The sequence below is a fragment of the Streptomyces sp. NPDC055506 genome (assembly GCF_053643595.1).
Map to the genome: position 1 here is coordinate 27,213 of NZ_JBSHKH010000018.1, position 56,049 is coordinate 83,261.

Below are 56,049 nucleotides of genomic sequence, written 5' to 3' on the forward strand. Positions count from 1 at the left end.
ACCCAGGCCGACGCCCACCCCGGGCACTAGCCCAGGACGCCCGCCGAGGCCGATAAGGCCGAGCCAGCGCCCACGAAGACCACGGCACCCGAGCCGCTACACCCCGAGACGACAGCCCAACCGCAAACCACCCAGGCCGACGCCCACCCCGGGCACTAGCCCAGGACGCCCGCCGAGGCCGATAAGGCCGAGCCAGCGCCCACGAAGACCACGGCACCCGAGCCGCTACACCCCGAAGCGAAGGCCCAGCGGCAGACCTCCCCGGCCGGCGCCCGCCCCGGGCACTGGTCAGGGTCCTGGCCTGGGGCGCTATCCCCGGACACTGGTCCAGGACGCCCGCCCGGGGCCGGTGACGCCCGGCTGAGGCGGGGCGGCCGGTACCCACACAGGGAAGCGGCGCCCCGGGCCGCTGCATCCCCAGGCGGGGCCCGGCGGCAGGCCAGCCGAACCGGCGCCCGCCCCGAGACGGGTCCAGGACGCTGCCCCGGGGCTCTGGCCCTGGGGCAGCAGCCCGGGGCGCGGGGCCCCGAGCTGCCGGTCCGGGGCGTGATCGGCCCGCAGCCGCGGGTCTCACAAAGGCGTCGCCGCGTGCAGGATGAGGACCATCGTGACGGCCGAGTTCGCGGAGGACATCGCCGATACGGCCGTTCCCGCGGCCGCGCCCCAGGCCGCGAGTCCGACCGAGGTGAACACCGAGGGCCAGGTGCGGACGGCGGGGGCGGGGCCGAGCAGGGCCGCCACCCGGCGGGGGACCGGGCCGGGGGCGGCCAGACCGGCGAGTGTGGGGGCCGGGGTGCCCCGGGAGACGAGCGCGGCCGTGCCGATCGCGCGTGCCACCGTGCGGCGGCTGCCGATCGCCCGGGCCGCCTCCTCGTCGGCCCACCGCTCGGCCGTATAGGCCACGGCCGTTCGCAGCGGCCGCAGGAAGGGGTTGGCCCGGGCGGCGAGCTGCACGGCGAGCAGGAACCGGTCGTGCCGGGCGGCGAGGTGGGCCCGCTCATGGGCGAACAGGGCCCGACGCTCGGCCGACCGCAGTTGGTCCAGCAACCCGGTGGTCACCACGACTCGCCCCGCGCGCGGGCCACGGGCAGGAGCACCACCGCTCCGGCCTCCGGGCAGCGCGTACGCATACGGCGCGGCGTCCGGCAGTACGGCCACCTCCGTGTTCGGCAGCCCGGCAAGGGCGCGGTGGGCACGGCGGCGTACCCGGGCATGCCGCCACAGGGTCCGGCCGCAGGCGACGACCACCGCGCACAGCGCGGGAATCGCGGCCTTGCCGACGACCTCGTCGTACGGCACCGCCGCCCGCACCTCGGGGTCCGACCAGCCGTCGGGCAGCGGGTTGCCGGGGAGCTGGGCGGTGCCGACCACCATCACCAGGCCCAGGCACACGGTGCTGCACAGCGCCAGCACCGCCGCCATCGCGGTCAGCAGCCGGGTCGCGGTGCGCGGATGCAGATGCTGTTCGGCCAGGCGCGCGACCGGCCATGCCGTGAGCGGCAGCACCAGTGGCATAAAGACGAAGACCCCCATGAGGCTTCAGTCTTCCCCCTCGCCATGGGCCTGATCCAGCAGGTCGCGCAGCAGCCGTTCGTCGTCCGGACCGAGGCCGGTGAGGAAACTGGCCAGCACGGCCTCGCGGTCGCTCTCGGCATCCAGCACCTTGCGCATCTTCCGCGCGGCCAGGCCCGCCTGGTCCGAGGCGGGCGTCCAGACGAAGGACCGGCCGACCCGCTCCCGGGTGACCGCGCTCTTGCCCAGCAGCCGGGTCAGGATCGTGATCACCGTCGTGTACGCGAGGTCACCGCCGAGGCGTTCCTGCACCCAGCCGGCCGTCGCCGCACCGTCCGCTTCCCGCAGCGCCTCCAGCACCAGCGCCTCCAGCTCGCCCTGCCCCCGCCGGGGACGCTGCCGGGGATCCGTCACCGCCCTGCCTCCCTTCCACCGCCCTGCGTTGCCCGTGGGCACATCGTATAGATGCGCGGGAGCACACCCCTCCTCTTCTACAGTGTTGTAGATTTTAGTCAGGTTCGCTTCCCGGACCCGGAACGCACACGTCAAGAAGGAGTACCCCGTGGGAGTTTCCCTGTCCAAGGGCGGCAACGTCTCGCTCAGCAAGGAGGCCCCTGGTCTCACGGCCGTCCTGGTCGGCCTGGGCTGGGACGTCCGCACGACCACCGGCACGGACTACGATCTGGACGCCTCCGCCCTGCTCCTCGATGCCTCCGGCAAGGTCCCCTCCGACCAGCACTTCGTCTTCTACAACAACCTGAAGAGCCCGGACGGCTCGGTCGAGCACACCGGCGACAACCTCACCGGCGAGGGCGAGGGCGACGACGAGACCGTCAAGGTGAACCTCGCCGCCGTGCCCGCCGAGATCGACAAGATCGTGTTCCCGGTCTCCATCCACGACGCCGAGAACCGCGGCCAGAGCTTCGGACAGGTCCGCAACGCGTTCATCCGGGTCGTCAACCAGGCCGGCGGCCAGGAGATCGCCCGCTACGACCTGTCCGAGGACGCCTCCACCGAGACGGCGATGGTGTTCGGCGAGCTCTACCGGCACGGCGAGGAATGGAAGTTCCGTGCCGTCGGCCAGGGGTACGCCTCCGGACTGGCCGGTATCGCCTCCGACTTCGGCGTCAGCGTCTGACACGGACCGACCGCACCGCCGGGCCCGCCGACGCACGGCAGGCCCGGCGGCCTCCTCAGCAACCGACCGGGAGACCACGTGGCCGAATCGTCCCGCCTCCGCCCCGAGGACCGCGCGGACTTCGAAGCGGTACTGCACCTGGCGCTGACCACCGCGGACATCCGCGGTGCCCTCGGTGCCGACCCGACCGGCCGGGCGGCCGCGCGCCTGCGCGCCCACGCACTGGCCCACGCCGACGACCTCGCGGCGGCGGCCGGCGAGCCGTACCGCGCCTATCTCGCCGCACGGAGGGCGGCCCGGCACGAGGCGTCCTCCGAAGGGCGGGGCGCCGGCAGTCTGCTGCCCGCCCTCGCGGTGCTCACGCCCCTCGTGGCGGCCACGTCCGCCGGGGTCCTGCTCCTGCTCGGCGGACTGCTCCAAGTGGCCGACGCCCCGGGTCCGTTGCCCAGATCGCTCCTGGCGGCCGGCTGGACCCTGGCGTTCGTGGCGGCCGTGACCGGCCTCCTCGCCCTGGCCGCGCTGCTGCGCACGGCCCTGGGACGACGCGGAGCAGCTACGGCCGGCCGTGTGGAGCACGCCCGGCTGGCCTGGCGGCAGGCGCTGCTCGACCTCGGCCTGCTGCCCCACCTGCGCGGGCAGCTGGCCCCGCGACCCGAGGCGGCGATGACGCCGGCCTCCCCGCCCGATACGCTCGCGCCGTGCCCGGCCCGGGCGGGAAAGGACAGGACACCATGTTCGGACTGAGCGAGATCGCGATCATCCTCCTCGTCGTCATAGCCGTGATCGGAGCGAAGAAGCTCCCCGAACTCGCCCGCTCGGCCGGCAAGTCGGCCCGCATCCTCAAGGCCGAGGCACGCGCCGCGAAGGACCAGGAGGCCGGGCCGGGCACCGCGCCGCGGGTGGTCCAGGGCGAGGTCGTCCCGCCGGGCGGCACCGGCGCGACTCCGCCCGGGGCGCGAGCGGCGGGCGCCCCGGACCATCCCTGATCCGTCCCCTGATCCGTCCCGGGGCTACAGCGTGCGCTCCAGGCGGTCCGCCACCAGCTTGACGAAACGGGCGGGGTCCTTGGGCTGGCCGCCCTCGGCGAGCACCGCCAGCGTGTGCAGCAGCTCGGCGGACTCGACGAGGCCCGAGCGGTCCTCGCGCTCCTTGTACGCCTGGTTCAGGCCCTTCACCAGCGGATGACCGGGGTTGAGCTCGAGGATCCGCTGGGCGCGCGGCACCTCCTGGCCCATCGCCCGGTACATGTTCTCCAGGGCCGGGGTCAGATCGTGCGCGTCCGAGACGACACAGGCGGGAGAGACGGTGAGCCGCGCCGACAGGCGCACCTCCTTGATGTCCTCGCCCAGCTGCTCCCGCATCCAGCCGAGCAGCCCGGCGTGGTCCTCGGCCTGCTTCTCCCGCTCCTCGTCGGCCTTCTCGTCCCCCTGGGCGTCCAGGTCGATCTCGCCCTTGGCGACGGACCGCAGCCGCTTGCCCTCGTACTCGCCCACGGCGTCCACCCACACCTCGTCGACGGCGTCGGTGAGCAGCAGGACCTCGATGCCCTTGTCGCGGAACGCCTCCATGTGCGGGGAGTTCTCGATGCTCTGCCGGGACTCGCCGGTGAGGTAGTAGATGTCCTCCTGGCCGTCCTTCATCCGCTCCGCGTACTGCGCCAGCGTGGTCGGCTCGTCGTCGGCGTGCGTGGTCGCGAACGAGGAGACGGCGAGGATGGCGTCCCGGTTCTCGGAGTCGGTGACCAGGCCCTCCTTGAGGACGGTGCCGAACTCACGCCAGAAGGTGGCGTAGCGGTCGGCGTCCTTGGTCATGAACTCCTTGACCGTGGACAGGACCTTCTTGGTCAGCCGGCGCTGCATCATCCGGATGTGCCGGTCCTGCTGGAGAATCTCGCGGGAGACGTTGAGCGAGAGGTCCGCCGCGTCGACGACGCCCTTGACGAAGCGCAGGTACGGCGGCAGCAGCTCCTCGCAGTCGTCCATGATGAAGACGCGCTTCACATAGAGCTGGATGCCGCGCTTGAAGTCCCGCGTGAACAGGTCGTGCGGGGCGTGCGCGGGGACGAAGAGCAGGGCCTGGTACTCGAAGGTGCCCTCCGCCTGCAGCCGGATCGTCTCCAGCGGCTCGCGCCAGTCGTGGCTGATGTGCTTGTACAGCTCGTGGTACTCGTCGTCGGAGACCTCGTCGCGCGAGCGCGCCCACAGGGCCTTCATGGAGTTCAGCGTCTCGGGCTCGGGCGCGCTGTCGCCGTCGTCGTCGGAGGAAGCGGCCTCCGGGGCCATCCGGATCGGCCAGGTGATGAAGTCCGAGTACCGCTTGACGATGTCCTTGATCTGCCACGGCGAGGTGTAGTCGTGGAGCTGGTTCTCGGGGTCGGCGGGCTTGAGGTGGAGCGTGACGGAGGTGCCCTGCGGCGCGTCGTCGACCTTCTCCAGCGTGTACGTGGCCTCACCGCGCGACGTCCAGCGGGTCCCCTGGCTCTCGCCGGCGCGCCGGGTCACCAGTGTCACCTCGTCCGCCGCCATGAAGCCGGAGTAGAAGCCGACCCCGAACTGGCCGATGAGCCCCTCGGCCCCGGCCGCGTCCTTGGCCTCCTTCAGATCCCGCAGGAACGTGGCGGTGCCCGAGTTGGCGATGGTGCCGATGAGCTGCCCGACCTCGTCGTACGACATCCCGATGCCGTTGTCCCGCACCGTGAGGGTACGGGCCTCCTTGTCGACGTCGATCCGGATGTGCAGATCCGACACGTCGGCGTCGAGCGAGTCGTCCCGCAGCTTCTCCAGACGCAGCTTGTCGAGCGCGTCCGAAGCGTTGGAGACGAGCTCCCGAAGGAAGACATCCTTGTTCGAGTAGACCGAGTGGATCATCAGCTGGAGCAGCTGACGGGCCTCTACCTGGAACTCAAACGTTTCGGTCGTCATGGTTCGCGTATACCTCACAGGTCCCACAGTCGCCTGAAATCGTGGCAGCAACTGTAAAACACCAAGTCAGGCCGCAGACCCGGAAGTCAGACGAGATGGGCGAACACCACCAGGTTCTCGGTGTAGTCCCGGGCCTTTCGGTCGTAGGTACCCGCGCAGGTGATGAGCCGGACCTGGGCGTCGGCCGTGTCGCCGTAGACGCGCTCGCTGGGGAAGCCGTCCTTCTCGAAGGACTCCGTTCCGTCGACCGCGAAGGTCGCCCGGCGGCCGTCGGCTCGCACCACATGGAACCGGTCGCCCTTCCGCAGCTCCCCCAGCCGGGCGAACACGGCCAGGGACGTCGCGGTGTCCACGTGCCCGGCGATGATCGAGGTGCCGGTCTCTCCGGGCGAGTGGCCCTTGGCGTACCAGCCGACGAGGTTGGTCTCGTCGGGCGGCGGGGGTGCGAGCCGGCCCGAACGGTCGAGGGCGAGGCCGGTGAAGGGAGCGTCGACCGCGATCTTGGGGATGAGGAGGCGGACCGGCCGGGACCGGGGCAGATGCGGGCGGGCCTTGGACGATCCGGACCGGTAGGGTCCCGCGGACGTGGACGGCGCGGCCGCCGACTCGGCCGGCGGGGCGTGCGGGCCCGCGGTGTCGGACGACTCGTCGCCGCCACCGACCAGGCACAGGGTCAGGACCAGGGCGGCCACCGCCCAGAAGGCCGTCACGGCGGTGCGGAATCGCCGCTTCGACTTCTGCGGCTCGGGGCCTGGGCCGACAGGGATAGGGGGGCTGGCTGCCATCGGGGACCACCTCATTCGGGCACGGCAGCGCATCGGGCAGGGCAGCGGGCACGACACGCGTGGACGACGAGCCGGGCCGCCGCGACGCGAGGGGCACGTGCGGCGGCCACGGCGGCTATGTGGTCAGGCATCGGTCATGCCGTGCCCCGCGAGCCCCTCTGGCGTCGCAGCGCGTACACGCCGGTGCCGGCCACCGCGAGCACGGCGAGACCGCCGGCGGTGACAGCCGGCCCGGCCAGTGCGCCACCACCGGTGTGGACACCGCCGCGCGGCTTGTCGTGCTTGCCGTGCTCGTCGTGCCGGCCGTTCTCGTCGTGCTTGTCGTGGTCGTCGTGCCTGCCGTTCTCGTCGTGCTTGTCGTCCCAGTCCTTGTCGCGCTTGTCCCCGTAGGGGTCGTCGTGCTTGTCGCCCCAGGGGTCCTCGCCGCGCTCGCCGTCCTTGAAGGTGTCCGGGTCGTGCTTGGGGTTGTCCCAGTCGTCGTCGGCGTTCACGGCGGCCAGCGCTCCGCCACCCGTGTGTACCCCGCCGCGCGGCTTGTGGTCCTTGCCGTCTCTGTGGTGCTCCTTGCTGCTAGAAGTGGTGTCGTGGTCCCGGTCACCCATGGCCTCGGCACAGGCGGTGGGTGCGGCGATCGCGAGGGCCGCCGTGGCGGTCGCCGTCGCGAGCAGAATGCGGGCAGAGCGCATCGGTAGTCCTTCCGTCGCGGGCCGGGCAGCTGACGCCACGCCAGCTCAGGAGACCCGGCCTCGACGTGAACCACCGTCAGTCATGCCGGGCCGTCCCACCATCCAGGACGTTCACACGGGTTACGACCGCACTCTGACGGCGGCATTCTCATGGCCGTGGTCCGTCTCTTCCGGATGGGCCCGGCCGCCGTCGCACGCCCGGCACGGCGGCCACACCGCTCACCGTGGCGCTATCGCCTCCAGGAGCTCTGACGCCCGAGGCGACTCGGGTCCGGGTCGACCAGCTGGGCCGACATGCCGACCATGACCAGGCCTGCCGCGATGAGCAGCCCCTGGGCCAGGGCGATGCCGGAGCCCAGGGCGGCCACGCCGAGCGCCAGTCCCCACCAGGCTCCGGTACGCCGGTACTCCCGGGGCCGGGCCGGGCGGCCGGATCGCAGGGCCCGGGCGAATCTGGGGTCCTCCCGCTCGAGTCGCGCTTCGAGGTCGACGAGACGTTCGTCTCCGGACTGGGGCACGGCTTCTCCTTCCCGGAACCCGACAGCGCTTCGAGGCAGGGCACAGCACGGCCGAGGCCATGGCAGGTCCTGGGGTGTCGGGGCACGTGGCGGTACGGAGGGAGACAGCCCGCCGACTGCGCGGCGCGGCCGGTCTCACCAGGGCTTCAGCTTCTCCCCCCTCCAGCGGCTTCCGCCATCAGGCCCCACCCTCATCCTTCCCGGTGCCCGCACTGTACGAACGCCGTGCCGGGAGGCCGGTGTTCGCCCCGAGGATGGGTGGTGGCACGGATGGCGGCGGGGCGGGGCAGCGCACACGCTGGAGGGATGACGGAGGCGGACAGGTCGGTGGAGGCGGTACGCGGTGCCCTTGTTCTGGCGGATCTTCCTGCTGAACGCCCTGGTGCTGATCACGGCGACCGCGTTGCTGCTGGGGCCCGTGACCGTCTCCACGCCGGTGCTGCTGACCGAGGCCGCGGTGCTGACGGTGGGGCTGGCCGCGATGCTCGTCGCCAACGCGCTGCTGCTGCGGGTCGGGCTCGCCCCGCTCCAGCGTCTGACGCGCGCCATGACGACGACCGACCTGCTGCGTCCGGGGCGGCGTCCCGCGGTCGGCGGGCAGGCGGAGGTCGCCGAGCTGATCACGACCTTCAACACGATGCTCGACCGGCTGGAGGACGAGCGGGCCACGAGCAGCGCCCGGGTCCTGTCCGCCCAGGAGGCCGAGCGGCGCCGTATCGCCCAGGAACTGCACGACGAGGTGGGGCAGACCCTCACGGCCGTTCTGCTCGAACTCGAGCGGGTGGCCGGTCATGCCCCGCCCGGCCTGCTGGAGGAGCTGCGTCAGGTGCAGGAGACCACCCGGGCCGGTCTGGACGAGATCCGTCGTATCGCCCGCCGGCTGCGCCCCGGTGTGCTGGACGAACTCGGTCTGGCGAGTGCGCTGAAGTCCCTCGCCACCGACTTCGGCGGGCCGTGTCTGTCCGTACGGCACCGTCTGGACGCGGATCTGCCGCCGCTGGGCCCGGAGGCCGAGCTCGTCCTCTACCGGGTGGCGCAGGAGGGGCTCACCAATGTCGTCCGGCACGCGCACGCCCGGCACGCAGAGCTCGCCCTGCGGCGGACCGCCACGGGCGTGCGGCTGTGCGTCCGTGACGACGGACGGGGCACCGGCGACGCGCCGGAGGGGGCGGGCATTCGCGGCATGCGGGAACGTGCCCTGCTCGTCGGCGCCGACCTCAGCCTGGGCCCCGGCCCGGAGAAGGGCACCGAAGTACGCCTGACCGTCCCCGTGCCCGTACGCGCCCCCGACCGGAACGGCTGACCATGACCGACTCCCCCACACGCATCCTGCTCGCCGACGACCACGCCCTGGTGCGGCGGGGTGTCCGGCTGATCCTGGACGCCGAGCCCGATCTCACCGTGGTCGCCGAGGCGGACGACGGTGCCGAGGCCGTCGCCCGGGCCCGCGAGCACCGGCCCGATCTGGCCGTCCTCGACATCGCCATGCCCCGGCTGACGGGGCTCCAGGCCGCCCGGGAGCTGTCCCGGACCTGTCCCGAGACGCGGATCCTCATCCTGACCATGTACGACAACGAGCAGTTCTTCTTCGAGGCGCTCGGTGCCGGTGCCTCGGGCTATGTGCTGAAGTCCGTCGCGGACCGCGATCTGGTCGAGGCGTGCCGGGCCACCATGCGGGGCGAGCCCTTCCTGTATCCCGGTGCCGTCGACGCGCTCGTCCGCGACTACCTCGACCGCGCCCGGGAGGGCGGCACACCGCCCTCCCGGGCCATCACCGACCGTGAGGAGGAGATCCTCAAGCTCGTCGCCGAGGGCCACACCTCGCAGCAGATCGCCGAGCTCCTGGTCATCAGCCCCAAGACGGTGGAGCGTCACCGCGCCAACCTGCTCCAGAAGCTCGGCCTGAAGGACCGTCTGGAGCTGACGCGCTATGCCATCCGTGTCGGGCTGATCGAGCCCTGAGGCCCGGCCCCGAGGCCGAGACGGGCTAGCGCTCGGCCTCGGCTGGCTGGGGAGCGGACGGTACGGGGTCCGCTTGGGGCTCGATGTCGTACGTCGGTGCCGTGCGGCCCGGCAGGAGGTCCTGGGCGGACCGGAGCGCGCGGGCGAGCAGGGCGGAGCGGCCGGCGGCGATGGGGCCGAGGACCGCGAGGACGAGGACGTATCCGGCGATGAACGGGGCGAGGCGTTCGTCGAGTCCGGCGCTGGCGGCCATGGCGGCCAGGATCAGCGCGAACTCCCCGCGGGCGACGAGCGTGGTGGCGATCTCGGCGGCGGGCTCGGCGCCGTAGCCGTACACGCGGGCGACGAGGAGTCCGGCGATGATGTTCATGACGACGGTCAGCGCGGCGGCCGCGGCGACCGGGCCGACGACGGACAGGATGTCGCCGGGGTCGATGGAGAGACCGAAGGCGAAGAAGAAGATCGCCGCGAAGGCGTCGCGCAGCGGATGCACCAGTTCCCGGATGCGCGGGCCGGAGGAGGTGCCGGCCAGGATCAGTCCGACCATGAACGCGCCGATGGCGTCGGCGACTCCGAGGACCTCGGCGACCCCCGCCACGAGGACGGCCGCGCCGAGGAAGGTGATGACGAGCAGTTCGCTGTCACGGGTCGCGATCAGGCGCCCGGCGAGCTTCGTGCCGTAGCGGGCCGCGGCGGCCAGGACCAGCAGGAAGCCGAAGGCCTTGCCACCCTGGAGGACCATGTCCCCGACGCCCTGGGCGCCGCTGATGACCGGCTGGAGCGCGGCGAGGTACAGCGCGAGGAAGATGTCCTCGACCACGATGACGCCCAGGATGAGACGGGTCTCCGGGCGGCCGATGCGGCCCAGGTCGATGAGGATCTTGGTGACGATGGCGGACGAGGAGATCCCGAGGACACCGGCGAGCACCAGCGCCTCCCGGACACCCCAGCCCAGGGCGAAGCCGAAGGCCAGACCCGCGCCGACGTTGAGCAGCAGATAGATCCCGCCCGCGGTCAGCAGGCGCCGGCCGCCGCTCTTGAGGTCGTCGAGGTGGAACTCAAGGCCCAGGTAGAACAGCAGCAGCACCAGTCCGAGCGCGGAGAGCATCTCGAAGTCGTGTGCGTCCTCGACGATGACCAGGCCCGGGGTGTGCGGGCCGAGCAGGATGCCCGCGAGCATGAACAGCGGAATCGTCGGGAGCCCGATCCTGCCGCCGAGGCGGGCGAGGAAGGCGGCGGCCAGGAAGGCACCGCCCATGGCGAGGAGGCTGTCAGCGTGTCCCACGGGTCACCGCCTTCGTGGGAGCGCGGTAGGCGGATCGTTTCACCTTGCGGGGATGGATAGGGGCTCCTCCTTCGAAGGGGGGCTCTGAACGGGCAGCGTCTTCCGCCTCTCGGCGCATACCGAGGCCGCGGCCATGACAACCGGCACGAAAGCCTCGGCGACGCTGCCACCCTCACACGCACACCGGCGGCGTCACCATCGGTGCCCGCACCCATCTCCGGGCGGGGACGACACCCATCTCCCCGTCATACGCCCCGGTGCTCGATGCCGAGCAGGCTCGCCGCCGCCCGGAAGTCGGCCGCGTGATGGCCGACCGCGAGGGACCAGTGGTGGCCGACGCCCGTGGCGCTCCAGTCGTCCACCCATTCGCCCGGATCACGGCCGAAGTCGACACGGCTGGTGGTGTTGCCGATCGCCAGCAGCGGTCCGGGGACGACGGTGCCCTCGGAGGTGACGAAGGACAGGCTGCCATCGGCGTCCTGGCCGAGGCCGAGCAGGGTGACGGGCCCGTGCCGGACGTCGAACTCGACGCTCACTCCCCAGCCGCGCTTGCCGTGGTAGACGCCGAGTCCGCGCAAGAGGGGGTCGCGGGCGCTGACGGCGAGGTGGGCGGGTCCGTCGTGGCCCATCTCCACGACGCCGTCCTCGAAGTCGAGGGCCTGGATCTCGGTGAAGGAGCCGCCGGCGCCGACGCTCTGGGAGGCGAGCTGGGCCACGCTGGTGCGCAGTTCGTACTCGCCGGCCGCAGGTACGCCCCGGGCGGTGAGCAGAGAGGCGCCCAGGATCATGCCGGCGCCGAGCCGCTCGTGGAGTTCGCCGTCGAGGCCGCGGTGGTAGTAGGCGAGGGTGTCGAGCCCGAAGTCCTCGACCAGGCGGTCCAGTGCGACCGACACGGTCGCGCCCCAGGCGAAGTCCTCGTCCACCACGCTGTCGTCGAGGGTGAAGACCTGCCGGGCGAGTGCCATGCGCTCCTTCGTCTCCGCCTCTCTCACGCGCTCCACCCGGTGCCGCAGGTCGTCGAACTCCAGCACCTCCACGTGCGAGCCGAACGTCGTGGCCAGCAGCGTCGGATCGGTCTGCACGTCGAGCATGCCGGGGTACACGTGTCCCATCAGGCCGTGCCGGGCGTGCCGGAGCGCGGCGCGGATGTGCGCGGCCCGGATCCACTGCTCGATGCGCCGCCAGGCGGACTCCTGGCGCAGCCATCCCGAGACCGACCGGAACGGGATTCCGGCGCGCCGGAAGACGTTGCCCACCTCGGGGACGGAGCACTGGGCGCAGTAGGCCAGCCAGTCCCCCGTGTCGAAGGTCGCGTGGTCCATCCGCTCGGTCGGCTGAAGGTCGATGACCAGGACGGGCGTGTGCGAGCGCCGCGCGACCGGCAGCACCATCGACGACGTCAGATACGTCGTCAGAAACAGCACGATCAGATCGCAGTCGGCCCGGCGCAGCAGCTCGGCGGCCTCCGCGCCCTCCTGCGCGTCGGAGACGAATCCGGCGTCGGTCACCTCCGCGTCCATCCCCCGGAACCGCTCGGCGACATAAGCGGCCGACTCCTTCAGCTGCGGGAGGAGACCCGGGAACTGCGGCCAGTAGGTGCCCAGTCCGCCGGCGACCAGTCCGATCCGGGTGCGGCGCCGGGCGACCGGCGGGAGCAGCTCGTGCAGGGCGGCGGTCCCTACGGCCTTGCGGGTGCCGTCCGGCCCGGTCTCCGCGGTCGTTGCCATGGTCGAAGCTCCTTGTCAGGTCTGCTGCGGCTCAGGGACTGGGAACGCGCAGGTCCGTTCTGTCGCGCACCGCGCCGGAGGAACGCGGTACCAGGACGCGGATGATGAACACGCCCGCGAACGCCGCCACCGTCATACAGGCGGTGATCGTCCAGAGCAGGACGGCCGGGCTGTAGTCGGCGAGGGCGGGAGTGAAGAAGGCGGCGACGGCGAAGACGCCCCGCGACAGGGCGTAGGTCAGGCCCTGGGTGGTGCCCCGGGTGTCCGCCGGCAGCGTGAGCTGCGACCACACCTTGTAGTTCGCCTCTCCGGCGAAGGGGTGGGAGAACTGGTAGAGGACGAAGAAGACGAGCATGCCGACGAGCGCGCCCGCGGTCAGGGACGCGATGACGAAGGCGAGGATCTGCACGACGCAGGCCACGTGGAACAGCCGGTCGCGCCATGGGGTGTCGGCGACCCGGACGAAGGCGATGGTCAGCAGCACCCCGATCGGGATGAAGGCGAGGTTGATCCCGGTGGCCAGGCTCTGCGAGGCGTCGCTGACGGTGACGAGCAGATAGGTGCCGAACTGGCCGAAGGTGTTGGCCCCGAGGCCCCAAGTGACGTAGAAGACGAAGGTCGCGGTCATCGGCAGCAGAGCGGCGCGCTTCCACAGGTTCTTCAGGGAGATCCCCTCCGGCGCTGCCTCCGGTTCGGTTTCTGGCGGTTCGTCGGAGAGCTTCAGACGGGAGCGGAAGGCCCAGGTGACGAGCGCGGCGACGGCCAGTTGCCCGGTGATGAGCCGGGCCCCGGTCATGCCCGTGGTGGACAGGACGAAGCCGAGGAAGATGGCGACGGCGATGCCCAGCATCCACATGACCTGGGTGAAGGCGACGAGCCTGCCCCGGGCCCAGGAGGGCGCAGCGTCCGAGACCACGGCCAGGGACGTCGGCAGGTCGGCGCCGGCCGCGAGTCCCGCGACGAGGACGCCGATCAGCAGCGTGATGTCGTCCGGGGCCAGCGTGATGACGATCGCGCCGAGGGCGAAGCAGAAGATGTCCCAGTTGTAGACGCGGCGGCGGCCGAAGAGGTCGGCGAGCCGTCCGCCGACCAGGGACCCTACGGCGATGCAGCCGGTGACGATCGCGCTGATCGCGCCGGCCATCCACACGCCCATGTCGTAACTGTCACGGTAGATGGCCAGGTTGACGGAGATGCTGACGATCAGCCCGGCATCGAGATAGGAGGCCATGCCCGACAGGGCGGCGGCCTTCCAGAGCTGTTTCGGGATGGGGCGGGTACCGGCCATGATGCGACTCCGTCGTCTGGTGACATCGCGGTTCCGGGGGCCTGGGTCGCAGTGAATATAGGGCGAGAAAAACGTTGCAACAAGATGTCGCGCGCCGATGTGTGACATGGCGTCGGCATCGTCGCCACCGTGCGGGGTTATGGCGTCACCGTGCCAGGTCCCCTACGGTGAAGGTGGCCTGAAAACGTTTCAGGGGAAGGACCGTGCCCGTGCTCTCCCCCGCACTCCAGCGCCTGTTCGACGACCCGCCCCGCGACTTCGGCCCCACTCCCCTGTGGTGGTGGTCGGGCGCGAAGGTCACCCGTGAGCGCCTCGCCTGGCAGTTGCGGGCGTTCGCGCAGGGCGGTGTCCACAACCTCGTCGTGATCAACCTGGCCCCGGCGGGCCCGACCTTCGGTGCCCGGGCCGACGATCCGGCGTGGTTCGGCGAGGAGTGGTGGGCACGCTTCACCGACGCCTGCGAGATCGCCGGGGAACTGGGCACACGCCTGTGGTTCTACGACCAGATCGGGTTCTCCGGCGCCAATGTGCAGGGCGGTGTGACACGGCGTCATCCCGAGGCGGCCGGCCGCGCGCTGCGCTGCCACGACCTCACCGTCGCCCGGGGCAGGGTCGCCGTCAGTGATGCCGAGACCCCGCTGGCCGCGTACACCCGGCAGGGCAGGCGCCTCGAACTGGCCACGGACGACCCGGGCCCGGTGGGTGTCGCAGCCGCCGACGGAACCGAGGTGCGGCTCGTCACCACCGTCCCCACGGCGTTCGACTACCTCGACCCGCACGCCGTGGGCCTGTTGATGGACACCGTCCACCACGAGTACGACCGCCGCGTGCCCGAGTACCTGGGCACCGTCGTCGCGGGCAGCTTCCAGGACGAACTGCCGGGCACGAACGCGTGGAGCCACCGCTTCGCCGACGAGTTCCGCGCCCGGCGCGGCTACGACCTGCTCGACCACCTGCCGGCCCTGTTCGGGACGAACGCCACCGTGCCGGAGGGAGAGATCCGCGCCGACTACTACGCGGTGCGCGCGGAACTCACCGAGGAGGCCCTGTTCCGGCCGCTCGCCGACTGGCACCGCGAACGCGGCCTGCTGCTCGGCAGCGACCAGAGCCACCCGGCCCGCGCGGGCTACCCGGCGCAGTCGACTCAGATCTACACCGACTACTTCCGGACCCACCGCTGGTACAGCGCCGCCGGGAGCGACCACCACGGTGACGCCAAGGTGCACTCCTCCATGGCCCACCTCTACGGCCACGAGCGGGTGTGGATCGAGGCGTTCCACTCCTCCGGCTGGGGCGGCACGCTGGAGGACACCTACCATTGGCTGCTGCCGTTCCTGCGCAGCGGCGCCAACCTGTACAACCCGCACGCCAGTTACTTCGGCACGGCGGGTGGCTGGTTCGAGTGGGCGCCGCCGTCCACCGACTGGCGCCAGCCCTACTGGAAGCAGTACCCGGCGTTCTCCCGGGCCGTGGCCCGGATCTGCTCGATCATGTCCTGGGGGAGCTACGCGGCCGACGTGGCGGTCCTTCACCCGACGGCGACCATGCAGGCGCTCCTCCCGCTGGACGCGCCGGTCCAGCACTTCGGAGACGGCCGACTGGGCGACGGCCATGCCGACGCCGACGAGACGCAGCGCCACTACCTGGACCTGTGCGGCACGAACAACTGGCTCGCCCCGCACGTCGGCAGCCTGGACCGGCACGGGATCTCCTTCGACGTCGTCGACGACGACTCGGTCCAGCGCGCCAAGGCCACCGACGGCGCCCTGCGCATCAGGGACCTGGCGTACCGGGCGGTGCTGCTGCCCTCGGCGAGCGTGCTGGAGGAGGAAACGGCACGACGGCTGGCCGAACTGCTCGACGCGGGTGGGCGGGTCGTGGTCGTGGGGCGTTCGCCCGCTACGGCCTCGGGCCGGTCCGGTGACGACGCGGTGGTGGCTGCCCTGCTGGCCCATCCACGGCTGGAGCGGGTGCGCGACCCGGAGGCCGGTGCGGTGGCGGTGGCGGATCCGGCCGGGTACGCCACCGGTGAGGTGCCGCTGCTCGTCAGGAGGCAGGGGAAAGAGGCGGTGGCGCTGGTCACGGCGGCCTTCCCGGAGATCGGCGCGCATCCGCTGCGGGCCGGCGCCGCCCCGTCAAGCCTCGCCGTCGGCACGTCGTCCGTCACCGTGCGGGCCGAGGTCGCCGAGGCCGAGGTCTGGAACCCGGCGACCGGCTCCCGCCGTCCCGCGCACGTCACCCCCTCCGAGTCCGCCGACGGCACCGTCTCGACCATCGAGGTGCCGCTGGACGGCGCCCCCGCGGCCCTGGTCGTCTGGCGTGAAGGCCGCCCGGCACCGACGCCGCCGGAACAGGAGTCGCCCGACCGGGTGCTCGACCTCTCGGCCGGCTGGCACGGCCGCCTGATCCCCACCCTGGACAACACCTGGGGCGATCTGGCACTGCCCCCGGGCACGTCCGTCGACGAGCCGCAGCTCTGGACCGTGGAGTGGACCGAGGGCGGGGTGTGGGAGCGGGCCCGGGCCACGTACGGCAACCGGGTCCGCGTCCTGCCCCCGATGCCCGTCGGCCGGGTGCCCGAGCCGCTGGACACGGAAGGCGCCGAGCGCGTCCTGGCGGGCGAGCTGCCCCTCGTACCGCCGGACGCGGGCTGGGACGTCGCCGTGTACTCGTCGAGCCGGGGCATCCCGGACCCGGGCGGACTGCTGGGCCTCAAGGGGCTGGTGAACGAGGAGTTCGTCCGCGTGCCCGTGCCGGTCGGCGCGACGGCCGCGCGGGTCCGGACGATCGTGGAGACCGAGCACCGGGGGCCCGCCGCACTGCAGGTCGGCGCGGAGGCCCGCAAGCGGGTGTGGTGGAACGGCGAGCTGCTGGACCCTGAAGGCGACGGGTACCTGGCATCCGCCCGGATCACGGTGGCCCGTGCCCGGAACGTGCTCGAGTACGAACTGTCCGACGCCCAGAGCCGGCCGTCGACGATCTCGGCGGAGGACGGCACACCGCTGGGCAGCTTCTTCTGCCTCTCCGCGCCGGGCGGGCTCGGGCCGCGTCCGCGGTTCATGCGCCCGCCGGAGGGTGTGCTGCCGGACGGCGGGGTGACGTACCGGGCGCGGCTGCGGGTCCCGGGCGAGGGCGCGCGGGCGGTGCTCGTGGTGGGTGCCGCCTCGGCGGTCACCGTGCTGCTCGACGGGGCCGTCGTGGCGCGGCAGGAGAAGGTGGAGTACTACGAGGCCGACTGGGGCGCCGTGCCGCAGTTCTTCCGCCACGAACCGGCGCTCGGGGCGGGCGAGCACACCCTGGAGGTCGTGTCCGACACTGCCGACGCCCGGGACGCGGTGTTCGTCGACCTGGTGGTCCGGTCCGGGGCCGAGGTGACGGCCCTGGTCAGCGGTTCCGGCTGGGAGGCCCGGACGGGCGGGTGGCGGGGGCGGACCGTCGAGGACGAGCGCAGGCGGGGCGAGTTGCGGCACTGCCACGCGGCGGTACGGCCGCATCCGCTGCCGGACACCGGGTGGCTCACCGGCCGGCCGGTGCTCGCCGGCACGGTATGGCCGTCACGGTCCACGGACGACGTCCACGCGGCCCCGCAGCGCTTCCGGTTCACCGTGCCGGCGGGCACGGTGTCGCTCGATCTGCCGCTGGCGCTTCCGGCGAGCGTGCGCGTCGGGGAGGGTCCCGAGTCGCCCCTGGACGGACCTCGGCTGACACTGCGTCAGCCACTTCCGGTGCCCACGCCGGTCGAGGTGGTCACCGAGCCGACGGCGGTGCTGCGGGGCGGCTCGGCCTGGCGGGGGCCGGTGCGCGTGCGGACCGTACCGGCGCCGCTGCCGCTCGGCGACTGGCGTGAGCTGGGGCTGGGCAGTTGGAGCGGCGGCGTCATGTACGCGCGTGCGCTTCAGGTGCCGCCGGGGCCCGATCCCGTGCTGGATCTCGGACGGGTCCGGGGCAGTGTGGAGGTGTCGGTCGACGGGGAGTTCGCCGGTGAGGCGTTCTGCGCGCCGTACCGTTTCCCGTTGCGCGGTGCCGCGGGGCGTACCGTCCGGGTGGAGGTGACGGTCCGGGGCACGCTGGCGCCCTACCTCGCGGAGGCCACGCCCACCGCCTGGGCGTTCGACTCCCAGTTGTCGTCGGGGCTGCTGGGTCCGGTGACGCTGCGGGTGCCCTCCGAGGTCTAATCGCTGGTGAGCGGCCGGGTGGAGTCGCGCAGGACGAGGCCGGGGGCGAAGACGCGGGTCTCGTGGAGGTGGTCCGCGCGGGCCTCGATCTCGTCGAGCAGCATCTCCACGGCCGCCCGGCCGAGGTCCTCGACCGGCTGCCGGACCGTCGTCAGGGTCGTCGCCCCGAAGCTCGCGACGTCGAGGTCGCCGTAGCCGACCACCTGCACGTCCTCGGGGACGCGCACGCCCCGCTCGGTCAGGCCCCGGCACAGGCCGGCCGCGAGGAAGTCGTTGGTGCAGAAGACCCCGTCGGGCAGATCCTCCAGTTCGCGCGCGATCTGCGTGCCGTAGACGACGGTCATCCGCTCGGCGACGACCTGGTCCAGCCGTGCCTCGCGCCGGCTGCGGACGGCCTGCCGGGCGCCCTGGTAGCGGTCGGCGCACTGGCGTATGCCGCGTTCGCCGTTGACGACGAGGATGTCGCGCGCCCCGCTGTCGAGGAGGTGCTGTACGGCGATACGGCCGCCCGCGATGTCGTCGACGGACGCCGAGCAGCCCTCCCGGTCGGGCATCGCACGGTCGGCCAGGACCAGCGGGATGCCCCGCTCGCGCAGCCGGGCCAGACGCCCCGGGTCGGCGCTGAGCGGCACGACGACCACTCCGACGGCCCGCTGCTCGACGAGCATGCTGAAGTAGCCCTGTTCCCGCTCCGGGGCGTCGCCGCTGTGGCAGAGGACGAGGGAGTAGCCGTGGTCGTAGGCCGCGTCGGCCGCGCCGCGTGCGATGCGCGCGTAGAAGGAGTTGGTCACGTCGGGCAGCACGAGCCCGATGGCGGAGGAGTGGCCGGTGCGCAGGCCCGCCGCTCCGGGGTGGGGGACGTAGTCGAGTTCGGCGACCGCGACGCGGACGCGCTCGGCGGTCCGTGCGGTGACCCGCTCGGGCCGGTTGAGCACGTTCGACACCGTGGACACCGAGACGCCGGCGGCGGCCGCGACGTCCTGGATGCGGGCGGGGCGTGCCGGAATGGCGTCCACCCCCTCGCTGTTGCGGCCGTGCGACCAGGCACGACGGCGGCCTCCTTGAGCGCCGCAAGTATAACGTGACCGGGCGTGGAACGTTTTTCCCGCCCGGTCTCCGTCGTCTCCGAAGCAATCCAAAACGCGGAACGCACCGAGGGCCGGGCCCTGGGTGATCAGGCCGGGAACTCCCGCTTCAGCCAGTCGCCGTCCAGACGGATGTGTTTGATGGTGCGCCGGTGGTGGGTGTAGGCGATGTGGAGGGTGCCGTCCGGTGTCTGGGCGAGGGAGGGGTAGGACAGCTCGCGGTTGAGGCCGTCGCGGGAGTTGTTGGTCAGGCAGTGGCCGTCGCCGGTCTCGAGGTCGTGGCGCAGCGGCCAGGTGCGTCCGCCGTCCGGGGAGAGGGCCAGGGAGAGCGGGGCGCGGGGGGCGCCCCAGAACGCGTCGCCCGTGGGAGCGGCGGTCGCCGAAGGTGTCTCCGCAACTCCCCCGTCGTCGATCTCGTCGTACAGCGAGACCCTGCGGGCGACCGCGTCGGCCGCGCTGCTGTGGTTGTAAACCAGGGCGGGCCTGCCATCGGCCAGCACGGTGTACTGGATCGAGGAGTTGTTGTTCGGCAGGTCCAGGGCGCGCGGTTCGCTCCAGGTCTCGCCGCCGTCGGACGACACGCTGCTGTGCACGGCGTCCGCGCGACGGCTGCGGAAGAGGGCCAGGAGTGAACCGTCCGGCAGCGGGCGGATGTTCATGTGGACGAGGCCGGTGCTGCCCGGGACGGGGCGTTCGCGCCAGTTGCGTCCGCCGTCGTCGCTGATCATGACGGAGCTGGTGTCCCGGTCGCCCGACCAGGAGGTGCCGGGGGTGGCGACACAGCGGAAGACGGGGAGCAACAGCCGCTCGCGGGAGGGCACTTGGACGACCGGTTGGCGTACGAACACGCCGCCCTGCTCGGTGGCCGGGAACAGGACGCGGGCCGGGCCCCAGGTGGCGCCCTCGTCGTGGCTGACGCGCAGCCTGACCTCGGCCGTGTCCTGGTGGCCGGCGCGCTGTGCGGTGTGCAGCAGCCAGAGCTCGCCCGAGGGAGCGGGGAACAGGAGCGGGTTCTGCTCGGAGCGCGTGTCGTCGGCGGAGAGCCGCACGGGGAGGGACCAGGTGTCGGCGTCCTGGGCGAGGCGCGAGAACCACACCGAGATGTCGGCGACGCCTTCCTGGGTGCCCCCGAACCAAACGCAGCCCAGGTCGCCGCCGGGCAGGACGGTGAGGTTGGCGGCGTGGTTCTGCACGGCGGGAGCGGCCAGGTGGGTCTCGGCGCGGCCCGGCTGGCCGGGGTGGGGGCGCAGGGTGCCGTCGGCGCTGGTCATCGGGTTTCGCCCGCCTGACGTGCGGCGGTCAGATGGCCGGCGGCCGCCTGTTCCAGGTGGATGAGATCGCAGGCCACGGTGGCGAAGGTGTAGCCCTGGGCGAGGCGTTTGGCCGCGCCGGCGCCGTCGGGGTTGTGGATGCCGGCGGCGATGCCCGCCGCCTCGGCCGCCTTGCTGATTCGGGCCAGGGCCTGCTCGAACTCCTCCTGAAGGGAGGGGTCGGTGGAGGTGGCTCCGCCGAGGGCGAGGCGTAGGTCGGAGGGGCCGACGTAGATGCCGTCGAGGCCGTCGGTGGCGCAGATCTCTTCGACGTTGGCGAGGCCGTCGGCGGTTTCGATCATGGCGAGGACGGCGGTCTGGGCGTGCGTGTCGGCGGGGTTGGGGCCGATGCGGAGCTGGGCGCGCATGGGTCCGTAGGAGCGGCGTCCCAGCGGTGGGTAGCGGACGGCGGCGACGGCGTCGGCGGCGTCCTGGGCGTTGTCGATCAGGGGGACGATGACGGCGGTCGCGCCCGCGTCCAGTGCCTTGCCGATGTACGTGAGGTCGTTGGCCTCCACGCGCACCATGCCGACGGCGGTGCTGCCCTTGGTGTCGGTGGCCAGGAGGTTGTTGAGCATGCCCTGGTAGCCGAAGAGTCCGTGCTGGGCGTCGAAGGCGAGGTAGTCGTAGCCGAGGCGGGCCAGGCGCTCGGCGGCGACGGGTGAGTCGAGCAGGGACCAGTAGCCGATGAGCTGCTCGCGGGCGCGCAGGGCGGCGGTGAACTCGGCTGGGGTGCGGCCGGTTGCCATGGAAGGTCTCCGTAACTGGTGGGGGGCGTGGCGTGGTCAGCGGTTGTAGGCGGGCATTGGGCCGCGCAGCCGGGTGCCGACCTCGTCGCAGGCCGCGGTGACGTCGGCGGGCAGCGTGCCGTCAGCGGCGGCGGCGATGTTGGCGAGCAGGTGCTCGGCCTTCGAGCCGCCGAGGAGCAGTGCGTCGGTGGAGGGGCGCTCCAGCAGCCAGCGCAGGGCGAGATCGGTCAGCGACAGGCCCGCGTCGGAGGCGATACGGGTGAGGTCGGTGACGGCGCGGAACAGGTCCTCGTTCCAGTAGCGCTGCCGGTACATCGCCGCCAGCTTGGAATCACCGAAACGGCCGCTGTCCGGGGCCTGTTCGAAGGAGTGACGGCCGGTCAGCAGACCGCCGCCGAGCGGGTTGTAGACCATCGTGCGCAGGCCCGTCACGGCGGCGTACTCGACGTACTCCTCCTCGATACGCCGCGCGAGCAGATTGTGCAGCTGCTGGGCGATCACCGGTCGCGGCGCCCCCACCTCGTCGGCCACGCGGCTGAGCTCGGCGATCTGCCAGGCCGCGTAGTTGGACACGCCGAGAGCGCCGATCTTCCCCTCGGCGACGAACTCGGCCACGGTCGCCAGGGTTTCGGCCGGCGGCGTCGCACGGTCGGGCTGATGCAGGTAGAACAGGTCGACGTGGTCCGTGCCGAGCCGCTTCAGGCTGCCATCGAGCGCGGCGCGCAGCCCGGCGGGTGACAGCGGCGCGTGATCGCCCTGGTCGGGGTGCGGGATGCCCGCCTTGGTGGCCAGCACGATCCGGTCCCGGCGGCCCGGGAGCAACTCCCCGAGCAGCCGCTCGCTCTCGCCACCCGCGTAACCGTTCGCGGTGTCCACGCCCGTGATGCCCGCGTCGAGCGCGGCGTCCAGCATGGCGGCCGCTCCCCCGCGGTCGACGGTGTCGCCGAAGGTCATCGTGCCCAGGACGAGACGGGACAGCGGTACGGAGGCGTTCGGCAGGGTGGGGCCGGTGGTCACGAGGAGCTTCCTTCCAGTACGCGGCGGGGTTTCACACCGCGGATGGCGGTCGGGTCGAGTGCGGCACGGCGCAGGGCGCGGGTGTAGGGGTCGGACGGAGCGGCGAGGACGGTCTCGGTCGGCCCGGCCTCGACCACCCGGCCGGCCCGCATCACCACGACGTCCGTGCTCATCTCGCGCACCACGCCCAGGTTGTGCGCGATGACGAGGTAGGCGATGCCGGTCTCCTCCTGCAACTCCCTGAGCAGCGCGAGCACCTGGGCCTGCACGGAGACGTCGAGCGCTGAGGTCGCCTCGTCGCACACCAGCAGGTCGGGCCGGGAGGCGAGGGCGCGGGCGATGCCGATGCGCTGCCGCTGGCCGCCGGAGAAGTCGGCCGGGCGGCGCTCCAGGGCGGACGGGGGCAGGCCGACCTGGTCGAGCAGCTCGGCGGCACGGCGGGCCCGTTCGGCGCGGTCCGAGACACCGCCGAGGCGCAGCGGCTCGGCCACGATCTGCTGGGCGGTCAGATGGGGGTCGAGGGAGCCGTAGGGGTCCTGGAAGACCATCTGGACGCGGCGCCGCAGCGGTCGCAGTCTGCGCTCCGGGAGGGTGGCGATGTCCGTGCCGTCGAGGACGATACGGCCGGACCGTGGGGTGAGCAGCCGGACCAGGGCACGGGCGAGGGTCGACTTGCCGCAGCCGGACTCGCCGACGACTGCGAGCGAGCCGCCCTTGTCGAGCCGGAAGCCGACCTGGTCGACGGCTCGGAAGGGGCCGCTCGGGGTCGGGTATTCGACGATCAGGTCCTCTACGCAGAGCAGGGTCATGGGGTGGCTCCTCGCACGGAGGTCTCGTCCTCGTCCCAGGCGCCGAGGCGGGGCACGGCGGCGAGGAGGGCTCGGGTGTAGGGCTCGGAGGGTTTGCCGACGATGCGTTCGGCCGGGCCGGACTCGACGAAGCGGCCGTCCTTCATGACGTGGATGCGGTCGGAGACCAGCCGGGCCACGCCCAGGTCGTGCGTGATCATCAGCATGCCGATGCCGGTGCGTTCCTGGAGTTCCATCAGCAGGTCCAGGACGCTGGCCTGCACGGTCGCGTCGAGGGCGGAGGTGGGTTCGTCGGCGACCAGCAGTTCCGGATCGCCGGCCAGGGCGATGGCGATGAGGATGCGTTGCAGCATGCCGCCGGAGAACTGGTGCGGGTAGGACTTCCAGCGGGTCTCGGGGCGTGTGATGCGCACCTGGGCGAGCAGCTCGACGCCCTTCTCGCGCACCTGGGCCCTGGACAGTTCGGGGTGGCGCAGGCGGATCGCCTCGCCGAGCTGCCGGCCGATGGTGTGGACGGGGCTGAGGGCGGTCATCGGGTCCTGCGGGATCAGGGACACCGTCCGGCCGCGTATCGCGCGGGCCGCGCCGGGATCGGCGACGACGTCCCGGCCGCCGACGCGGACGCTGCCCGACAGCACGGCGAGGCCCTCCGGCAGCAGCCGCAGTACGCCCATCGCGGTGGTCGACTTGCCGGATCCGGACTCGCCGATCAGGGTGACGGTCTCGCCGTGGCCGACGGTGAAGCTCACGCCGTCGACGGCCCGGACGACGCCGTGCGCGGTGATGAGTTCGATCTGGAGGTCACGGACGTCCAGCAGGGGTGTCCCGGTGCTCATGCTCCCGCTCCCTTCCGGCGGCGGGTGCGGTCCCGCAGTCCGTCGCCCAGCAGGTTGACGCCGACCACGAGGAGGGCGATGACCAGGCCGGGCAGGGTGACCAGCCACCACGAGGTGGTGATGTAGGCCTGGCCGTCGGAGATGATCCGGCCCCAGGTGGCGAAGGGCCGCTGCGGACCGGCGCCGAGGAAGCTCAGCGCGCTCTCCAGCAGTACGGCCTGGGCGAGCAGCAGCAGCACGACGAGGCTTACGGGCCGTACGACGTTGGGCACCACGTGCCGGGTGAGGATCTGCCAGCCGCGCAGGCCCAGCACGCGGGCGGCGGCGACGTACGGTTTCTCGCGCTCGACCAGGACGAGGGAGCGGGTCAGCCGTGCCACCTCGGGCCACTGGGCGACGGCGATCACGCAGGTGATGACGGTGACCGACGGCCCGAAGAGGGCGACCACGAGCAGCAGCATCATCAGCAGGGGCAGGGCGAGCTGGGCCTCCAGGAAGCGGGAGACGAGCGCGTCGACCCAGCCGCCGAAGAAGCCCGCGGCCGACCCGGCGACGATGCCGATCAGTCCGGACACCAGGACCGCGAGGACGCCGACCGACAGGGAGACCTGGCCGCCGTGCAGGATGCGCGACAGCAGGTCGCGGCCGAGCTGGTCGGTGCCGAGGAGATGTCCCGCGCTGAGCGGCGGCAGCCTGCGCTCCGAGAGGTCCTGGGCGTTGGCCTCCGGCAGCGGCAGCAGGCTGGCCAGCGCGACGGGCACGACGACGAGGGCCGTGCAGACGGACCCGGCCCAGATCTTCAAGCGCGAGCCGCGCCGCTGCCTGGTCGCGGTGGCCCTTGCGAGGTCGCGGGCGCCGACGGCGCTGGGCCGCTCGGTACCGGCGACCGGGGTGGAGATGACACCGGCCATGGGTCAGGCCGCCTTTCCGAGTCGTACGCGCGGATCGAACAGCGGGTAGGCGAGGTCGACGAGGAGCTGGACGAGGATCGCGAGGGTGGCCGTCACCAGGACGGTGGCCTGGATGAGCGGGTAGTCGCGGGTCTCCAGCGCCCGGACGACGAGCGAGCCGACGCCCGGCCAGCCGAAGACGACTTCGACGACCACGACGCCGTTGAGCAGGGCCGCGAAGCGGGTGCCGAGGGCGGTGACGAGCGGCACGGCGGAGTTGCGCAGGCCGTACTGCCAGGTCAGGGTGCGTTCGGAGACGCCGCGGGAGCGGGCGACCGTGGTGTAGGGGGCGGCGAGCGCGGTGCTCATCTCGCGGCGTACCAGGCGTGAGATCAGGGCGAGTTGGAGGACGGCCACGGTCACCGTGGGCAGGATCAGGCCGCTCCAGGAGGTGAATCCGGAGGCGGGCAGCACCGGGAGCAGCACCGCGAAGACGGTCAGCAGCATCACGCCGGTCCAGAAGTCCGGCATCGACTGCCCGGTGATCGTCAGGACGTTGGCGCCCAGCTCCCGCTTGGTGTCGGCGCGCCGTGCCATCCACACGCCGAGCGGTACGGCGACGACGGTGGTGACCGCGATGGCGGAGACCGCGAGGGTGATGGTGTACGGCAGCCGGTCCATGACGACCTGGAACGCGGAGGCGTGGAAGGAGTAGCTGGTGCCTAGGTTCCCGGTGCACAGGTCCCGCAGGAAGATGCCGTACTGGGTGATCAGCGGTTCGTCGAGACCGAACTGGGCGCGGATGCGGGCGAGATCGGCGGCCGTGGCGCTGGGCGCCGCGTAGGCGGCGGCCGGGTCGCCGGGGGCCAGGCGCAGCAGCAGGAAGACCGTGGTGAGGGTGAGGAAGACGGCCAGCAGGCTCTGGCCGATACGGCGGGCGAGGTAGGTGGCCACGGCTCAGCCCTCCAGCCGTACGGCGGACAGGTCGTAGGAGTTGAGCTGGAGCAGGCCCAGGTCGTGCACGCGCTCGCGGCGGGCGAGCAGCGTCTTGGGGGCGAAGGCCCACAGGCTGGGCCAGGTGTTCCAGACGGCGTGCTGCGCGGCGGCCAGCTTGCGGTCGCGGGCGGCCGCGTCGGTCTCGGTGGCGGCGTCCTCCAGACGGCGCTGGATGTCCGGGATGACGTAGCCCATGTAGGTGTCGCGGGTGCGTTCCCGCTCGGGGGTGCCGCCGTACATGCCCTGGAGGGAGGTGAGGGCCTGGCCGGTGGTGCCGGGGAAGCCGTTGCCGATGACGTCCCAGTCGCCGCCGCGGCCCTGGCGCCACTTCAGGATGTCGCCGCCCGGTTCGAACTGGAGCAGTGAGGCGCGGACGCCGATGTCGCGGAACATGTCGGCGACGGCTTCCATGACGGAGCTGTCGGCGGCGAACTCGCCCGACTCCCAGATGATCCGGATCCGCAGCCCCTCGGCGCCCAGCGCCTTGAGCTGGGCCTTCGCCCTGCTCGGGTCGTAGGTGTACCCGCCGGTGCGTATCGCGCCCTCCAGGGCGAGCGGGACGACGCCCTGGGCCTCTTCGGCGGAGTCGGTGAGGACATCCTTGATCAGGGCGTCGCCGTCGACGGCGTAGGTGAGGGCGCGGCGGACGCGGGGGTCGGCGAGGGGCTCGCCCTGCTTCTTGCGGAAGTTGTAGAAGAGCTGGTTGATGCGCGCGCCGGCCCTCTCCTCGACGGTGACGCCCGGCAGGCCGGTGAGCTGCTCGGCCGAGTCCGGGGTGAGGGTGTCGACGACATCCAGCTCGCCGCTGCGCAGGGCGATGACCCGGCTGGACTCCTCAGGCACGAAGCGCACCCGGACGGTGTCGACGTGGGCCGGGCGGCCCCAGTAGCGGGGGTTGCGGGCGAGGGTGTACTCGCCGGCGCCGCTGTTGGCCTCGATCACCTTGTACGGTCCTGAGCCGACGCCGCTCTGGAGCTCCTCGGGGCGGTTGGCGGCGGCCGGGGTGATGTGGATGTTGGCCATGAGCCGGTCGAGCACGGGCACCGGACGCTTCGTGTGCAGCTCGAAGGTGCGCTCGCCGGTCTTCTCCACGGTGGGCAGCTCCGGGAAGAGGCCGAGGAGGAAGGAGCCGTTGACCTTGCCGTACATCTTCAGGGCGGTGGCGACGTCCTCGACGGTGACGGGGCTGCCGTCGGAGTAGCGCACGCCCTCGCGCAGCCGCACGCTCCAGGCGGTCGGCCCGGTCATCGCGAACCGGTCGGCGAGGACCGGCTGGACGCGCATGCCGGGTCCGATGCTCGTGAGGGCCTGACGGACCGCGCGCTGCACGGTGACGGCGGCGTCGAACTGGTTCAGCTTGTTGTCCAAGCTCACCAGCGAGCGGTTCAGGCCGAGGGTGAGGGTGCCGGGGCCGGGGGCTCCGGTGGGTCCGGCGCAGGCGGAGAGAGGACCGAGGGCGAGGCCCGTGCCGCCGAGCGCGCCGAGGCGCAGCAGGGTGCGGCGGCGGACGGGACGGCCGAGGGGCTTCCGCTGGGGGCTGTGGTCCGGGGGTGCGTCATAGGGGCTTGGGGTCATCGTCGACCTTCTCGCGTTCCGGGGGCGACCGGCTCGTGGTGTTCGTGCGGCTCTCGCCGCCGCCCGGTCGGGGGGGCCCGGCCGGCGGGATACGAACAGGTGTCGCGCCGGAAAAGGTGGCACGACTGCGCGAAGTGCGCAAGGGGTCTCGCGCATTTCGCGCAACGCATGTCATCATCGGTTCCCGAGGCAGCCCGACCGGGCCGCCCGAGGAGGTACCCGTGTCCCTCTCCGCAGCCGGCCCCGGCGGCCATGCCCAGGCCGCCCACCGGCCCGTACTCGCTCTCGCCGACGATCTGTCCGGTGCCGCCGAGACCGCGGTGGCGCTGCGCTCGCCCGCCCGGATCCTGCTGGGTCCGGTCCCCGCACCGGTGGCGTCCGCGCCCGGCGAGTCCCTTGTGCTCGACCTCGACTCGCGGCAGCTGCCCGGCGCCGAGGCGGCGCGGGCGGTCCGGGGCGTCACGCACGCGGTGCCCGCCGGGACGGTGCTCTTCAAGAAGGTCGACTCACTGCTCAGGGGCAACCTCGCCGCCGAGGCGGACGCCTACGCGCGGGACGGCCGGGGCGTGGTGATCGCGACCGCGCTGCCCGCGGCGCGGCGCACGGTCCGGGGCGGAGTCGTGCACCTCGACGGGGTGCCGCTGCACGAGACGGACGCCTGGCGTGCCGAGGCGCGGCCCGCCCCGTCCTCGGTCGCCGCCGCCCTCGGTGACCTGCCGTCAGCTCCGGTGCCGCTCACGGACGTACGCGGCGCATCCGGCGTGCTTCGGGAAGCACTGCGTGCGCGTTTCGCGCAGGGACGGCATCCGGTGTGCGACGCGGAGACCGAGACCGACCTCGACGCGATCGCCGCGGCGGCCCTCGAACTGGGTCCCGGGATACGGCTGTTGGGCACCGGCGGACTCGCGGGCGCCCTGGGGCGGCTCCTGGGCACGCCCGGGGAGAGCGGGGATGCCCGGGAGAGCGGGAATGCCTGGGAGACCGGGGAGAGCGCCCTCACTCCCGGGGACGCCGTCCGGCCGCTGCTGATCGTCGTAGGGACCGCCGAGCCGTCCGCCCGCGAACAGGTCGCGCACCTCCTCGCGGACGGAGCGCAGCAGATCTCCCTCAGCACCCGCGAACTCCTGCACTCCCCCCGGCGGCTCGCGCCTCCCGTCGCCGCCGTCACGGTCGTCCGTATCACCGGGGCGGCCGGACCTTCTCTCGCGCGCCGTCTCGTCGCCGCGCTCGCCGACACCGTCGCCGACGCCGCGCACGACTGCGACCTGGTCCTCACCGGCGGCGAGACCGCCCGCCGCGTCCTGGACGCCCTCGGCGTCACCGACCTGCGCCCGGTGGGCCAGATCCACCACGGCGCGGTCCTGTCCCGCACGCCCGACGGCCGCTCGGTCGTCACCCGGCCCGGCAGCTACGGCGAGGCCGACTCCCTGCGGCGCATCGTCCGAGCTCTGCGCCCCGCACCCGTACGCCACGTTCCGACCGACCCCACAGGAGTAGCCCCGTGAACGCAGCCCCCTCCTCCGCCGCCACCGCCGGCCAGACCTCCGCGGCTCCCGGGCCGCTCCCGGTCATCGCGGTGACCATGGGCGACGGCGCGGGCATCGGGCCCGAGGTCATCGTGCCGGCGCTGCTGGATCCCGGCACCCTGCGCGACTGCCGCCCCGTCGTCGTGGGCGACGCCGAGCGGCTGCGGCAGGCGGCCGGCATCCTCGGCATCAGCTGCGAGATCGTGCCCGTCGACGGTCCGGCCCAGGCGGAGTTCACGCCTGGCCGGGTCAACGTGATCGACCTCGGGCTGCTCCCCGCCGACCTGCCCTGGGGCGAGCTGTCCGCCGCCGCGGGCGACGCCGCCTACCACTACGTCCGGGTCGCCGCCGAACTCGCGCTGCGCGGCGAGGTGGACGGCATCTGCACCGCCCCGCTCAACAAGGGGGCCCTGCACGCGGCCGGCCACCTCTACCCCGGCCACACCGAACTCCTCGCCCACCTCACGGACGTCGAGGAGGTGTCGATGATGCTGTCGACCCCCCGGGTGAAGGTCATCCACGTCACCACCCACATCGGGCTGATCGACGCCGTGAACCGCATCGAGCCCGGCCTGGTGGAGCGCACGGTGCGGCGCGGCCACGAGGCGATGGTGCGCGCCGGGACCGCCGACCCGGTGATCGGCGTCTGCGGCATCAACCCGCACGCGGGCGAGAACGGCCTGTTCGGCTACGGCGAGGAGGAGACGAAGATCGTCCCGGCGCTGGAGAGGGTCCGCGCCGACGGCATCGACGCGCGCGGCCCGCTGCCCGCGGACACGGCGTTCTATCTGGCCTCGCGCGGCGACTACGACCTCATCGTCGCGATGTACCACGACCAGGGGCACGGACCCGTCAAGGTCCTCGGCATCGAGGCCGGGGTCAACCTCACCGTCGGACTGCCGGTGATCCGCACCTCCGTCGACCACGGCACGGCCTTCGACATCGCCGGAACCGGCCGGGCCGAGCCCGGTAGCATGGTCGAGGCTCTGCGCCAGGCCGCCGAGATGTCGACCGCTCCGGCCGCCCGCTGACCGCGCTGAGCGGCAGGCATGTGAGCGACCCAGGACGGCCCAGGACTATTGAGGACATGAAGAACCTATGTCTGTGACCGGATCCAAGGCGCGGCGCGACCGCATCGTCCACCTCGCCACCACCACCGGCCTGGCGAGCGTGGAGGAGCTCTCGCAGCTGTTCGGCGTGACGGCCTCGACCATCCGCCGCGACCTGGCCAAGCTCACCACCGACGGGCGTCTGGCCCGCACCTACGGTGGGGCCATGGCGCTGGCCGCGCACCCCGAGGCGTCCCTGCGGCAGCGCGTGGGCGAGGCCTTCGAGGCCAAGCAGGCCATCGCCCGCTGGGCGGCGGCCCAGGTGCGGCCCGGCGAGACGCTGCTGCTGGACGCCGGCTCCACGGTCGGCGCGCTCGCCCACGAGCTGCGCACGGCCGAGGACCTCACCGTGGCGACCACCGGGCTCACCGCCCTGCAGGCGCTGTCCGATGTCGACACGGTGCACGTCGAGTGCCTCGGCGGCACCCTGCGCCCGCTCAGCCAGGGCTTCGTCGGGCCGCTGACGGAAGCCGCCCTGGAGCGCATGACGTTCGACCGGGTCTTCCTGGGCACGGACGGCATCTCTCCCGAACTGGGCATCTGCGAGGCGGATCTGCGCCAGACCCGCCTCAAGGAACTGATGGCCCGCCGCGCCGACCACGTCTACGTCCTCGCCCACGCGGCCAAGCTCGGCCGCCGCCCCTTCCACGCCTGGACGGCCCTGTGCGAGGGCTGGACCCTGGTCACCGACGACACCGCCGACCCGGCCGTACTCGCGGAGCTGCGGGCGCGCGGGGTGGCGACGGTGACGACGACGCCGGAGCGGGTGACGGCCGGCCCGCACGGCGACAGCGCGTAGAGCCGCCTGCCCGGCGCGTGGCGGCGGGGCCCGCCCGCCGCCGGACCTCAATCGGCAAGCGACCCAACGGGCCGCCGGCCGCCGGGCGGCTGCCGCCTTCCCGGCGTGGGGACGCCGCCCGACGCCGCCGCGTCGAGAAGGCCGCGGAAGGTGGGGCACTCCATATGGCTCGGCGCGGGGCACGCGGCGGCGTGCCGCAGGGAGTCACGGAGCACGCCCAGCTCACTGATCCTGCGGTCCAGTTCCTCCGCCTTGTCCGCCAGCATGCGCCGGTCGATCCGGGGCGGTCCGTCCGGCACGAACATGTGCGCGATCTCGTCGAGCGAGAACCCGGCCGTCCGCCCCAGCGCGATCAGCGCCAGCCGCTCCAGCACACCGGGATCGAACTGCCGGCGCAGCCCCCGCCGGCCGGTCGGGGCGATCAGCCCCTTCTCCTCGTAGAACCGCAGTGTCGAGGCGGGCACCCCGGCACGCTGGGCCACTTCGGCGATGTCCAGGTCCGTCATTCCCTTGACCTCAAGTCGGCTTGAAGTAGAACGCTGTCATCTCGCCCCGACGAAGGCAAGACGCAGCCAAGCAGAAGGAGAGCCGACAAGCATGGACGCCGAGCGCAGGAACGACGAGGGACAGACCGCCCGCTGGAACGGGCGAGCCGGCAACGCCTGGGTGGATCTCCAGCCGGTGCTGGACGAGATGTTCAGGCCCATCGAGGAGCTGCTCGTCGACGCCGTCGCCGCCGAAGGCGCGGAACACGTGCTCGACGTCGGCTGCGGGACGGGCGGCACCACGCTGGCCGTCGCACGTCGGATCGGCCCGGCGGGACACTGCGTCGGCGTCGACATCTCCGGGCCGTTGGTCGAGACCGCCCGGGAGCGTGCCGAACGGGAGGGCGTACCGGCCTCCTTCGTCCGCGCCGACGCGCAGGAGCACGCCTTCGAGCCCGGCACCTTCGACGCCGTCGTCTCGCGGTTCGGCGTCATGTTCTTCGACGACCCGGTCCGGGCCTTCGCCAATCTCCGGAGCGCCGCCCGGGACGACGCCGCCCTCCGGCTGGTCGTCTGGCGGGACCCCGCCGAGAACCCGTTCATGACGACGGCCCAGCGCGCCGCCGCACCGCTGCTTCCGGGCCTGCCCGTCCGACGGCCCGACGAGCCGGGACAGTTCGCCTTCGCCGACCCGGACAAGGTCCGCCGCATCCTGGCGGAGAGCGGGTGGGACGATGTCGACATCCGGCCGATCGACATCGTCTGCACGATGCCCGAGAAGGAACTGGTCCGCTACTTCACCCGGCTCGGCGCCGTCGGCATGTTCCTGCCCGAGGTGGACGAGGAGACGCGCGCGCGGGTCGTCGAGACGGTCCGCGCCGCCTTCGATCCCTTCGTGCACGGCGAGGAAGTCCGCTTCACCGCGGCCTGCTGGACGGTCGGTGCCCGGGCCCTGGCCGCGAAAGTTTCGTGAGGCCCGGCCCTCTTTTCGGAGCAGGGGCGCCCCGCGCATAGTGAGATCACGATGACGCAGAAGAGAGCCCTGGTTGTCCGAGGCGGATGGGAAGGCCACGAGCCGGTCAAGGCGACGGAGCTGTTCCTGCCCTTCCTCCGGAACAACGGATACACGGTCCGGGTCGAGGAATCGACCGACGTCTACGCCGACACCGCCGAGATGGCGGGCACCGACCTCGTCGTGCAGTGCGTGACGATGTCGGAGATCACGCGCGAACAGGTGGCCGGACTGAGTTCGGCGGTCGTGGCCGGCACCGGTTTCACCGGCTGGCACGGCGGCATCGCCGACTCGTTCCGCGCCTCGGCCGACTATCTCCACCTGGTCGGAGGCCAGTTCGCCACCCACCCGGGCAAGGAACCGTGCGAGCGCCGGGGCGGGGCGGAGGACAACTTCCTGCCGCACACCATCACCCTCACCGAGGCCGGCCGCGCCCACCCCGTCACGGCGGGCATCGAGGACTTCGAGCTGGACACCGAGCAGTACTGGGTGCTCCACGACGACCTCATCGACGTCCTGGCCACCACCACGCATCCCGCCCGGCCGTGGCAGCCCTGGCACCGGCCGGTCACCTCGCCGGCGGTCTGGACCCGCCGGTGGGGTGCCGGGCGCGTCCTGGTGACGACCCCGGGGCACAGCCTCGACGTGCTGGAGCACCCCGACGTCCGCACCATCATCGAGAGGGGCATGCTGTGGGCGACGCGCACCGCATCGGCGTCGTAGGACTCGGCGTCATCTCCCGCGCGTACCTCGACACGCTCGCCGGACACCCCGCCGTGCGGGTCACCGCGGTCGCCGACCTCGACGCCTCCCGCTCGGCCGCCGTCGCCGCCGAACTGCCCGGCGTCGAGGCCCTCACCGTCGAGGAGTTGCTGTGCAGCCCGGACGTGGACACGGTGCTGAACCTCACCACCCCGGCCGCCCACGCCGGGATCGCCCTCGGCGCCATCGGTCACGGCAAGCACGTCTACGGGGAGAAGCCGCTGGCCGCCACGCTCGCCGACGCCCGCGCCGTGGTGGAGGCCGCCGCGAAGGCGGGCGTCGGTGTGGGGTGCGCGCCGGACACCGTCCTGGGCACCGGAATCCAGACGGCACGGGCGGCCGTCGAGGCGGGGAGCATCGGACGTCCCCAGTTCGCCTCGGCCGTGATGGTCACCCCGGGCCACGAACGCTGGCATCCCCACCCCGACTTCTACTACACCCAGGGCGGCGGTCCCCTGCTGGACATGGGGCCGTACTATCTAGCGTCCCTGATCCACCTGCTGGGCCCGGTGCGTGCCGTGATCGGGGCCGCCGGCCGGCTGCGGGCCGAGCGGATCATCGGTTCCGGGCCGCGCACGGGCGAGCGGATCCCGGTCGAGGTGGACAGTCATGTCTCCGGGGTGCTGGAACACACGGGCGGGTCGCTGACGACGATCACGACGAGCTTCGACGGTGTGGCCACCACGGCCGCGCCGATCGAGGTCCACGGCGAGACGGGGACCCTTGCGGTGCCCGATCCGAACCGCTTCGACGGCGAGGTCCGGCTGCACGCGCTCGGCGACACCCGGTGGCGCACCCTGCCGGTGTCGGCGGGCTACGAGGACGGCGCCCGCGGGGTCGGACTGCTCGACTTCATCGCCGCCGACGGGCAGCGGGCGCCGCGTGCGAACGGCGAACTCGCCCTGCACGTCCTGGAGACGATGACGGCCCTGCTCCGTTCGTCGGCCGAGGGACGGCGGATCGAGCTGACGACCTCGGCGCGGGCGCCCGAGCCGGTCCCGTGGACGGCCGCCGGCGACTGGAGGGGCCCGGTCGCTCCCGGCCGGGTGTGAGCGGGCGATGCCGCGTGGGTCAGTCCACGGGCCAGGTGTGCGCGGGCGCGTTCATGTGCATGTAGTCCATGTAGGTCTTGGTCATCTGCCGCAGTGCCTCGCGCCGGTCGGAGATGCCGGCCTTCTCCAGATGGTGGACCGTCTCGGCCTGCCAGAGGGCGCCGTTGCGGGCGGTGACACAGCGCTGCTCGATGATGCCGAGCAGCGGTTCGCGCCACGCGTCGTCCATGCCGGCCAGCTCCAGGCCCCGGTGGGCGAGCGGCAGCAGGCGCCGCAACACCAGTTCCGTGACCGGCACTTCGCCCACCCCCGGCCAGTACAGGCGGGCGTCGATGCCCTCGCGGGCCGCGGTGTGCAGGTTCTCCTCGGCGACCGAGAAGGACATCCGCGTCCACACCGGCCGGTCCTCGTCGACCAGGGCGCGGGTCAGTCCGTAGTAGAAGGCGCCGTTGGCGATGGTGTCGGCGACGGTGGGGCCGGCGGGCAGCACCCGGTTCTCGATGCGCAGATGCGGACCGCTGTCGGTGACGGCGTAGATCGGGCGGTTCCAGCGGTAGATCGTGCCGTTGTGCAGGGTCAGTTCGCCCAGTTCCGGAACGCCGCCCCCGTCGAGTGCCTGCTGCGGGTCCTCGTCGTCGCAGAGCGGCAGAAGGGCGGGGAAGTAGCGCACGTTCTCCTCGAAGAGGTCGAAGACGCTGGTGATCCACCGCTCGCCGAACCACACCCGGGGCCGGACGCCCTGCGCCTTGATCTCCTCGGGCCGGGTGTCGGTGGCCTGCTCGAACAGGGGGATACGGGTCTCGCGCCACAGCTCCCTGCCGAAGAGGTAGGGCGAGTTCGCCGCGAGGGCGATCTGCACGCCCGCGATGGCCTGGGCCGCGTTCCAGTAGTGCGGGAACTCCTTCGGGGCGACCTGGAGGTGGAACTGGGTGCTGGTGCAGGCGGCCTCGGGCGTGATGGTGTCGGCGTACGTCGCCAGGCGCTCGACACCGTCGACCGTGATCCGCAGGTCCTCGCCGCGCGCCGCGAAGATCTGCTCGTTGAGCAACTGGTACCGGGGGTCGCCGGAGAGGGCGGCCTCGCTCACATGCGTCTCCCCCAGCGTCGGCAGGATGCCGACCATGATCAGGTGGGCGCCGACGGCCGAGGCGCGGTCCTCGGCGTGGTTCAGGGCGTCCCGGATCTCCCGCTCCCAGTCCCCGGGGCCGCCGGTCGTGAGCTCCCGGGGCGGGATGTTGATCTCAAGGTTGAAGCGGCCCAGCTCGCTCGACCAGGCAGGGTCGGCGATCGCCTGGAGCACGTCGGTGTTCCGCATCGCGGGCAGTCCCTCGTCGTCCACCAGGTTGAGCTCGATCTCCAGCCCGACGCGGGGGCGCTCGCTCTCGAAGCCCGACTCGCGGAGCATCCGCGCCAGGACCTCGAGGTCGGTGTGCATCTTCTGCCGGTAGCGACGCCGGTCCTCCCGTGTGAACACCAGGGCCGGCACGTCACGTCCCATGCGTCCTCCCGAGTCGCCTCGGCTTCCCTCTCGGCGGATGCCTCTGGTCCCAGAGTGGCACCTTGTCGCCGCCCCCGCACCCACCTAATCTGAGTTTGTGCCGCAAATAAACAAACCCCGAACGCACAGTGCCGTGCCGGGCGACGGCAGCTCCCTCACCCGACTCCGTATCGCGCTCACCGTCTTCTTCGCCCTCGACGGCTTCGTCTTCGCCGGCTGGGTCGTACGCATCCCCGCCATCAAGGAACAGACGAACGCCTCCGCCAGCGCCCTGGGCCTCGCCCTCCTGGGCGTCTCGGCCGGTGCCGTCATCACCATGACGCTCACCGGACGCCTGTGCCGCCGCTACGGCAACCACCAGGTCACCGTCGTCTGCGCCGTCCTGCTCTCCCTCAGCGTGGCCCTGCCCCCGCTGACCCACTCGGTGCTCGCGCTCGGCCTCGTGCTCCTGTTCTTCGGCGCCGCGTACGGCGGGATCAACGTCGCCTTCAACAGCGCGGCCGTCGAGCTGGTGGCCGCGCTGCGGCGGCCGATCATGCCGAGCTTCCATGCCGCGTTCAGCTTGGGCGGCATGATCGGCGCGGGTCTGGGCGGGCTGCTCGCGGGGGTCCTCTCCCCCACCCGGCATCTGCTGCTGCTCACCGTCGTCGGGCTGCTGGTGACGGCCCTCGCGGGACCGACGCTCCTGCGGCACGAGCCGCCGGCGCCGCCGGAGCGGGAACGTCCCGCGAAGGACTCCCCGCGCCGGCTGGACGGCCGTACCCGGGGCCTGGTGATCGTCTTCGGCGTGATCGCGGGCTGCACCGCGTACGGCGAAGGGGCGCTGGCCGACTGGGGCGCCCTGCACCTCGAACAGGACCTGGACGCCTCGCCGAGTGCCGCGGCCGTCGGTTACTCCTGCTTCGCGCTCGCCATGACGGTGGGACGGCTGACCGGCACCACGCTCCTGGAACGCCTGGGGCGGACCCGGACCGTCGTCGCGGGCGGCACCACCGCCGCGGCCGGAATGCTGCTCGGCTCGCTCGCCCCCTCCCTGTGGGCGGCGCTGCTCGGCTACGCGGTCACGGGCCTCGGCCTCGCGAATCTCTTCCCGGTGGCCGTGGAACGCGCGGGCGCGCTCGCCGGCCCCAGCGGCGTCGCCACGGCCTCCACCCTCGGCTACGGCGGCATGCTCCTCGGGCCGCCCGCGATCGGCTTCATGGCGGACTGGTTCACCCTGCCGACCGCCCTGACCAGCGTGGCGCTGCTCGCGGCGGTGGCGGCGGCGGTCGGCGCGCTCGTGGGGGCGACGACGCGGCGGGCGGCCGGAGGCTGACGTTCCGGCCGCACGCCCCAGGGCCGGCCGCCCCGTTCCCATCGACCGGTTGCCGGGGCGCCGGACGCGTCGGGCGCCCGTGGGGCAGCGACGCGCCAGGCAGCCGGGGCTGAGGATTCGGCCGCACCCCCGGGCCGACCGCCCCACCCCCATCAACCTGTTGCCAGGGCGCCGGACGCGTCGGACGCTCGTGGGGCGGCGAGGCGGCAGGCAGCCGCAGGTCGAGGTTCCGCCGCGCCCCCAGGCCGGCCGCCCCGGGGCCTGAGGCCCGTCGCCGGGGCGTCGGACGCGTCGTAGCACTCCTGGCCCCCTCGGCGCATGCTGCGAGCCGGGGCACGGGGCCCGCCCAGGCCCGGGCACCGCGGCCTCGCCGTTTCGCTGAGAACCAGGACACCGTACTCGCCGCGCCGACCTCGACGGCCACGCCACTCGCCGACGCCCCGCCGCCGGCCCCGCCACCCCGATCGCTAGGCCCGTCAACCGCTGAGCGTCCGCAGCCGACCGATCGGCACTGCCGTGTTCCGGGGTACCCGTGGCCACGCCCGTCGCGATCGTCGGGCCGTACTTCATGGACGAGGAGGCAGACCCGTGACCGAACAGCAGCACCCCGGCGACCTGCACCCGACCCCCGAGTTTCCCTCCCAGGATCAGCCGCATCCCGGCTGGACAGGGCCGATGGACCCGCCCCCGGACCACGGTGAGGAGTCCTACCGGGGCAGTGGCCGGCTGGCCGGCCGCAAGGCCGTGATCACCGGCGGGGACTCCGGGATCGGCCGTGCGGTCGCCCTGGCGTACGCCCGTGAGGGGGCCGACGTGCTCTTCACCCACTTGGACGACGAGAAGGACGACGCGGCCGAGACGGCCCGTCTGGTCGAGGAGGCAGGCCGGCGTGCCGTGGCCGTCTCGTGCGACATACGGGAGGAGGAGAACTGCCGGGCGCTGATCGACCGTGCCGTCGCCGAGTTCGGCCGGATCGACATCCTGGTGAACAACGCGGCGTACCAGATGTCGCAGCCCGACGGCATCGAGGCGATCTCCACCGAGCAGTTCGACCGAGTGCTGCGCACCAACCTGTACGGCATGTTCTGGCTGTGCAAACTGGCCCTGCCGCACATCCCGGAGGGCGGCAGCATCATCAATTCCGCGTCGGTGCAGGCCTACAAGCCCAGCCCGCACCTGCTGGACTACGCGACGACGAAGGGCGCGATCGTCACGTTCACGCAGGGGCTGGCGCAGATGCTGATCGACCGGGGCGTCCGCGTCAACGCGGTGGCGCCGGGCCCGGTGTGGACACCGCTGATCCCGGCGACGCTGCCGGACACCCAGGAGTTCGGCAGGCAGGCGCCGATCGGAAGGCCCGCACAGCCGGCCGAGATGGCTCCGGCGTACGTCTTCCTCGCCTCCCAGGAGGCGTCGTACATCACGGCCGAGATCGTCAACGCCACGGGCGGTACGCCGCTGCCGTGACGCCCCATGGAAATCCCGGGTCCGGAGCGCACTCCATGGGGCAGACTCGGCGTCATGGAGACCGCCGAGTTCCTGCGCGCACTGGAGTCAGAGGGCCTGCTGCTGGCCGCGGCCGCCGAGGAGGCCGGGACGGACGCGAAGGTGCCGACCTGCCCCGAGTGGCAGGTGCGCGACCTGGTGCGGCACACGGGCGCGGTGCACCGCTGGGCCGCGTCGTACGTCGCCGAAGGGCTCACCGAGCGCCGTCCGCCGGGTGAGGCCCCGGACCTCGACGGCGCGGAGCTCGTGGCCTGGTACCGCGACAGCCACCGCCACCTCGTCGACACCCTGGCCGGCGCCTCGCCCGACGTGGAGTGCTGGGCCTTCCTGCCCGCGCCGTCCCCGCTGGCCTTCTGGACCCGGCGGCAGGCGCACGAGACGGCCGTGCACCGGATCGACGCCGAGTCCGCCCGCGGGGGCGCCCCGTCCGCCGTCGCCCCGGACTTCGCGACCGACGGCATCGACGAACTGCTGCGCGGCTTCCACGCCCGCTCCAGGAGCCGGGTGCGCACCCCCGGGCCACGCGTCCTGCGCGTGCGCACGGACGACACCGACGCGGTGTGGACCGTACGGCTGTCCCCGGAACCGCCCGTGACCACACGGGGCGCGACGGACGAGGCGGAGTGCGAACTGTCCGGCCCGGCGGAGCAGTTGTACCTGGCCCTGTGGAACCGGGCTCCCCTGCCGAACGTCACGGGCGACCAGGCGCTCGCCACGCTGTGGCGGGAGGCGTCCGGGGTCTGACCACCAGGCCGCCCCGCGCCCGGAGCGGCTCAGTCCTCCGTCAGCATCCGCGCCAGCACCGCGCGCTGCACCGGCAGTACCTCGCCGTGCAGCGCGCGCCCCTTGGCCGTGAGCGCGACCTGCACGCCCCGCCGGTCCTCGGAGCACATACAGCGCTCCACGAGCCCCTCTTTCTCCAGCCGGGCGATCAGCCTCGACAGGGCGCTCTGGCTCAGATGGACCCGCTCGGAGATCTCCTGCACACGGTAGGACGGAGTGCCCTTCGGCGTCCGGCACCCGGCGAGGACGTCGAGCACCTCGAAGTCGCTGGCGCACAGGCCGTGGCCGTGCAGAGCACGGTCGAGTTCACACTGTGTTCGCGCGTGCAGCGCCAGAATGTCCCGCCACTGTTCCACGAGCGCCTGCTCGGCCTGCTTCGCCGCCATGGGCCGCACCGTAACAGAGAGCCGAGTTTGTTGCACCTGAATTAAATGCATTTGCATCTCATGCATACGCATGTACTGTCTCGGGCATGACCTCTCCGCTCACCACCCCCGCGTCCGAAGGACGTTGGACTCCGCGACTCTGGGGCACCCTGCTGGTGCTCTGCGCCGCGATGTTCCTGGACGCCCTGGACGTGTCCATGGTCGGCGTCGCACTGCCGTCCATCGGCGCCGACCTCGGCCTGTCGACCTCGGCACTGCAATGGATCGTCAGCGGCTACATCCTCGGCTACGGCGGCCTGCTGCTCCTCGGCGGACGCGCCGCCGACCTGCTGGGCCGGCGTCAGGTCTTCCTGGTGGCGCTGGGCGTCTTCGCGCTGGCCTCGCTGCTCGGCGGTCTCGTCGACTCCGGGCCGCTGCTCATCGCCAGCCGGTTCATCAAGGGCCTGAGTGCGGCCTTCACGGCCCCCGCCGGCCTGTCGATCATCACCACGACGTTCCCCGAAGGCCCGCTGCGCAACCGCGCCCTGGCCATCTACACCACCTGCGGCGCCACCGGCTACTCGATGGGCCTCGTCTTCTCCGGCCTGCTCACGGAGGCCAGCTGGCGGCTCACCATGCTCCTGCCCGCCCCGATCGCGCTGATCGCCCTGCTCGTGGGCCTGAAGCTGCTGCCGCGCACGGAGCGCGAGCGCGGCCAGGGCGGCTACGACATCCCCGGCGCCGTCCTCGGCACCGCCTCGATGCTGCTGCTCGTCTTCACCGTCGTCGAGGCGCCCGAGGTGGGCTGGGCCGCGGCCCGGACCGTCCTGTCCCTCGCCGCCGTGGCCGTACTGCTGGCGGCCTTCGTCCTCGTCGAACTGCGCAGCCCCAGCCCGCTGATCCGGCTCGGGGTGCTGCGCTCCGGGCCACAAGTTCGGGCCCAGCTGGGCGCGTTCACGTTCGTCGGCAGCTACATCGGCTTCCAGTTCCTGGTCACCCTGTACATGCAGCAGCTGCTCGGCTGGTCGGCACTGCACACAGCGCTTGCGTTCCTCCCGGCGGGCGCGCTGGTGGCGCTGTCCGCGACGAAGGTGGGCGCCGTCATCGACCGGTTCGGCACGGCCCGGCTGATGGCGCTCGGCTTCGCCCTGATGGTGACCGGCTACGTCCTGTTCCTGCGGATCGACCTGAACCCCGTCTACGCCTCGGTGATCCTGCCGACGATGCTGCTGGTCGGCTCGGGCTTCGCGCTGACCTTCCCGTCCTTCAACGTCCAGGCCACCAACGGCGTGGACGAGCACGAGCAGGGCATGGTCTCCGGGCTGCTCAACACCTCGGTCCAGGTGGGCGGCGCGATCTTCCTCGCGGCGGTGACGGCCGTGGTGACCGCGAACAGCCCGGAGCAGGGCGCCGCCACGCCGCAGGCCGTCCTCGACAGCTACCGGCCCGGTCTCGTGGTCGTGACCCTCATCGCCCTCGCCGGCCTGCTGATCACCCTCACGGGACTGCGGACCCGCCGGGACCGGCCGTCCGTCGTGGTCGCCAAGTCCGACCCACGGGAGGTGGAGCGCGTCGCCGTACGCGACTAGGGAGCGTTTCCAGTCGCGACCAAGACGCCCCGCCTGAGGTGCGGCACGCACGCGCAGCCAATCGAAAAAGTGTACGTTTTATACTTTTCCGGACTCCGAAAGAGTTCTACGCTCGTGTACAGATGGCGGGCGGAGGGCCGGCCAGTCGACTCTCCGCCGCCTGTAACGAGCGGAGGCGGAGATGAAAGCGTCGATACGGCGGTCCGCGATCTTCGCAAGCGCGGCTGCTCTTGTGATTGCCGTCTGCGGTTCGACGGGCACTGCCCGGGCCGAGCCGGGCGATGGTGAGCTCCAGTTCGGCTACGTCCTGCCGGAGACGGGACAGCTGGCCTACCTCGGCCCACCCCAGATCGAGTCGTTGAAGTTCGCGATAGAGAAGATCAACGACGCCGGCGGGGTTCTGGGCAAGCCCGTGCCGGCCGTGGTCTCCAGTGACGAGGCGGGCCAGGAGGCCGTTGCCGCGCAGTCGGCGGACCGGGTCCTCGCGGCAGGCGTGGACGCGATCGTCGGTGCCGCGGCCTCCGGCATGTCGCTGGCGTTCATCGACCGGGTGACCGGAGCGGGCGTCGTGCAGTGTTCCGGGTCGAACACCGCTCCCACCTTCACCGACTACGAGGACGACGGCTTCTACTTCCGCACCGTCCCGAGCGACGCGTTGCAGGGGCCCATCCTGGCGGATGTCGTCCGCGATGACGGCCACGACCGGGTGGCCCTGGTCGCACGGGCGGACGACTACGGGCGCGGCCTGATGGAGGCCACCCGGCAGACGCTGGAGGAACAGGGCGCGACGGTGACGCTCGCCGAGACCTACGACCCGAAGGCGACCAACTTCGACCAGGTCGTACAGCAGATGGAGAACTCCAGGCCGGACGCCGCCGTGGTGATCGCCTTCGAGGAAGGCACCCAGATCTTGCAAGGCATGATCGAGTCCGGACTCGGGCCCGACCGGATCGGCGTCTACGGCGCGGACGGACTGCGCAGTGAGGAACTGCCCTCGCTGGTCGCCCCGGGCCAGCCGGAGAGGCTCGCCGGGATGAAGGGGACCGCGCCGGCATCGGCGACGAACGAGCAGTATGTGAAGGACCTCCAGGAATTCGCGCCGGATCTGAAGGAGCTGCAGTTCGCACCGCAGGTGTTCGACTGCGTGACGACGATCGGGCTCGCGGCCGAGAAAGCGGAGTCCGACGATCCCGGCGAGTACGTGAAGGAGATGAACGGGATCACCAAGGACGGCGAGAAGTGCAACTCGTTCGCCGCCTGCAAGGAGCTGCTCGCCGACGGCAGGGACATCGACTACGACGGTGTGAGCGGTCCGCTCGACTTCACCGACAACGGCGAACCCGGCCAGGCGTCGATCGAGGTGTACGGCTACAACGACGAGGGCAAGTTGCAGACCCTGCGCACCGAGACCAGCACGGCCGAGCAGTGACCGGGAGGACCGACAGCGGGAGTCAACGGACGCGGGCGAGCGTGCCGAGGTAGAGCTCGATCACCTTCTCGTCGTGCAGCAGCGCCGTACCCGCGCCGGTGTACGCGTTGCGGCCCTGGTCGAGGACGTAGCCGCGGTCGCAGAATTGCAGGCACCTGCGGGCGTTCTGCTCGACCATGAGCACGGCGACGCCCGCGCTGTTGATCATTCTGCACCGGTCGAAGACGTGGTCCTGATGGAGCGGTGACAGGCCGGCCGACGGCTCGTCGAGCAGCAGCAGCTGCGGCTCCATCATCAGCGCGCGGGCCATCGCGAGCATCTGGCGTTCGCCGCCGGACATCGCGCCGGCCTTCTGCTTGCGGCGGTCGGCCAGCACGGGGAACAGCTCCTCGACCGCCGCGACCCGCCGCGCGTGGTCCTTGGGCCGCAGATAGATCCCCATCCGCAGGTTCTCCTCGACGGTCAGCGTGGGGAACACGTTCTGCAGCTGCGGTACGTAGCCCACGCCCCGCCTGACCAGCTCGTGCGCGGGCCGGCCGGTCACGTCCTCGCCGCGCAGCCGCACGGTCCCGCCGCGCACCCGCAGCAGCCCGAAGACGGCCTTGACCAGCGTCGACTTACCGGCGCCGTTGGGGCCGATCACGCCGACCACCTCGCCCGGCCGCACCTCGATGCTGCATCCGCGCAGCACGTCGACACCGGGGACGTAGCCGGCGACGATGTCGTCGGCCGCCAGCACCGGTGCCTGCTCCTCGGCGGACATCGCTACTCCTCCTCGCGCTTCTCGTCGGTCGTCCGCGGCTCGTCATGCCGCTTGCCCAGGTAGGCGTCCACGACGGCGGCGTTCCGGCCGATCGTGTGCGGTGGGCCCTCGGCCACCAGGCGGCCGTCGGCCATGACGGCCACCCAGTCGCTGATGCCCATCACCACGTCCATGTCGTGTTCGACGAAGCACACCGTCAGCCCCTCGTCCCGCAGCTGCGTGATGTGTCCGAGCAGCGACTGGGTCAGCGCGGGGTTGACCCCGGCCATCGGCTCGTCGAGCAGGAGCATGACCGGCCGGGCCATCAGCGCACGGGCCAGTTCCAGCAGTTTGCGCTGCCCCCCGGAGAGCGTGCCGGCGTGGTCGTCGCGCAGGGAACCGAGCCGGAACCGGTCCAGCAGTTCGTCGGCCCGGCGCTCGAACTCCCGCTCCTGCCCGCGCCACAGCGGTCGCAGCAGCGCCGGCAGCACCCGCTCGCCGCGTTGCCCGGGCGCCGCGAGCAGCAGGTTCTCCAGCACGGTGAGCCGGGCGAGCGTCCTGGTGAGCTGGAACGTACGGACCAGTCCCCGCCGTGCCACCCGGTGCGCCGGGGAGCCCGTGAGCGGCTGTCCGTCGAACGACCACCGGCCGCCGTCGGCCCGGTCGAACCCGCTCACCACGTTGAACAGCGTGGTCTTGCCGGCGCCGTTGGGCCCGATGAGCGCCGTGATGGCCCCGCGCTGCACCTCCAGGTGCTCGACCCGCACGGCGACCAGGCCACCGAAGGTGCGGGTCACCTGGTCCAGGACCAGCAGGGAATCGGGCTTGCGCACCCCCGGCTCCGGATCGATCACGGAGAGACGCGGGTGGGACACGACAGGGTCAGCGGCCACTGAGCAGCATCTCCTTCCGGCTGCCGAGGATGCCCTGCGGCCGGAACGCGACCAGCAGGATCAGGGCGACCCCGACCAGGGCGAAGCGCACCGCGCCGACCTCCGAGGTACTGATGAGGTCCGGCGAGATGTACTCGGCGTCGATGGCTTGACGGAGCGCGCTGTCGAGGAAGCTGAGGACGAACCAGAACAGGATCGCGCCGACGACCGGCCCGAGGATCCGCCCCGCGCCTCCCAGAACGAGCAGCGTGTACAGGAAGAACGTGACGCCCGGGTCGTAGTTGTCCGGGTTCACGGACTGCACCTGGATGGCCTGCATCATGCCCGCGACCGCCCCGATGACGCCGCCGAGCACGAGGCTCTGCATCTTGTACGCGTAGACGTTCTTGCCGAGGCTGCGCGCGGCGACCTCGTCCTCACGGATCGACCGGATGACACGGCCCCAGGGACTGTGGATCAGCAGGGCCAGCAGACTGCCGACCACGAGCACCAGCGCCCATCCGACCATCATCACCCAGACGTCGCGGGAGCTGAACCTCACGAGCCACACGCCGTAGGTGCCGGGCTCGAAGGGGCTGAGCGCGTAGAAGTCGTTCGCGAACCTCTGCAGACCGAACACCCCACCGGTGACCGGCTCGGCCCAGCTGGAGCGGTAGAACAGCCGCAGCGTCTCCCCCGCCGCGATGGTGGTGATCGCGAGGTAGTCGGCGCGCAGCCGCAAGGTCGGCATGCCGAGGAGCAGGGCCAGCACGATCGCGCAGGCGATTCCCCCCAGGACACCGAGCCACATCGGGCCGTCGTACGTCGACACCGTGATGGCGAGTCCGTAGCCGCCGACCAGCATGAATCCGACCTGGCCGAAGTTCAGCAGACCCGTGTAGCCGAAGTGCAGGTTCAGCCCCATCGCGGCGAGCGCGTAGACCGCGGCGATGGGGCCGATTCCCGAGCGCAGCGCGTCGGAGAGGATGGCCGAGAAGTCCATGGCACACCCCTCACCCGACGCGTTCGGCCCGGCCGAGGATGCCCTGCGGCCGGACGAGGAGGACGAGGATGAGGACGAGCAGCGCCCAGGCGTACTGCAGGTCGACCGGGAACCACAGGGTGGACATCTGGGCGACGACGCCGATGACGAGGCTGCCGACCATCGCACCGTAGGCGGAGCCGAGGCCGCCCAGGATGATCCCCGCGAACATGAGCAGCAGCAGCTTGAAGCCCATGTCCCAGGTGACGATCTCCACCAGGCCGAAGAAGACCCCGCCGAGCGCGGCCAGCCCGCCGGCGAGCATCCACACGAACAGCACCACCCGCTGCACATCGATGCCCGACGCCTCCGCGAGGTCACGGTTGGCGGAGACGGCCCGGACGGCCGTGCCGATCCGCGTCTTCTGCAGGAGCGCGGCGATACCGAGCAGCACCAGTACGGAGAGCAGGGTGACCGTGAGGTCCCGCGGGGTGATGCCTGCCGGGCCGAGGCCGATCGTGCTCTGGATGTCGTACTGCGCGTAGGAGGCGGGCCGGGTTCCGTACAGCACGAGCACGACGTGCCGCAGCAGCAGCGAGAGCCCGATGGTGACGATGAACATGTTGATCAGCCCGGTGCCCCGAGCCCGCAGCGGGCGCCAGATGCCGCGCTCGACCGCCCCGCCCAGCAGAGCACCGAAGACCACCGCGGCGAGGGCGGCGGGAATCAGGTGCCAGCCCGGACCGGCCGCGGAGACGTTGAGGAAGAACGCGAAGGTGGCGCCGATCGTGACGAACTCACCGTGCGCGAAGTTGATCAGGTGGATGGTGCCGAAGATCAGTGAGAGCCCGACCGATGTGATCGCGATGATCACCCCGAACTGGATGCCGTCGATCAGCGCCTGCAGAGCCCGGGCGGCGAACGTGGGGCCGTGCGGGACTTCCTCACCCTGTGCACGCGTGGACATCGCGGGCACCATCACGAGGACCAGGGCGAGGGCCGGTACGAGCATCCGCTGATAGCGCACGATGATTCCGGTACGTCACGAACGTCCCTTATGGGATCAGTGTAAGCGCAGGTCGGGGCGGTGACACGCACAGTGAGCCCGAGGCGGGTGCCCACGGATGGCGGAGGATGCGGAATGGGTGACAGCGGGGACCTCGCGAGCGCGTACAACGACGACAGTGTGCTCTTCCGGGTGCTGCGACACCTCGGCTGGGACAGCCTGGTCGACATCGGCTACTTCACGCTGCCCACCCTGCCGATCGTGGTCCTGACCGGGCCGGTGCCCTTTCAGCGCCGGCTGGCCCGCCGGTCGCTGGCCTTGTTGGACGCCCGGCCCGGACAGCTCGTCCTGGACGCCGGATGCGGCCGCGGTGACACCACGGCGCGCTTGGGCGCCGCGGGATGCCGGGCGCTGGGGGTGGACGTCCAGCCGGCGCAGATCGACCAGGCACGTCGCCGCTTCGGCGACAGCGCGCGTTTCGCCGTCGCCGACGCCACGGCCCTGCCGCAGCAGGCGGCGGAGATCCCGCTGACGGAGGGCTCCTTCGACCGAGTGCACTGCCTGGAGGCCGCCTTCCACTTCGGCCATGAGGGCCGTAGGTCGTTCCTGCGCGAAAGCTTCCGGCTGCTCCGTCCAGGAGGCCGGCTCGTCCTCGTGGACGTCACGTCGCGTACGGATCAGCCGATCGGGGCCCTCGATCCGGACGGCCTCGTCCGCGGGACCTGGCGCTTCGACTCCATCGAACCGTACGAGCGGTACCCGCTGATGGCTTCCGCCGCCGGCTTCACCACGCGGCGGATCCTCGACTGGACCACCCCCGTACTCCACAGGGCGGCACAACTCTGTGCCCTGTTCGTCGGCACCGCGTCCACCCGGGCCGGCCGACAGGCCCTGTGCGTGCGGTGGCCCGGCCTCAGAACGCTCGACGCACAGGACTGGGACGAGGTCATCGCCGTCGTCCGGGCTCACCGGGCCATCGTGCGCGTCACTCGCTACACGGCGTACGTCCTCGACAAATGCGCAGACGGCGTCGCCGACGTTGCCCCCGAGTAGACGCTTGCCCACGGAGCGCCGGTCCTGTTTGACTCGCCGTATGACGAGTCACGGGGGACGGCGCACCCAGGCCCAACGCGACGCGGTCACCGTCGAGATCGGGTACGCGCTGTGCAGCGCGGCCTTCGCGGCGGCGGTCGTCTTCGGGGCCGTGGCCGGTCCCGCGCTGCTCTTCGAGCTTCCGGAGACATTGGAGACTCTGCTGGTGCGTGCCGGTCTTGTGCTCGCGCCCGTGCTCTTCGCCGCCCGGGTCGTCAGTGTGCTGCTCCGGTTCCGGTCGGCGGCTCAGCCCAGCCAGCCCGGCCGCACCAGCCCCGACTCGTAGGCGAGCACGACCAGTTGGGCCCGGTCGCGGGCGCCGAGCTTCACCATGGTGCGGCTGACGTGGGTCTTCGCGGTGAGCGGGCTGACGACCAGACGGCGGGCGATCTCCTCATTGGACAGGCCGATGCCGACCAGGGCCATCACCTCCCGCTCCCGCTCGGTGAGTCCCGCCAGGGTGTCGGCTGCCGCGGGCTCCTTGGAGCGGGCCGCGAACTCGGCGATCAGCCGGCGCGTCACCCCCGGTGACAGCAGCGCGTCGCCGGCGACCACCGCCCTTACCGCGCGCAGGAGTTCGTCCGGCTCGGTGTCCTTGACCAGGAAGCCGGAGGCGCCCGAGCGGATCGCCTCGAAGACGTACTCGTCGAGCTCGAAGGTGGTGAGCATGACCACCTTGACGTCCTTCAGTCCCGCGTCCCCGGTGACCCGCCGGGTCGCTGCCAGGCCGTCGAGCGCGGGCATGCGGATGTCCATCAGGACGACGTCGGGCCGCAGTTCGCGGATCCGCCGCACGGCCTCCTCGCCATCGGCGGCCTCCGCGGCCACCTCGATGTCCGGCTGCGCGTCGAGCAGCGCCCGGAACCCTGCCCGGACCAGTGACTGGTCGTCGGCGAGCAGTACGCGAATCACCGGTCCTCCTTGCGTCGTCCTCCGGTCCGCTTGCGGCTCATGTGCCGGCGGACGTCGTCAGCGGCAGTACGGCGAGCACCCGGAAACCGCCGTCCGGGCGGGGCCCCGCCTCGATGGTGCCACCCAGCGCGGCGGCCCGCTCCCGCATACCGACCAGCCCGTTGCCGCCGCCGCCCGCGTCGGCGCCGGTCGCGGGCCCGTCGTCGTCGACCCGCAGCCGCAGCGCGTCCGCGTCCTGCGAGAGGTGCACGCGCGCGTGCCGTGAACCCGAGTGCCGTACGACGTTGGTGAGGGCCTCCTGGACGATCCGGAAGGCGGCGAGGTCCGTGCCGGGCGGCAGGCGCGGCGGCTCTCCTTCCACCTCGACCGTGAGACCGGCGCTCGCCGCCTGCTCCACCAGCTCGGGCAACCGGTCGAGCCCGGGCGCCGGAGCGCGGGGCGCGGCACCGGGAGCACGCAAGGTGTCGAGCACCTGGCGCACCTCGCCGAGCGCCTCCTTGCTCTGGTCCTTGATCGTGGTGAGCGCCGTACGGGCCTGCTCGGGGTCGGTGTCGAGGAGCGCGAGGCCGACCCCCGCCTGCACATTGATCACGGAGATGCTGTGCGCGAGGACGTCGTGCAACTCCTGCGCGATCCGCAGCCGCTCCTCGTCGGCCCGCCGCCGTGCGGCCTCGGCACGCTCGGCACGCTCCCGGGCCCACTGCTCGCGGCGGACGCGGAACAGCTCCGACACCGCCGCGATCGCCACCACCCAGGTGGCGACGACGATCTCCTCGCCCCAGGAGATAGCGGAGTCCCCCGACGGCGGCAGCCACTGATAGAGCCAGTGCGCCACCAGGACGTGACCGGCCCAGAGCGTTCCCATCGCCGCCCACGCCGCCCAGCGGTGCCCGGCGACGATCGCGCTGAAGCAGGCCAGAGCGACGGTGAAGAGCACCGGCCCGTACGGATAGCCGGCCCCCAGGTAGAGCATGACGGCGCCCGCCGTGCCGAAGACCACGGCCACCGGATACCGCTTCCGCCACAGCAGCAGCCCCCCGGCCACCAGCAGCAGCACTCGTGCGAAGAGGTCCAGGTCCGCCCGCTCGCCCTCCTGACCGTGGGCGGCGAAGCTCGAGCCGACCAGCACGAAGACCGTGACGGCGACGGTGGACCGCCAGGGCCACCGGGGCGCACGCTCCCCCTCCCCCCACCGCTCCCACCACGGAGGCCCGTGACGCCACCACTGCGGCGGGCCGCCCCGCCCGCGCTGCTCGTCCATACCGGCCACGCTAGACGCCGCCCGCCCGGAGCGGCGTCACCCAGGCGTGGTGATCACGCGTACTCCTGGGGAAGTACGAAGGCCTCAGAGCCTCGGACCCCAGTCGGGCTCTATGAGGCCGGCCCGCGCTGCGGAGACACCAGTCCCACCCCCTGCGCGAGTTGCCCCACCGCGTGCCGGAAGAACACCTCCCGGTCCTCCACGACCCGGTGGAACTGCCCGAACAGCTCGAAGCCGATCAGACCGTACAGCTGGGCCCAGGCCGCGACGAGGGCCGTCACCGCCTGCGGAGGGAGGTCGGGCGCGAGGTCGGCGGCGAGCCGTTCGGCCTCCGGGCGCAGCTCGGACGGCAGTGAGGGGCCCGACAGGCCGGAGCCCTGGTGGGCGTCGCGTGCGATGCCGATGAGCAGGAGGCCGACGCGGGCGGCGGGCGGGACGGTGGTCTCGGGGGCGGTGTAGCCGGGCACGGGCGATCCGTAGATCAGCGCGTACTCGTGGGGGTGGTCCAGCGCCCAGCCCCGCACCGCCTCGCACACCGCGATCCATCGCCGGAAGGGGGCGGTCGCCGGATCATGGGCCGCCTCGGCCCGCTCGCCGAGGGAGTCGTACGCGTCGATGATGAGTGCGGTCAGCAGGTCGTCACGGCTGGGGAAGTACCGGTACAGCGCGGAGGAGACCATGCCGAGCTCACGGGCCACGGCGCGCAGGGAGAGTTTGGCGGCGCCCTCGGCCGCGAGCTGTCTGCGGGCCTCGTCCTTGATGGCCGCGGTGACTTCGATCCTGGCCCGGGCGCGGGCGCCGTGTGTGGTGCTCATGTGAGCAAGTGTGCCATGAAAGGAGAGCAGTGCACACAAACGAGAGCAGTGCTCTTGCTTTGGAGTGCCGACCTCAGGCAGACTGAACCCAGCAAGAGAGAGCAGTGCTCACAAAAGAGAGCACTGCTCCATCAGACACCAGGGGGACCCCATGTCCACACACGTCCAGAAGCCCGGCTGGCTCACCGTCAACGTCCTCAACCGCTTCGTGGCCTGGATGACCCGCCGCGGCATCAGCGTCTGGGGCTCCCGTGTCCTCGCCGTCCGCGGCCGCAAGAGCGGTCAGTGGCGCACCACCCCGGTCAACCTGATGACCCTGGACGGCCGGCAGTACCTGGTCGCGCCCCGCGGCCATGTCCAGTGGACGCACAACATGCGCGCCTCGGGCGGCGGCGAGCTGCACCTCGGCAAGCACGTGGACACGTTCACCGCGACCGAGGTGGCCGACGACGACAAGACCCCGATCCTGCGCGCCTACCTCAAGCGCTGGAAGGCGGAGGTCGGGGTGTTCTTCAACGGGGTGGGCCCGGACTCCCCGGACGACGAGCTGCGCCGGATCGCCCCCGACCACCCGGTCTTCGAGATCACGGTGACGAGCTGACCTCGCCGCCCGTCGCGGGACGGCGGTCCATCGCGGTCAGGGCCCGCTGGGCCATCGGATGGGTGCGGACGATCTCGCCCAGTGACGTCGCCCCCCGCGTGATGTCCTTGAACCCCTTCCAGGCGGGGCGGAAACTCGTCACCGCCGCGTGGAACAGACCGGGGCGACGCTCGAACACCGTCAGCAGCCGCTTGCCGACGCTCATCTCCACCCCGAGCCCGGCCTTGACCGCGAACGCGTAGTTGAGGGCCTGCCGGCGGGTGTCCACGGCGTCGTGCGCCTCGGCGATCCGCACCGCCCACTCCCCCGCGAGCCGGCCGGACCGCAGCGCGAAGGAGATGCCCTCGCGGGTCCAGGGCTCCAGCAGCCCCGCGGCGTCACCGCAGACCAGCACCCGGCCGCGCGACAGCGGCGAGTCGTCGGCCCGGCAGCGGGTCAAGTGCCCCGAGGAGATGCTCGGTTCGAAGCCGGCGAGGCCCAGCCGGCCGATGAACTCCTCCAAGTACCGCTTCGTCGCGGCGCCTTCGCCCCTGGCGGAGATCACCCCGACCGTCAGCGTGTCGCCCTTGGGGAACACCCAGCCGTAACTGCCGGGCATGGGGCCCCAGTCGATGAGCACCCGCCCCTTCCAGTCCTCGGCGACGGTCTCCGGCACCGGGATCTCCGCCTCCAGGCCGAGATCCACCTGGTCGACCTTGACCCCGACATGCGCCCCTATGCGGCTGGCGCTGCCGTCCGCCCCGACGACCGACCGCGCGAGCACGACCTCGCCGCCCTGCAGGACGAGGGCGACCGTGCGCCGGTCCGGCACCGTCGAGCCGTGCTGCTCGACCCGCTGAACGGTGACGCCCGTACGCAGTTCGGCGCCCGCCTTCTGCGCGTGCTCGACGAGCCGCTGGTCGAACTCGGGCCGGTTGATCAGCCCGAACAGCATCTGCTTGGACCGGCGGGTCCGCGTGAAACGGCCGTTGTGCGAGAACGTCACCGCGTGCACCCGGTCCTTGAGCGGCAGCTCGAAGCCGGGCGGGAGGGCGTCGCGCGAGGGGCCGATGATGCCACCGCCGCACGTCTTGTACCGCGGCAGCTCCGCCTTCTCCAGCAACAGCACACGTCTCCCGGCGACCGCCGCCGCGTACGCGGCCGAAGCTCCCGCGGGTCCCGCGCCCACCACGACGACGTCCCACACCTGCCGCACGTCGTCCGCCGAAGAGTTCTCGCTGCTCACGATGGTCTACTGCTCCCGATCAAGCCGCCTGCCCTGCTGTCTCCCGCATCCTACGGCGGACCTGGTCACAGCCCGCTGTGGGAGGATCTACAGCACTCAGCTCTTCAACGTCGCACCCACAAGGAGCGTGCCCATGTCGCCGAATCCGGTCGCCGAGACCGTCGCCTCGCTGATGCCGGGGGCGATGGCGGAGCTCACCGAACTGGTGGCCTTCCGGTCGGTGGCGGACTTCGATCAGTTCCCGAGGAGCGAGAGCGAGGGCGCCGCCCGCTGGATCGCTGACGCGCTCGGCGCCGAGGGCTTCCAGGACGTGGCCCTGCTCGACACCCCCGACGGGACCCAGTCGGTCTACGGGTACCTCCCCGGCCCGGCGGGGGCGAAGACCGTCCTGCTCTACGCCCACTACGACGTGCAGCCGCCGCTGGACGAGGCCGGCTGGACGACTCCGCCGTTCGAGCTGACCGAGCGCGACGGGCGCTGGTACGGGCGCGGCTCCGCCGACTGCAAGGGCGGTGTGATCATGCACCTGCTGGCGCTGCGGGCGCTGAAGGCGAACGGCGGCGTGCCCGTCCACGTCAAGGTGATCGTCGAGGGCTCGGAGGAGCAGGGCACGGGCGGTCTCGAGCGGTACGCCGAGGAGCACCCGGACCTGCTGGAGGCCGACACGATCGTCATCGGCGACGCGGGCAACTTCCGCGTCGGCCTGCCGACGGTGACCTCCACGCTGCGCGGTATGACCCTCGTCCGCGTCAGCGTCGACACGCTCGCGGGCAATCTGCACTCGGGCCAGTTCGGCGGTGCGGCGCCCGACGCGCTCGCCGCCCTGATCCGCGTCCTGGACTCGCTGCGCGCCGAGGACGGCTCGACGACCGTCGAGGGGCTCGCCTCGGACTCGGCCTGGGAGGGACTGCAGTACGACGAGGAGCAGTTCCGGCAGGACGCCAAGGTGCTGGACGGCGTCGAGCTGATCGGGTCCGGCACGGTCGCCGACCGTATCTGGTCGCGCCCGGCCGTCACGGTCATCGGCATCGACTGCCCGCCCGTCGTCGGCGCCACCCCGTCCGTGCAGTCGAGCGCCCGTGCGCTGATCAGCCTGCGGGTGCCGCCGGGCGTGGACGCGGGCGCGGCGACCAAGCTGCTCCAGGCACACCTGGAGGCGCACACGCCGTGGGGCGCGCGGGTGAGCATCGAGCAGATCGGCGAGGGCCAGCCCTTCCGCGCCGACACCACCAGCCCGGCCTACCAGGCCATGGCCGCCGCGATGGCGGAGGCGTACCCGGGCCAGGAGATGCAGTACGCGGGCCAGGGCGGCTCCATCCCGCTGTGCAACACCCTCGCCTCGCTCTACCCGAGTGCGGAGATCCTGCTCATCGGGCTGAGCGAGCCGGAGGCCCAGATCCACGCGGTGAACGAGAGCGTGTCCCCCGAGGAACTGGAGCGGCTGTCGGTGGCCGAGGCCCTGTTCCTGCGCACCTACGCGGCAAACTGACCGCTCTCCCCTCGGCAGAGGCCCTCGTCCTTGGACGGGGGCCCACCTCTGGCGCGACGGGCACGAGCTGACGCCGGTCCGGCGGGTTCCGGTGCCGCGATCGCCGGGGCGGTGTCCGGGCTCGGCCGGGATCCCCGGGACGTTCGGCGGATCGTGCTCACCCACTTCCACGAGGACCATGCGGGCGGTGCGGGCGAATTCGCCGCGCTCAGCGGTGCCGAGGTGCTGGTCCACCGGCTCGACAGCCCTGCCGTGCGAGGCGAAGTCCCGGGCCCGCCGCCGGTGTTCGAGGAGTGGGAGCGGCCACTGCACGAGCAGGCCCGAAGCTCCTGCCCCAGAGGGACTGCGTACGGCCGCCTCAGGTCACCGAGTTGTCCGGCGGCGACGTGCTGGACGTGGGCGGCGGGGCGCGGGTCGTCCATGTCCCGGGGCACACGCTGCAAGATGCCGCCGATTCCCCGCGCCCTGACCCGAACGGCAGACCCTAGTCGAGCGCCGGGTCCAGGACGATGTCCTCATCGCGCGCGGTCAGGGACGGCTCCTCGGGAAAGTGGCAGGCCGTCAGGTGGCCGGTGGGGCTGTCGGCTGCCCGCACCAGGGGTGGTTCCTCTGTGGCGCACTTGTCCTGGGCCTTCCAGCAGCGGGTGCGGAAGCGGCAGCCGGAGGGCGGGTCGATCGGGGAGGGCACGTCCCCGGCCAGCCGGATGCGTTCGCGCCGCTCCGTGGCGTCCGGGTCCGCCTCGGGCACGGCGGACAGCAGCGCGTGGGTGTAGGGGTGCCGGGGCCGGGTGTAGAGCGACTCGCGGTCGGCGACCTCGACGATCTTGCCGAGGTACATCACGGCGACCCGTTCGGAGAAGTGCCGTACGACGGCGAGGTCGTGGGCGATGAAGACGAAGGCGATGCCGAACTCCCGCTGGAGGTCCTGGAGCAGGTTGACGACCTGCGCCTGGATGGAGACGTCCAGCGCGGAGACGGGTTCGTCGGCGACGATCAGCTTCGGCCGCAGGGCGAGGGCGCGGGCGATGCCGATGCGCTGGCGCTGGCCTCCGGAGAACTCGTTGGGGTAGCGGTTGTAGTGCTCGGGGTTGAGGCCCACGGTCTCCAGAAGTTCCTGGACGCGCCGCTTGTGGCCCTGGGGCGGGTTGATGCCGTTGAGCCGCATCGGTGTCTCGATGATGGTGCCGACGGTGTGCCGGGGGTTCAGCGACGAGTACGGATCCTGGAAGATCATCTGGAGGTTGCGGCGGGCTTCCCGCATCCGTGCGGCGGGCCGGTGGGTGATGTCCTCGCCGTCGAACAGGACGGAGCCGCCGGTGGGTTCGAGCAGCCGGGTGATCAGACGGCCCGTGGTCGACTTGCCGCAGCCGGACTCGCCGACCAGTCCGAGCGACTCGCCGGGCCCGACCGCGAAGTCGATGCCGTCGACAGCTCGTACGGCCCCGATCTGCCGCTGGAAGATGATGCCCTGCCGGAGGGGGAAGTGCTTCTGCAGACCGCGCACTTCGAGGAGGTTCTCCCCGGTGGGGCGGTCGGTGGCCGGCCCGGTGAGGGGCTGTGTGGTGCTCACGGCGTGTTCCCTTTCGTCAGCTCGTCGCCGTCGGTCCCGCCGCGGATCTCCTGTTTGGCCTCGTCGGTGAGATGGCACGCGGCGAGGTGCCCCGCGGTGCCGGAGACGAGGCGCAGTTCGGGCCGGTCCACGGTGCACCGCCCCTCCGGCACCCAGCCCTTGTAGGCGCAGCGGGGGTTGAAGGAGCAGCCGTCCGGCAGGTTGATCAGGCTCGGCGGTGTTCCGGGGATCGGGTTCAGCCGCTCGCCGACGTCGCCGGTGAGGTGCGGCATCGACTGCAACAGGCCCCAGGTGTAGGGGTGCTGAGGCTGCTTGAGCACCTCGCGGGTGGTGCCGTACTCGATGCGGCGGCCGCCGTACATCACCAGGATGTCGTCGGCGACGTCGGAGACCACGCCGAGGTCGTGCGTGATGATGACGACGGCGGAGCCGAACTCCTCCTGGAGGTCGCGGATCAGGTCGAGGATCTGCGCCTGGACGGTGACGTCCAGGGCGGTGGTGGGTTCGTCGGCGATGAGCAGGGCGGGGTCGCAGACCAGGGACATGGCGATCATGGCGCGTTGCCGCATGCCGCCGGAGAACTGGTGCGGATAGTCCCTGACGCGGCGCTCGGGCTGCGGGATGCCGACCCGCTTCAGCATCTCCACGGCCCGCTCCCTTGCCTCCTTCTTGGAGACCTTGTGGTGCACGCGGTAGGCCTCGGCGATCTGGGCGCCGACGGTGAAGAAGGGGTGCAGCGCGGAGAGCGGGTCCTGGAAGATCATGGAGACGGTACGGCCGCGCAGTTCGCGCATCTCGGCCTCGGGCAGGGCGACGAGTTCCCTGCCCTCGAGCCGGATCTCTCCGGAGACCCTGGCGCGGGTGCCCTTGTGCAGTCCGAGCAGGGCCAGCGAGGTCACCGACTTGCCGGAGCCGGACTCGCCGACGATGCCGAGGGTCCTGCCCTTCTCCAGGGTGAAGGAGACGCCGTCGACGGACTTGACGAGGC

The 56,049-nt window shown here is 72.1% G+C and carries 52 protein-coding genes and 1 pseudogene (1 of these 53 cut by a window edge); 22 read left to right on the top strand and 31 right to left on the bottom strand.

Going from position 1 to position 56,049, the window contains the following annotated elements:
- Positions 1–570 precede the first annotated feature (570 nt).
- Together ACWIF2_RS09855 and ACWIF2_RS09860 are read right to left on the bottom strand one after the other, a co-directional pair.
- Positions 571–1,533: a M56 family metallopeptidase gene (locus tag ACWIF2_RS09855; protein WP_454359631.1), complete on the bottom strand. Its 963-nt coding sequence runs from the start codon at positions 1,531–1,533 to the stop codon at positions 571–573.
- Positions 1,534–1,539: 6 nt separating this feature from the next.
- On the bottom strand, positions 1,540–1,926 hold the full coding sequence (locus ACWIF2_RS09860) for a BlaI/MecI/CopY family transcriptional regulator (protein WP_454359632.1): 387 nt from the start codon (positions 1,924–1,926) through the stop codon (positions 1,540–1,542).
- 148 nt (positions 1,927–2,074) lie between these two features.
- Here ACWIF2_RS09860 and ACWIF2_RS09865 point away from each other — a divergent pair, with 148 nt between their 5' ends.
- The 3 genes from ACWIF2_RS09865 to ACWIF2_RS09875 all read left to right on the top strand — a co-directional run bounded on the left by ACWIF2_RS09865 (position 2,075) and on the right by ACWIF2_RS09875 (position 3,636).
- Positions 2,075–2,650 (top strand): TerD family protein, encoded by a 576-nt coding sequence (locus ACWIF2_RS09865; protein ID WP_189730482.1) that lies wholly within the window; start codon positions 2,075–2,077, stop codon positions 2,648–2,650.
- Positions 2,651–2,728: 78 nt separating this feature from the next.
- Positions 2,729–3,394, top strand: coding sequence for a hypothetical protein (locus ACWIF2_RS09870; protein WP_454359633.1), 666 nt, complete (start codon positions 2,729–2,731; stop codon positions 3,392–3,394).
- Positions 3,382–3,636, top strand: coding sequence for a twin-arginine translocase TatA/TatE family subunit (locus ACWIF2_RS09875; protein WP_454359634.1), 255 nt, complete (start codon positions 3,382–3,384; stop codon positions 3,634–3,636). The genes ACWIF2_RS09870 and ACWIF2_RS09875 overlap by 13 nt, the downstream gene beginning before the upstream one ends.
- Positions 3,637–3,660: 24 nt before the next feature.
- Here ACWIF2_RS09875 and htpG read toward each other — a convergent pair whose 3' ends face one another.
- From htpG to ACWIF2_RS09895, 4 genes are all read right to left on the bottom strand, one after another.
- A complete protein-coding gene (htpG, locus tag ACWIF2_RS09880) occupies positions 3,661–5,571 on the bottom strand; it encodes a molecular chaperone HtpG (protein ID WP_454359635.1) in 1,911 nt (636 codons plus the stop codon).
- A gap of 86 nt (positions 5,572–5,657) precedes the next feature.
- Positions 5,658–6,356, bottom strand: a complete 699-nt coding sequence (locus ACWIF2_RS09885; protein WP_454359636.1) for a class F sortase — start codon at positions 6,354–6,356, stop codon at positions 5,658–5,660.
- A gap of 134 nt (positions 6,357–6,490) precedes the next feature.
- Positions 6,491–7,042: a hypothetical protein gene (locus tag ACWIF2_RS09890; protein ID WP_454359637.1), complete on the bottom strand. Its 552-nt coding sequence runs from the start codon at positions 7,040–7,042 to the stop codon at positions 6,491–6,493.
- A gap of 230 nt (positions 7,043–7,272) precedes the next feature.
- Positions 7,273–7,560 carry a DUF3040 domain-containing protein gene (locus ACWIF2_RS09895; protein WP_454359638.1) on the bottom strand — a complete coding sequence of 96 codons (288 nt, stop codon included), beginning with the start codon at positions 7,558–7,560 and terminating at the stop codon, positions 7,273–7,275.
- A gap of 343 nt (positions 7,561–7,903) precedes the next feature.
- Here ACWIF2_RS09895 and ACWIF2_RS09900 point away from each other — a divergent pair, with 343 nt between their 5' ends.
- Positions 7,904–8,863, top strand: coding sequence for a HAMP domain-containing sensor histidine kinase (locus ACWIF2_RS09900; RefSeq protein ID WP_454359639.1), 960 nt, complete (start codon positions 7,904–7,906; stop codon positions 8,861–8,863).
- A gap of 2 nt (positions 8,864–8,865) precedes the next feature.
- Positions 8,866–9,522, top strand: a complete 657-nt coding sequence (locus ACWIF2_RS09905; protein ID WP_454359640.1) for a response regulator — start codon at positions 8,866–8,868, stop codon at positions 9,520–9,522.
- 25 nt (positions 9,523–9,547) lie between these two features.
- Here the strand turns inward: ACWIF2_RS09905 and ACWIF2_RS09910 are convergent, their stop codons facing one another.
- The 3 genes from ACWIF2_RS09910 to ACWIF2_RS09920 form a co-directional block, all read right to left on the bottom strand.
- On the bottom strand, positions 9,548–10,807 hold the full coding sequence (locus tag ACWIF2_RS09910) for a cation:proton antiporter (RefSeq protein ID WP_454359641.1): 1,260 nt from the start codon (positions 10,805–10,807) through the stop codon (positions 9,548–9,550).
- Positions 10,808–11,052: 245 nt separating this feature from the next.
- Positions 11,053–12,534, bottom strand: a complete 1,482-nt coding sequence (locus tag ACWIF2_RS09915; protein ID WP_454359642.1) for an arabinose isomerase — start codon at positions 12,532–12,534, stop codon at positions 11,053–11,055.
- 31 nt (positions 12,535–12,565) lie between these two features.
- Positions 12,566–13,822 (bottom strand): MFS transporter, encoded by a 1,257-nt coding sequence (locus ACWIF2_RS09920; protein ID WP_454359643.1) that lies wholly within the window; start codon positions 13,820–13,822, stop codon positions 12,566–12,568.
- Positions 13,823–14,031: 209 nt separating this feature from the next.
- Here ACWIF2_RS09920 and ACWIF2_RS09925 point away from each other — a divergent pair, with 209 nt between their 5' ends.
- Entirely contained in the window at positions 14,032–17,997 is a 3,966-nt protein-coding gene (locus ACWIF2_RS09925; RefSeq protein ID WP_454359644.1) for a glycosyl hydrolase, read from the top strand.
- Here the strand turns inward: ACWIF2_RS09925 and ACWIF2_RS09930 are convergent.
- From ACWIF2_RS09930 to ACWIF2_RS09970, 9 genes are all read right to left on the bottom strand, one after another.
- Complete coding sequence (locus tag ACWIF2_RS09930; protein WP_454359645.1) at positions 17,994–19,013, bottom strand: LacI family DNA-binding transcriptional regulator; 1,020 nt, start codon at positions 19,011–19,013, stop codon at positions 17,994–17,996. The genes ACWIF2_RS09925 and ACWIF2_RS09930 overlap by 4 nt on opposite strands.
- 158 nt (positions 19,014–19,171) lie before the next feature.
- On the bottom strand, positions 19,172–20,353 hold the full coding sequence (locus ACWIF2_RS09935) for a sialidase family protein (protein ID WP_454359646.1): 1,182 nt from the start codon (positions 20,351–20,353) through the stop codon (positions 19,172–19,174).
- Complete coding sequence (locus ACWIF2_RS09940; RefSeq protein ID WP_454359647.1) at positions 20,350–21,141, bottom strand: HpcH/HpaI aldolase family protein; 792 nt, start codon at positions 21,139–21,141, stop codon at positions 20,350–20,352. Before ACWIF2_RS09940 ends, ACWIF2_RS09935 begins: the two co-directional genes overlap by 4 nt.
- Positions 21,142–21,177: 36 nt before the next feature.
- On the bottom strand, positions 21,178–22,158 hold the full coding sequence (locus ACWIF2_RS09945) for an aldo/keto reductase (protein WP_454359648.1): 981 nt from the start codon (positions 22,156–22,158) through the stop codon (positions 21,178–21,180).
- Positions 22,155–22,967: an ATP-binding cassette domain-containing protein gene (locus ACWIF2_RS09950; protein ID WP_454359649.1), complete on the bottom strand. Its 813-nt coding sequence runs from the start codon at positions 22,965–22,967 to the stop codon at positions 22,155–22,157. Before ACWIF2_RS09950 ends, ACWIF2_RS09945 begins: the two co-directional genes overlap by 4 nt.
- Positions 22,964–23,803 carry an ABC transporter ATP-binding protein gene (locus tag ACWIF2_RS09955; protein ID WP_454359650.1) on the bottom strand — a complete coding sequence of 280 codons (840 nt, stop codon included), beginning with the start codon at positions 23,801–23,803 and terminating at the stop codon, positions 22,964–22,966. Before ACWIF2_RS09955 ends, ACWIF2_RS09950 begins: the two co-directional genes overlap by 4 nt.
- Entirely contained in the window at positions 23,800–24,714 is a 915-nt protein-coding gene (locus tag ACWIF2_RS09960; RefSeq protein ID WP_454359651.1) for an ABC transporter permease, read from the bottom strand. Before ACWIF2_RS09960 ends, ACWIF2_RS09955 begins: the two co-directional genes overlap by 4 nt.
- A 3-nt stretch (positions 24,715–24,717) precedes the next feature.
- Positions 24,718–25,647, bottom strand: a complete 930-nt coding sequence (locus tag ACWIF2_RS09965; protein ID WP_454359652.1) for an ABC transporter permease — start codon at positions 25,645–25,647, stop codon at positions 24,718–24,720.
- A gap of 3 nt (positions 25,648–25,650) precedes the next feature.
- Positions 25,651–27,264: an ABC transporter substrate-binding protein gene (locus tag ACWIF2_RS09970; RefSeq protein WP_454359653.1), complete on the bottom strand. Its 1,614-nt coding sequence runs from the start codon at positions 27,262–27,264 to the stop codon at positions 25,651–25,653.
- Positions 27,265–27,485: 221 nt separating this feature from the next.
- On the opposite strand from ACWIF2_RS09970, the gene ACWIF2_RS09975 reads away from it, so the two are divergent.
- The 3 genes from ACWIF2_RS09975 to ACWIF2_RS09985 all read left to right on the top strand — a co-directional run bounded on the left by ACWIF2_RS09975 (position 27,486) and on the right by ACWIF2_RS09985 (position 30,698).
- Positions 27,486–28,769: a four-carbon acid sugar kinase family protein gene (locus ACWIF2_RS09975; RefSeq protein ID WP_454359654.1), complete on the top strand. Its 1,284-nt coding sequence runs from the start codon at positions 27,486–27,488 to the stop codon at positions 28,767–28,769.
- Positions 28,766–29,821, top strand: a complete 1,056-nt coding sequence (gene pdxA / locus ACWIF2_RS09980) for a 4-hydroxythreonine-4-phosphate dehydrogenase PdxA (protein ID WP_454359655.1) — start codon at positions 28,766–28,768, stop codon at positions 29,819–29,821. Before ACWIF2_RS09975 ends, pdxA begins: the two co-directional genes overlap by 4 nt.
- Positions 29,822–29,888: 67 nt before the next feature.
- On the top strand, positions 29,889–30,698 hold the full coding sequence (locus ACWIF2_RS09985; protein ID WP_454359656.1) for a DeoR/GlpR family DNA-binding transcription regulator: 810 nt from the start codon (positions 29,889–29,891) through the stop codon (positions 30,696–30,698).
- A 47-nt stretch (positions 30,699–30,745) separates the two neighbouring features.
- On the opposite strand, the gene ACWIF2_RS09990 is transcribed toward ACWIF2_RS09985, so the two are convergent.
- The gene (locus ACWIF2_RS09990) at positions 30,746–31,204 is read right to left on the bottom strand and encodes a helix-turn-helix domain-containing protein (protein ID WP_454359657.1); all 459 of its coding nucleotides are present in this window, start codon (positions 31,202–31,204) and stop codon (positions 30,746–30,748) included.
- Positions 31,205–31,295: 91 nt separating this feature from the next.
- Here ACWIF2_RS09990 and ACWIF2_RS09995 point away from each other — a divergent pair, with 91 nt between their 5' ends.
- Genes ACWIF2_RS09995 through ACWIF2_RS10005 form a run of 3 tightly spaced genes read left to right on the top strand, consistent with a single transcriptional unit; the run spans position 31,296 to position 34,009 of the window.
- Positions 31,296–32,156 (top strand): class I SAM-dependent methyltransferase, encoded by an 861-nt coding sequence (locus ACWIF2_RS09995; RefSeq protein WP_454359658.1) that lies wholly within the window; start codon positions 31,296–31,298, stop codon positions 32,154–32,156.
- A gap of 51 nt (positions 32,157–32,207) precedes the next feature.
- On the top strand, positions 32,208–32,918 hold the full coding sequence (locus ACWIF2_RS10000) for a ThuA domain-containing protein (RefSeq protein ID WP_454359659.1): 711 nt from the start codon (positions 32,208–32,210) through the stop codon (positions 32,916–32,918).
- Entirely contained in the window at positions 32,888–34,009 is a 1,122-nt protein-coding gene (locus ACWIF2_RS10005) for a Gfo/Idh/MocA family protein (RefSeq protein ID WP_454359660.1), read from the top strand. The genes ACWIF2_RS10000 and ACWIF2_RS10005 overlap by 31 nt, the downstream gene beginning before the upstream one ends.
- A gap of 19 nt (positions 34,010–34,028) precedes the next feature.
- Here ACWIF2_RS10005 and ACWIF2_RS10010 read toward each other — a convergent pair whose 3' ends face one another.
- Positions 34,029–35,507 (bottom strand): glutamate--cysteine ligase, encoded by a 1,479-nt coding sequence (locus ACWIF2_RS10010; protein WP_454359661.1) that lies wholly within the window; start codon positions 35,505–35,507, stop codon positions 34,029–34,031.
- Between the two features lie 133 nt (positions 35,508–35,640).
- On the opposite strand from ACWIF2_RS10010, the gene ACWIF2_RS10015 reads away from it, so the two are divergent.
- The 3 genes from ACWIF2_RS10015 (at position 35,641) to ACWIF2_RS10025 (ending at position 39,072) form a co-directional block, all read left to right on the top strand.
- On the top strand, positions 35,641–36,822 hold the full coding sequence (locus ACWIF2_RS10015; RefSeq protein WP_454359662.1) for an MFS transporter: 1,182 nt from the start codon (positions 35,641–35,643) through the stop codon (positions 36,820–36,822).
- 588 nt (positions 36,823–37,410) lie between these two features.
- Positions 37,411–38,289 carry an SDR family oxidoreductase gene (locus tag ACWIF2_RS10020; RefSeq protein WP_454359663.1) on the top strand — a complete coding sequence of 293 codons (879 nt, stop codon included), beginning with the start codon at positions 37,411–37,413 and terminating at the stop codon, positions 38,287–38,289.
- A gap of 54 nt (positions 38,290–38,343) precedes the next feature.
- Positions 38,344–39,072 (top strand): maleylpyruvate isomerase family mycothiol-dependent enzyme, encoded by a 729-nt coding sequence (locus tag ACWIF2_RS10025; RefSeq protein WP_454359664.1) that lies wholly within the window; start codon positions 38,344–38,346, stop codon positions 39,070–39,072.
- Between the two features lie 29 nt (positions 39,073–39,101).
- Here ACWIF2_RS10025 and ACWIF2_RS10030 read toward each other — a convergent pair whose 3' ends face one another.
- Positions 39,102–39,497, bottom strand: coding sequence for a MarR family winged helix-turn-helix transcriptional regulator (locus ACWIF2_RS10030; RefSeq protein WP_382487930.1), 396 nt, complete (start codon positions 39,495–39,497; stop codon positions 39,102–39,104).
- An 86-nt stretch (positions 39,498–39,583) separates the two neighbouring features.
- Here ACWIF2_RS10030 and ACWIF2_RS10035 point away from each other — a divergent pair, with 86 nt between their 5' ends.
- Entirely contained in the window at positions 39,584–41,065 is a 1,482-nt protein-coding gene (locus ACWIF2_RS10035) for an MFS transporter (RefSeq protein ID WP_454359665.1), read from the top strand.
- Positions 41,066–41,246: 181 nt separating this feature from the next.
- Positions 41,247–42,494 (top strand): ABC transporter substrate-binding protein, encoded by a 1,248-nt coding sequence (locus tag ACWIF2_RS10040; protein ID WP_454359666.1) that lies wholly within the window; start codon positions 41,247–41,249, stop codon positions 42,492–42,494.
- A 22-nt stretch (positions 42,495–42,516) separates the two neighbouring features.
- Here the strand turns inward: ACWIF2_RS10040 and ACWIF2_RS10045 are convergent, their stop codons facing one another.
- Genes ACWIF2_RS10045 through ACWIF2_RS10060 form a run of 4 tightly spaced genes read right to left on the bottom strand, consistent with a single transcriptional unit; the run spans position 42,517 to position 46,117 of the window.
- A complete protein-coding gene (locus tag ACWIF2_RS10045) occupies positions 42,517–43,257 on the bottom strand; it encodes an ABC transporter ATP-binding protein (RefSeq protein WP_454359667.1) in 741 nt (246 codons plus the stop codon).
- 2 nt (positions 43,258–43,259) lie between these two features.
- Positions 43,260–44,129, bottom strand: a complete 870-nt coding sequence (locus ACWIF2_RS10050) for an ABC transporter ATP-binding protein (protein WP_454359668.1) — start codon at positions 44,127–44,129, stop codon at positions 43,260–43,262.
- The gene (locus tag ACWIF2_RS10055) at positions 44,119–45,111 is read right to left on the bottom strand and encodes a branched-chain amino acid ABC transporter permease (protein WP_454359669.1); all 993 of its coding nucleotides are present in this window, start codon (positions 45,109–45,111) and stop codon (positions 44,119–44,121) included. Before ACWIF2_RS10055 ends, ACWIF2_RS10050 begins: the two co-directional genes overlap by 11 nt.
- A gap of 10 nt (positions 45,112–45,121) precedes the next feature.
- A complete protein-coding gene (locus tag ACWIF2_RS10060; RefSeq protein ID WP_454359670.1) occupies positions 45,122–46,117 on the bottom strand; it encodes a branched-chain amino acid ABC transporter permease in 996 nt (331 codons plus the stop codon).
- A gap of 114 nt (positions 46,118–46,231) precedes the next feature.
- Here ACWIF2_RS10060 and ACWIF2_RS10065 point away from each other — a divergent pair, with 114 nt between their 5' ends.
- Positions 46,232–47,149, top strand: a complete 918-nt coding sequence (locus ACWIF2_RS10065; RefSeq protein ID WP_454359671.1) for an SAM-dependent methyltransferase — start codon at positions 46,232–46,234, stop codon at positions 47,147–47,149.
- A 40-nt stretch (positions 47,150–47,189) separates the two neighbouring features.
- Positions 47,190–47,474: a DUF6332 family protein gene (locus ACWIF2_RS10070; RefSeq protein ID WP_454359672.1), complete on the top strand. Its 285-nt coding sequence runs from the start codon at positions 47,190–47,192 to the stop codon at positions 47,472–47,474.
- On the opposite strand, the gene ACWIF2_RS10075 is transcribed toward ACWIF2_RS10070, so the two are convergent.
- The 3 genes from ACWIF2_RS10075 to ACWIF2_RS10085 form a co-directional block, all read right to left on the bottom strand.
- Complete coding sequence (locus tag ACWIF2_RS10075; protein WP_454359673.1) at positions 47,435–48,100, bottom strand: response regulator; 666 nt, start codon at positions 48,098–48,100, stop codon at positions 47,435–47,437. The genes ACWIF2_RS10070 and ACWIF2_RS10075 overlap by 40 nt on opposite strands.
- A 37-nt stretch (positions 48,101–48,137) precedes the next feature.
- Positions 48,138–49,361 (bottom strand): sensor histidine kinase, encoded by a 1,224-nt coding sequence (locus tag ACWIF2_RS10080; protein WP_454359674.1) that lies wholly within the window; start codon positions 49,359–49,361, stop codon positions 48,138–48,140.
- A 110-nt stretch (positions 49,362–49,471) separates the two neighbouring features.
- The gene (locus ACWIF2_RS10085; protein WP_454359675.1) at positions 49,472–50,176 is read right to left on the bottom strand and encodes a TetR/AcrR family transcriptional regulator; all 705 of its coding nucleotides are present in this window, start codon (positions 50,174–50,176) and stop codon (positions 49,472–49,474) included.
- 151 nt (positions 50,177–50,327) lie between these two features.
- Here ACWIF2_RS10085 and ACWIF2_RS10090 point away from each other — a divergent pair, with 151 nt between their 5' ends.
- A complete protein-coding gene (locus tag ACWIF2_RS10090; RefSeq protein WP_432957657.1) occupies positions 50,328–50,777 on the top strand; it encodes a nitroreductase family deazaflavin-dependent oxidoreductase in 450 nt (149 codons plus the stop codon).
- Here the strand turns inward: ACWIF2_RS10090 and ACWIF2_RS10095 are convergent.
- Positions 50,761–52,002 (bottom strand): geranylgeranyl reductase family protein, encoded by a 1,242-nt coding sequence (locus ACWIF2_RS10095; protein ID WP_454359676.1) that lies wholly within the window; start codon positions 52,000–52,002, stop codon positions 50,761–50,763. The genes ACWIF2_RS10090 and ACWIF2_RS10095 overlap by 17 nt on opposite strands.
- Positions 52,003–52,135: 133 nt before the next feature.
- Between ACWIF2_RS10095 and ACWIF2_RS10100 the strand changes: the two genes are divergently transcribed.
- Both ACWIF2_RS10100 and ACWIF2_RS10105 read left to right on the top strand, forming a co-directional pair.
- Positions 52,136–53,491 carry a M20/M25/M40 family metallo-hydrolase gene (locus ACWIF2_RS10100; RefSeq protein WP_454359677.1) on the top strand — a complete coding sequence of 452 codons (1,356 nt, stop codon included), beginning with the start codon at positions 52,136–52,138 and terminating at the stop codon, positions 53,489–53,491.
- A 69-nt stretch (positions 53,492–53,560) separates the two neighbouring features.
- Positions 53,561–53,928 (top strand): annotated as a pseudogene (locus ACWIF2_RS10105) (MBL fold metallo-hydrolase); the annotation flags it as partial.
- Between the two features lie 47 nt (positions 53,929–53,975).
- Here the strand turns inward: ACWIF2_RS10105 and ACWIF2_RS10110 are convergent.
- Both ACWIF2_RS10110 and ACWIF2_RS10115 read right to left on the bottom strand, forming a co-directional pair.
- Positions 53,976–55,061, bottom strand: a complete 1,086-nt coding sequence (locus ACWIF2_RS10110; RefSeq protein WP_454359678.1) for an ABC transporter ATP-binding protein — start codon at positions 55,059–55,061, stop codon at positions 53,976–53,978.
- Positions 55,058–56,049, bottom strand: the 3' portion of a protein-coding gene (locus ACWIF2_RS10115; protein ID WP_454359679.1) for an ABC transporter ATP-binding protein. 100 nt of this gene lie beyond the right edge of the window; the window shows 992 of its 1,092 coding nt (coding positions 101–1,092); its start codon lies beyond the right edge, outside the window — the gene reads right to left on this strand; its stop codon occupies positions 55,058–55,060. The genes ACWIF2_RS10110 and ACWIF2_RS10115 overlap by 4 nt, the downstream gene beginning before the upstream one ends.

What these genes read in the sequence shown, in the direction of transcription:
- ACWIF2_RS09855 (WP_454359631.1), bottom strand. Translation starts at nt 1,533, where the DNA reads ATGGGGGTCTTCGTCTTTATGCCACTGGTGCTGCCGCTCACGGCATGG.
- ACWIF2_RS09875 (WP_454359634.1), top strand. Translation starts at nt 3,382, where the DNA reads ATGTTCGGACTGAGCGAGATCGCGATCATCCTCCTCGTCGTCATAGCC.
- htpG (WP_454359635.1), bottom strand. Translation starts at nt 5,571, where the DNA reads ATGACGACCGAAACGTTTGAGTTCCAGGTAGAGGCCCGTCAGCTGCTC.
- ACWIF2_RS09885 (WP_454359636.1), bottom strand. Translation starts at nt 6,356, where the DNA reads ATGGCAGCCAGCCCCCCTATCCCTGTCGGCCCAGGCCCCGAGCCGCAG.
- ACWIF2_RS09890 (WP_454359637.1), bottom strand. Translation starts at nt 7,042, where the DNA reads ATGCGCTCTGCCCGCATTCTGCTCGCGACGGCGACCGCCACGGCGGCC.
- ACWIF2_RS09905 (WP_454359640.1), top strand. Translation starts at nt 8,866, where the DNA reads ATGACCGACTCCCCCACACGCATCCTGCTCGCCGACGACCACGCCCTG.
- ACWIF2_RS09915 (WP_454359642.1), bottom strand. Translation starts at nt 12,534, where the DNA reads ATGGCAACGACCGCGGAGACCGGGCCGGACGGCACCCGCAAGGCCGTA.
- ACWIF2_RS09920 (WP_454359643.1), bottom strand. Translation starts at nt 13,822, where the DNA reads ATGGCCGGTACCCGCCCCATCCCGAAACAGCTCTGGAAGGCCGCCGCC.
- ACWIF2_RS09935 (WP_454359646.1), bottom strand. Translation starts at nt 20,353, where the DNA reads ATGACCAGCGCCGACGGCACCCTGCGCCCCCACCCCGGCCAGCCGGGC.
- ACWIF2_RS09940 (WP_454359647.1), bottom strand. Translation starts at nt 21,141, where the DNA reads ATGGCAACCGGCCGCACCCCAGCCGAGTTCACCGCCGCCCTGCGCGCC.
- ACWIF2_RS09950 (WP_454359649.1), bottom strand. Translation starts at nt 22,967, where the DNA reads ATGACCCTGCTCTGCGTAGAGGACCTGATCGTCGAATACCCGACCCCG.
- ACWIF2_RS09955 (WP_454359650.1), bottom strand. Translation starts at nt 23,803, where the DNA reads ATGAGCACCGGGACACCCCTGCTGGACGTCCGTGACCTCCAGATCGAA.
- ACWIF2_RS09960 (WP_454359651.1), bottom strand. Translation starts at nt 24,714, where the DNA reads ATGGCCGGTGTCATCTCCACCCCGGTCGCCGGTACCGAGCGGCCCAGC.
- ACWIF2_RS09970 (WP_454359653.1), bottom strand. Translation starts at nt 27,264, where the DNA reads ATGACCCCAAGCCCCTATGACGCACCCCCGGACCACAGCCCCCAGCGG.
- ACWIF2_RS09985 (WP_454359656.1), top strand. Translation starts at nt 29,889, where the DNA reads ATGTCTGTGACCGGATCCAAGGCGCGGCGCGACCGCATCGTCCACCTC.
- ACWIF2_RS09990 (WP_454359657.1), bottom strand. Translation starts at nt 31,204, where the DNA reads ATGACGGACCTGGACATCGCCGAAGTGGCCCAGCGTGCCGGGGTGCCC.
- ACWIF2_RS09995 (WP_454359658.1), top strand. Translation starts at nt 31,296, where the DNA reads ATGGACGCCGAGCGCAGGAACGACGAGGGACAGACCGCCCGCTGGAAC.
- ACWIF2_RS10000 (WP_454359659.1), top strand. Translation starts at nt 32,208, where the DNA reads ATGACGCAGAAGAGAGCCCTGGTTGTCCGAGGCGGATGGGAAGGCCAC.
- ACWIF2_RS10010 (WP_454359661.1), bottom strand. Translation starts at nt 35,507, where the DNA reads ATGGGACGTGACGTGCCGGCCCTGGTGTTCACACGGGAGGACCGGCGT.
- ACWIF2_RS10025 (WP_454359664.1), top strand. Translation starts at nt 38,344, where the DNA reads ATGGAGACCGCCGAGTTCCTGCGCGCACTGGAGTCAGAGGGCCTGCTG.
- ACWIF2_RS10030 (WP_382487930.1), bottom strand. Translation starts at nt 39,497, where the DNA reads ATGGCGGCGAAGCAGGCCGAGCAGGCGCTCGTGGAACAGTGGCGGGAC.
- ACWIF2_RS10035 (WP_454359665.1), top strand. Translation starts at nt 39,584, where the DNA reads ATGACCTCTCCGCTCACCACCCCCGCGTCCGAAGGACGTTGGACTCCG.
- ACWIF2_RS10040 (WP_454359666.1), top strand. Translation starts at nt 41,247, where the DNA reads ATGAAAGCGTCGATACGGCGGTCCGCGATCTTCGCAAGCGCGGCTGCT.
- ACWIF2_RS10045 (WP_454359667.1), bottom strand. Translation starts at nt 43,257, where the DNA reads ATGTCCGCCGAGGAGCAGGCACCGGTGCTGGCGGCCGACGACATCGTC.
- ACWIF2_RS10055 (WP_454359669.1), bottom strand. Translation starts at nt 45,111, where the DNA reads ATGGACTTCTCGGCCATCCTCTCCGACGCGCTGCGCTCGGGAATCGGC.
- ACWIF2_RS10065 (WP_454359671.1), top strand. Translation starts at nt 46,232, where the DNA reads ATGGGTGACAGCGGGGACCTCGCGAGCGCGTACAACGACGACAGTGTG.
- ACWIF2_RS10070 (WP_454359672.1), top strand. Translation starts at nt 47,190, where the DNA reads ATGACGAGTCACGGGGGACGGCGCACCCAGGCCCAACGCGACGCGGTC.
- ACWIF2_RS10080 (WP_454359674.1), bottom strand. Translation starts at nt 49,361, where the DNA reads ATGGACGAGCAGCGCGGGCGGGGCGGCCCGCCGCAGTGGTGGCGTCAC.
- ACWIF2_RS10085 (WP_454359675.1), bottom strand. Translation starts at nt 50,176, where the DNA reads ATGAGCACCACACACGGCGCCCGCGCCCGGGCCAGGATCGAAGTCACC.
- ACWIF2_RS10090 (WP_432957657.1), top strand. Translation starts at nt 50,328, where the DNA reads ATGTCCACACACGTCCAGAAGCCCGGCTGGCTCACCGTCAACGTCCTC.
- ACWIF2_RS10100 (WP_454359677.1), top strand. Translation starts at nt 52,136, where the DNA reads ATGTCGCCGAATCCGGTCGCCGAGACCGTCGCCTCGCTGATGCCGGGG.